We start from the raw sequence: 56649 nt of genomic DNA on the forward strand, positions 1-56649 counted from the left end.
TCGCCAGACCGGTGGTGCGGCCAAGGGCATCGCCGAACGGGCCGCCGACATAGGCGCCGGGCGGTGTGCCCAGTCCCACGGGCGTCGCACTGGTGGCCGAAGGCGTGGAGGTAGCGCCAACGGGACGGAAGGCTGCGGCAATATCCAGCTTGCCCCGGCCCCAGACGATATCGGTGCCGGTGTCACCCGCATCCGCCGCTGTGCGAAGCAGAATTTCGACAATCTCGCGGCCCGTCAGATTGGGGAAGGCCTCGTTCAAAAGAGCCATAGCCCCGGCTACGGCGGGGGAGGCGAACGAGGTGCCATCAACGCTCCAGCACGAACCTTCGCGGCAGTCGGTGACCACATCGTCGCCGGGCGCGGAGATATAGCTGTCCATCCCGACGCCGGCCTTGTTGGAGAAGTCGGCCATGGTGCCGTCTTCGGAGTGAGCGCCCACGATGATGATCGAGCCGGAAAAGCGGGGGTCGGTTGCATATCGCGCAGGCCATTGGGGATTGGTGCTGCTCTTGTTCCCGGCGGCCATTGTGAAAACTGCGCCGCGTTCGATGCCGTATTCGAGAGCCGCCTCGAACGCCGCATTCAACTTGCTTTCGCCACCCAGCGACAGGTTGATGATCTTCGCGCCGTTATCCACGGCGTAGGCGATGCCCCTTGCCAGATCGGCGTTATTGAACATGTTGTTGTTGTCGACCGTGTCGGTGCGAACGGAAAGAATCTCCGCGTTAAAGGCGATGCCGACGGTGCCCGTCCCGTTGAAGGGGGCTGCAATGATGCTGGCCACGCGCGTGCCGTGCATCGAGGTCCCCTCGGGATTGTTGCGCTCGGTATTGATGTCGGTCGAAAGCGGGGAAATGTTGACCGATAGGTCGGGGTGATCGAGGTCGATGCCGGAATCGATGACGGCAACTGTGACGCCTTCACCCGTGGTGCCGGACTGCCATGCCGAATAGACGTTGGTGTCGTGGTTCAGCCAACTGCGGGTGTATTCCCACGAGGATGCTTCGGGGATTTCGACGCTTACGGCCGGAGGCGGCGGGGGCGGCGGTGGAGTTGTTGCTGGAGGCGGAGGGGCAGTCAGCACGGGCTCCGGCGGGCCATCGGGCAGGGTGTTGCCGCCGCCTCCACCACCGCAAGCTGCCAGCGGCAGTAAGAGCAGAGGAAACGCACCACACGAGAGCAATATCCGCTTATGAGTTGCTGTATAAATACCGCGGTTATGTTTGGGTGCTGCTTGCCTAACCGCGTTATCATTGACAACGGAACTCATTGGCCTTGCCTTTAAGGTTGTTTACAAGGCGGCCAATACAATCAAAGGTCAGCAATTGCTTGCTGACCTTTGCCATATGTAACGTTTTAAGCTTGGGTGTATTTTTTTAGTCGCGCAGAAGCTCGTTCACGCCGGTTTTGGCGCGGGTCTGGGCGTCCACGCGCTTGACGATGACAGCGCAGTACAGCGACGGGCCACCGTTCGGGTCGGGCAGGGTGCCCGGAACCACGACCGAATAGGCCGGAACTTCACCGCGGAAGATCTCGCCCGTGGCGCGGTCGACAATCTTGGTCGAAGCCGACAGATAGACACCCATGGCCAGAACGGCACCTTCGCGAACGATCACGCCTTCGGCGACTTCGGCGCGGGCACCGATAAAGCAGCCGTCCTCGATGATGGTCGGGTTGGCTTGCAGCGGTTCCAGAACGCCGCCGATACCGGCACCGCCCGAAAGGTGGACGTTCTTACCGATCTGGGCGCACGAGCCGACGGTGGCCCAGGTGTCGACCATCGTGCCCTCACCGACGTAAGCGCCGATGTTGACGAAGGACGGCATCAGCACGACCGACTTGGCGATGTGTGCGCCGTGACGCACGATCGCGCCCGGAACCGAGCGGAAGCCGGCGTGCTGGTAATCGGTGGCGGTCCAGTCACCGAACTTGTTGGCGACCTTATCGAAGAACGGGCCAACAGCTGGAGCCAGGCTGTTCATGCTGCGGTCGCCCGCGCGCATGATGATGTTGTCATTCAGACGGAAGCCCAGCAGCACAGCCTTCTTCAGCCACTGGTGGGTCGTCCAGACACCATCTTCGCCGCGGGTGGCGACGCGCGCCTCACCGGAATCAAGCAGCGCTAGTGCCTTTTCAACGGCTTCGCGCACATCGCCCTGGGTCTGGGCATTGATGTCGGCGCGGGCTTCCCAAGCGGCTTCGATGACGCTTTCGAGCTTGGTGAGGTTGGTCATTCGGGATCTCCGTCAAGAATGGCGGTGGTCAGGAAGGGCGGCAGGGAGGCCGCGCGATAATCAATAAAGTCGCCCTCGGCGCTGAAGGCCTTGGGGCCGACTAGAACCGTCTTCATGCCGATATCCTTGGCCGGAGCCAGATTTTGCGGCGTGTCTTCAAAGAAGCAGGCACTCACGGGATCGATGTCGAACATCGCCAGCATCTTTTGGAAGGTGCGCGGGTCCGGCTTGGGGATCAGATCGGCGTCTTCAAGGGCAAACACACCCTCGAACAAATCATCGATGCCCAGTTTCTTCAGAACGCGATGGGCATGAACGGTCGAGCCGTTTGTGAAGATGACGCGCTTGCCCTGCAGGCGCTCCAGACCCATGCGCAGGGCCGTATCGGGCTCAAGAACGTCCAGCGGCACATCATGCACTTCGGCAAGGAAGTGGTGCGGGTCGATCTGATAGCGGGTCATCAGCCCAGCCAGCGAGGTGCCGTAGTCGTGCAGGAAGGATTTCTGCATGACCAGCGCCTCGTCGGCAGGAAGACCCGAAGTGCGCACCACGTAATCGTTGATGCGCTTTTCCACGAGACCCATGAACTGGCTCTCGACGGGATAAAGGGTGTTGTCGAGGTCAAAGACCCACGACTTTATACCTTTGAGGTCGGCGGCAATGTCGGTCGGAAGGTTGAGGGCCTCTTCCGTCGGCATGCGTTCGCTCACTGGGCTTTCACCAGCGTGCCGGCACCATTCTCGGTGAACAACTCGACCAGCATGGCGTGCGGGCGACGGCCATCCAGAATGACAACGGCTTCAACACCGGCGCGGACGGCCGCCATAGCGGTTTCCAGCTTCGGGATCATGCCGCCGGTGGCAACACCGTCGTCGATCAGCTTTTGTGCGCCTTCAAGATTCATCTGGCGGATAATCTCGCCGTCTGCACCCTTCACGCCCGGAACGTCCGTCAGCAGCAGCATGCGCTTGGCGTTCAGCGATCCGGCGATCGCGCCAGCGACCGTGTCAGCGTTGACGTTATAGGTCATGCCGTCTTCGGCCACGCCGATCGGGGCAATGACCGGAACCCAGTCTTCGGTTTCCGAGGCGATGAGGCCCTTGATCAGCTTCGGGTCAACCTTGGTCGGTTCACCGACGAAGCCCAGATCGACCTCGTGCTCGATCATGCTGTCAGGGTCGCGCTTGGTGCGACGGGTCTTTTCGACCGTCAGCAGACCGGCGTCCTTGCCCGACAGGCCCACGCCGCGAACGTCGGCTTCCTTGCCGGCGACCGTGATCCAGTGGGCGATCTCTTTGTTGACCGCACCCGACAGCACCATCTCGGCAACCGCCATCGTGTCCTTGTCGGTCACGCGCAGGCCGTCGATGAAGCTCGACTTCACGCCGGCCTTGTCCAGCATGGCGCTGATCTGCGGGCCGCCGCCGTGGACAACCACGGGATTCACACCCATCAGTTTCAGCAGCACAACATCGGCGGCAAACTGCTTGGCAACAGCGCTCTCACCCATTGCGTGGCCACCATATTTGATGACCACAGTCTCCCGGTCATAGACCTGGATGTAGGGCAGGGCTTCAGCCAGGGTTTTTGCGGTTTCCCAGCTGCGCTCTTCGGATTGGCGATCGACTTCGTTCATAGTGACCGCGCCATAACGCCTAAGCGGCTTCAAGTCACTCATTTAAGCGCGATTCCGACGATGGCCGTAGGGAATCGTCAAGCTTTGAATAAAACGGGGCGATGCGGTGCCCGAGGCTTGCTGCACACCGTTAGATATGCTGTTTTCGGATCAACTAACGACTGAAGTCCAGGGCTGATTTGCGGCGATGGCCCCCATCATCACCTATTGAATTTCCTAAGGAATACTGTGTCGATTCATCCGGTCATTATGTGTGGCGGCGCTGGAACGCGTCTGTGGCCTGCCTCTCGTCCGACCCGACCGAAACAGTTCATCGCCCTGCATGGCGAACACTCGCTGTTTCAGGAAACTGCTCTTCGTGCCGCCCATCTTATGGACGACGATAGCCACCTGATTATCGTCGGCGGTGCAGTCCATCAGCCTTTCATCGAAGAACAACTTGCCGATATCGGGCTGAAGGCTCAGGTCATTCTGGAGCCGGAAGGTCGCGACTCCGCGCCTGCGATGACCGCCGCCGCCGTCTGGACGCGAGGCGTGGATCCCGAAGGCGTCAATGTTTTCGTATCGTCCGACCACTACCTGCCTGACCGCGAAGCATTTCGTCAGGCAGGGCTGGCGGCCGCCAAGGCCGCGGCCCAAGGCCGGATCGTCACGCTAGGCGTCAATCCGACCAGCCCCTCTTCCGCCTATGGCTATATCGAGCCGTCCGGCGAGGGCCTCTCGGACGTGGTCCGTTTTGTCGAAAAGCCGGACACCAAAACCGCGCAGGTGTTTATCGAGCGTGGTCTAGTCTGGAACACAGGCATTTTCATCGCCCGCTCCGACATCTTCCTCGAGGAAGTGAACCGTTATGTTCCGGCAGTAGGTTCGGCGGTTGAAAAGGCGATGGAGGGCCTTTGCGGCACGACCATGCTGCTGCCCGCATCCTTTGCCGAATCTCCCAAGGTCTCCATCGACTACGCCGTGATGGAAAAGACCCGCCGGGCTTCGGTGCTGCGCGTCGATTTCGAATGGTCGGACCTTGGTGCTTGGGATGCTGTAGCCAGCAGCGTCACGCCCGATCAGGGCCGCCATATCCTGATTGACTCGCCCGGCACGGTGGCCCGTGCGCCCGAGGGCGTGATCGTCACCGTTCTGGGGGCGTCAAACCTCGCTGTTGTTGTCGAAACCGATGCCGTGTTGGTGTGTGATCTCAACCGCTCGCAGGATGTGAAGGCGGTTGTGGAGCGGCTGAAGCAGGTTTCGCCCCAGCATCTGGATTTCGCCAAGCCCGAGCCGGTCGATATCGTCTCTAAGGGCAAGAGCTTTGTGGACTGGATGAAGCTGCGCGCTCTTCCGGTGTGGGCATCGCTGGGCATTCGCGAAGACGGTATCTTTGCCGAAGCGCTAACGCTGGGTGCCGACCCTGTCGTCCTGAACCACCGCGTGCGCGTTCAGGCCCGCCAGATATTCACCTTCGCAGAGGCTGGTCGCCTGGGCTGGAGCGGGCCTTGGGAGTGGCTGATGGAGCGCGGACTGGCCGCGTTTGAGAAGCACTACATCAGCGAGGAGGGCATGCTGCACGGTCTTTTGTCCCCGTCGCTGCAGGTCCTGACGCCGCGTGCGTCGGTCTATGACCATGCATTCGGACTGTTCGCTCTGGCGGCGGCGCATCGGGTCAAGAGTGGCCACGGGCGCTATCTACATCTTGCGAATGGTATCCGCGAGCGGCTGTTCCGAGAGATCCAGCCCAACGGCGCGCTGGTGGAAATCGAAGGCCATCCGCATCAGTCCAACGCCCATATGCACCTGCTCGAGGCCTGCCTCGCCTGGGAAGAGGCGGGCGGCGACATGGCCTGGGCGGATGCTTCGGACAAGCTGGTGCAGCTGGCCTGCTCGACCTTTATCGATGCGGAAAAGGGCTGCCTGCGCGAATATTTCGCGCCGGACTGGACCCCCGCCGAGGGCGAGGCCGGTGAATGGGTAGAGCCGGGCCACCAGTTCGAGTGGGCGTGGTTGTTGCTGCGTTATGCCCGCCGTCGCAACGCGCATCACCTCGTGGATGTGGCCAAGGCTCTATACCGCTTCGGTATGCAGGGTTACTGGCCATCCGCAGGTGTCGTCGTGGATGGCATCAACGTCGCAGGCGAACGAATCGAGTCAAAAGCGCGACTGTGGCCTCAAACCGAATGGATCAAGGCAGCATTGTTGCTGGCGGAGATTTCCGAGGGCGCAGAACGACAAGCTTATCTGTCTGACGCCGGTTTGGCTGTGCGGGCACTGACGCAATACTTTACCGATGATGGCGTTTGGCGCGAAGTACTCACCGGCGTGGGGACATTCAGAGATGAACCCGCAAAGGCGAGCTCGCTTTACCATATCGTCGGGGCCTGCACGCAGATGTCACAGTCCCTGCGATCCATGGGGCATCCCGCGTCTTTGGGGTAACCATATTTCGCGGGTATATGTAGATATGCTTAGGATATCTGCGGCTTGATCGCTGAATCGAGGGAATTCCTTAAACCTTCATTCAGAATCTGTAGCGTCGATATCACGTTTCCCCGTTCTCTTCGGGAAATGGCGAGTTTACGGCCTCGACCTAAGCAGTTGGGCCTGATATCTGCAGTTTAGCGGTACGTCTGTACCGTCATCATCAACAATTCTTGGAGGGCCGCTTATATGCGCGTCAAGAGTTTGATCCTGGCTTCCAGCGCGGCGGCCGCCCTGGCCCTGTCGGCTGGTGCAGCCTCGGCTGAGCCGAACGGCTGGTACGGCGCCATCGACGCTGGTTACCACATCATCGACGACATCAACGCTGAGTCGTCCACCACCGGTGCAAACTGGAACTGGGAAGTGAACGATGGCTGGGCAGCTTTTGCTCGCCTCGGCTACCGCTTCAACCCGAACTGGCGTGCTGAAATCGAGGGCGGTTACCGCTCGGGCGACATCGGCACCGTTCGTGCCGTTTCGGGTGCACAGGGTCTGTGCAACCTGACCCCGGCAACCGGTCCGTGCCACTCGCCGGAAGGCGACATCACCTCGACCACCCTGATGGCCAACGTCATTTATGACTTCGGCACCGAAGAGTGGACCCTGCGTCCGTTCCTCGGCCTGGGCGTTGGTGTGAACCGCGTGAACGTCGACACCGTCGGTCGTCTGCGTCAGGCTCCGGGCGGCGCTTTTGCTGCTGACGATTACTCGACCAAGTTTGCCGCTCAAGGCATCGCTGGTCTGGCTTGGGCCGTTTCGGACCGCGCCAACATCGACCTGACCTACCGTTACCTGACCGGCGACGCGAACTGGAACTCGGTTGTTCCGGCTTCGGTTACCCCGGCATTCGGTGAATGGTCGGGCGACTACGATCAGTCGCACACCGTGACCCTGGGTCTGCGTTACGCCTTCGGCGCTGAAGATGCACCGCCGCCGCCGCCGCCGCCTCCGCCGCCGCCGCCGCCGCCGCCTCCGCCGCCGCCGCCTCCGCCGCCGCCGCCTCCGGCTAAGCCGGCAGCCCGTCAGTTTGTAGTCTACTTCGACTTCGACCGTTCGGACCTGACCGCAGAAGCTCGCTCGGTTGTCACCCAAGCTGCCAACTACGCCAAGTCGGGCGCTCCGACTCGCGTTCTGGTCGTTGGTCACACCGACACCTCGGGTAACGCAGCCTACAACCTGGGTCTGTCGAACCGTCGTTCGCGCACCGTCGCTGATGCCCTGGTGGCTCAAGGCGTCAACGGTGGCGTGATCTCGCTGGACGGTAAGGGCGAAACTTCGCTCGCCAAGGCTACGGCCGATGGCGTTCGCGAGCCGCTGAACCGCCGCGCGACCATCGACATCAACTTCTAATCTGTAGGGGAGGAGGTAACTCCTCTCCGACAGTTCGAAGTGTCGAAAGATTGAGGACGATTGGCCTAACGGTCAGTCGTCCTTTTTCTTTTTGTCGCACAACCGTGCGATGCGCTGGTGTCCGTCGGGTACAGCCGCTATGCCAGTGGTGCCTGCAGTGAATAAGGGAACCGCTTATGCGCGTCGCCATGATCGGCACCGGCTACGTTGGCCTCGTATCGGGTGCTTGCTTCGCAGACTTCGGTCACGTCGTGACCTGCGTCGACAAGGACGAAGGCAAGATCGAGCGCCTACGCCAGAATGTCATTCCGATCTTCGAGCCAGGTCTCGATGATCTGGTCGCCAGCAATGTCCGGGACGGGCGGCTAAAGTTCGCGGTGGATGGCGCAGAAGCCATCCGTCAGGCTGATGCTGTGTTCATCGCGGTGGGAACGCCCTCGCGACGCGGAGACGGTCACGCGGACCTGTCCTATGTGTATGCGGCAGCAGAAGAAATCGCGGGCCTGATTGAAGGCTTTACCGTCATCGTCACCAAATCGACTGTTCCGGTCGGAACAGGCGACGAGATTGAGCGAATCATCAAGGCTCGCCGTCCGGATGCGGATTTTGCGGTGGTCTCAAACCCCGAGTTTCTGCGCGAAGGCGCGGCGATCGACGACTTCAAACGCCCGGATCGCGTCGTAGTCGGTACCGACAGCGAACGCGCGCGTCTGGTGATGGCCGAGCTCTACCGCCCGCTGAACCTGAACGACACGCCGATCCTGTTCACAGGACGCCGGACATCGGAACTGATCAAATATGCGGCGAACGCCTTCCTCGCGATGAAGATCACCTTCATCAACGAGATGGCTGACCTGTGCGAAACCCTTGGTGCCGACGTCCAACAAGTCGCGCGCGGGATTGGCCTCGACAACCGGATCGGTCCGAAATTCCTTCACGCCGGGCCGGGGTATGGGGGGTCGTGCTTCCCCAAGGATACGCTGGCGCTTGTGCGCACCGCGACCGACGCCGGATCGCCCGTTCGACTGATCGAAACGACCGTGCAGGTCAATGACGCCCGCAAACGCGCCATGGCGTCGCGCGTGGCCGATGCACTAGGCGGCAATGTCGCTGGTAAAACCATCGGCGTACTGGGTCTGACCTTTAAGCCGAACACTGACGATATGCGCGATGCGCCGTCTCTGGACATTGTGCCGGAGCTTCAAAAGGCGGGTGCGATCGTCAAAGCCTTCGATCCTGAAGGCATGGACGAGGCCGCCAAACTCCTGCCGGATATCCAGTATTGCTCGGGGCCCTATGAGGCCATCACCGGTGCGGATGTCGTGCTGATCCTGACCGAGTGGAACCAGTTCAGGGCGCTGGACCTGGACCGCGTGAAACTGCTGATGAGCCAACCCATAATGGTTGACCTCCGCAACGTATATTCGGCTCCCGAACTAAAGGTTCGTGGCTTTGCCTATCATTCGATCGGGCGACCAACGCAGGACTGAGGCACAAAAAAAGGGCGGCTCGCGAGAGCCGCCCTTTCTTCATAAGGGTGTCGATCAGCCGGTAAACGGGCGGATGACGATCTCGACGCGGCGGTTCTGCGCCTTGCCTTCGACCGTCTCGTTCGACGCGATCGGGTTACGCGAGCTGTTGCCAGCCACGTAGAGGCGCTCACGCAGCACACCGTTGTTGATCAGGTAATCGGCGACCGACAGGGCGCGACGCTCCGACAACGGCTGGTTGATGGCGTCGCCGCCCGACGAATCGGTGTGGCCGACGATGTCGACAACTGAGCGGTCATACTCGGCCAGAACACGGGCAACGTCGTTCAGGACCGGCAGGAAGCGCGAGTCGATGTTCGACTGGTTGGTCGCAAAGGTCACGTCCGACGGCATACGCAGAACGAGGTTGTCACCCTGACGGGCCACGCCCACGCCGGTGCCCGAGAGTTCGGCTTCCAGAGCGCGTTGCTGACGGTCCATGTACTGGCCAACGCCTGCGCCGGCCAGTGCGCCGATACCGGCACCGATCAGGGCATTCTTACGGCCTTGTTCACCGTTGTGGGTGTTGGTCAGATAACCCAGAACAGCGCCGCCCAGTGCGCCTGCGATAGCGCCCGTGCCGGTGTTGTTACGGCGCGGGGCCGAGCTGTACGGGTCCATGGTGGTGCAGGCCGATGCACCCAGCAGGGCTGCGAGGCTGGCGCCGATAACGGCAATCTTGGTGTTCATATGAGAATCCCTTCTCGAATTTTTGACGGCGAAACGTCTGAATAACGGCTTCGGTTAATGAGGGTTGCGGCCTGTACGCCGAATGAACGGCTTAACCAGAATGCATAGGAATTTGTGACTTATTGAAAAGGCGAACGTCGTTCCCACCTATAGAGAACTGGCGCGTCGGGGCTGTGTAGCACGATGCGCTTTCGAGGTCGCTGTTATCAGGGCCTAAGGAGTAGATATATGAGCCGACCCACGTCCTTGATGGATGCCCCCTTCCTGTTGGGGTTTGACCAGACCCGCGCCCTGATCGACCGCGCCCAGCGCGCCGCGACCGACGCCTATCCGCCCTATAATGTCGAACAGATCGACGACATGGTCCGTATCACTCTGGCTGTTGCCGGATTTACGCCCGACGAGCTGAGCGTGACCGTCGAAGGACGCCAACTGACCCTGACGGGCAAGCGCGAAGTGGCGGCGCGGCCGGAAGGCACCTTCTTGCATCGCGGAATCGCCTCGCGCGGTTTCGTCCGCACGTTTGTCCTGGCTGACGGGCTTGAAGTGAAGGGTTCGCGCCTGCAGCACGGCCTGCTGCATGTGGACCTGTTCCAACCTGATCAACAGAAAGCCACACGCAAGATACCGATTTCCACGGAGTGATCGGATTCGTTCCACAGGGACGGGGTACGCGGGCATCCGGCTCGCGTATCCGTCAAGCCTTAGCTTTAAGGAGGCGTTCGAGATGATGCCTGTGATGACCAACCAAGACTTCACCGCACTGGGTGCGCCCGATCTCGTCTATGTGCGCGAGATTCTGGCCAAGGATGTCATCAACGATATCGAGGACATCGACGTCGAACTGGCTCCGGATCAGGTGCTTTACGCCCTGCACGGCGCTGACGGAGAGCGACTGGCGGTCATGCTGGACCGCGAGACAGCATTTGCTGCCGCGCAGGCCCACGATATGGCACCGGTTTCGGTCCACTAATCGCAAAAGCAGAACGGGGCCCGCGAGGGCCCCGTTTGATATTCAAAGTATCGGCTGCGGGTTTACGCCGCCGCGGCGCTGCCCGTTTGCACGAACAGGGCCTGCACGCCATCCACGGTTTGCGCCTGACGCAGGCGTTCACGCAGTTCTGGCGAGCGCATGGCACGCGAGACAACCGCCAGAGCCCGCAGGTGCTCTGCACCCGCCGACGGCGGAGCAAACAGTGCAAACAGCAAGTCGACCGGACGGTCGTCCAGTGACTCATAGGCCACTGGTGCCTCAAGGCGCACAAAGGCCCCGCATACGCGCTCGAGGCCCTCGACGCGGGCGTGAGGCACAGCGACGCCGTAGCCAAGCCCGGTCGAACCCAGAGCTTCGCGTTCCAGCAAGGCTTCAAGAACCTTGGATGCGTCCAGGCCGAACGCATTGGCTGCCACATCGGCGACAGCCCCCAACGCCTGGCGCTTGGAAGACACCGCCCCGCGCAAGACTACGCCGTCAGGCGGCAGCAAATCTGCGATATCCATCTCAGTTCCGATCAACGGCCCATAGAGAACAGGGCGCTGCCTTTTAGAGGTTTTGCCCACATTACAAAAGACGTCGCGTAATTTTCCCTAGAAGGGGGAATTACGCCTTGCGTGCAGTTCGCTCTGGATCGATCCAGCCCACATTGCCGTCAGGGCGCCGATAGACGACCGCCAAGCCACCGTGGGCGGCGTTGCGGAACATCACCACGGGGTAGCCAGTCATATCCAGCTCGGCCACTGCGCGGCCCACCGTCAGGGTGCGGATCTCGGATTCGGTTTCGGCAATGACCATGCCGAGAGGCGGTGGCTCATTGGCGTTGGCGACATCGCCGAACTCGTTCTCGTCCTCGATCTTGTCGGGGTTCCGAAAGACCGTGAGCTGCGCCACTTCGCGGGCTGCATCCTCGGTTTTCTCGGGAGACAGACCCTTGGGACCCGCATAGTGGTCCTTGAGACGGCGCTTATAGCGGCGCACCCGCTTCTCGAGCTTGTCGAGGCTATCGGAGAAGGCCGCGTGGGCGTCTCCGCCAAAGCCTGTCGTGACAAGCGGTTGGCCTGAAGCAAGGCGAACCCAACAATCAACGCGGAATCCGAAACCGTCCTTCGACACTACGACTTCGGCATCCTGGGCGCCGCGGGCGAAATATTTGCCAACTCCATTTTCAAGTTCTTCCGAGATGCGCGAGCCTAGCGCTTCGCCAACATCCACTTGTTTTCCGGTGACCTGAACTTGCATAGCCATGTCGATAGAACGCGGCTCTTCCGACTTGGTGTCAACGGCGATCACTGAAATGTGGGAAACAGTAACCTTTGCCGTGAATGGGGGTCAGGCTGCCCTGCGCTGGCGGCGGCGTTCGACCGAAGACGGAATCTTCAAGGCTTCCCGATATTTAGCGACCGTTCGGCGGGCGATATCGATGCCCGCTTCTTGCAGGATTTCGACGATCCGGTCGTCGCTCAGGACCTCGCCTGTAACATCTTCGGCATCGATCAATCCCTTTATCCGATACCGGACAGCTTCGGCCGAATGGGTGGCTCCGCCGTCGCTCGACTGAAGCGCTGCGGTGAAGAAGAATTTCAGTTCGAACACGCCGCGCGGGGTCGAAACGTATTTGTTGGATGTCACACGGCTGACGGTCGATTCATGCATTTCAATGGCTTCGGCGACCATCTTGAGCGTAAGGGGCCGCAAGAACTCCACGCCGAATGCCATAAAGGCATCCTGTTGGCGCACGATCTCGCTGGCGACCTTCAGAATGGTGCGGGCGCGCTGGTCCAAGGACTTCACCAGCCAACTGGCCTGCGATGCGCAATCGGCGACAAAGACCTTGTCTACGTCGCTGCGGGCGCTGGCCGTGACCTCGGCGTGATAGCGCTTGTCCATCAATAGGCGGGGCAGGGTGTCGCTGTTCAGCTCGACCTTCCAGCCGCCTGCGGGATCGGAGCGAACGAAGACGTCAGGGATGATGGTTTGGGCCGGTTCACTGCCGAAGCCCGCACCGGGGCGCGGGGTGAGGCCTTGGATCTCGGCGATCATTTCCGACAAGTCTTCCTGATCCACGCCGCAAATCTTGCGTAGGGCAGCAAGATCGCGACGGGCCAACAGGTCCAGATTGTCGAGCAAGGCGGCCATAGCCGGATCAAAGCGGTTGCAGTCGATCAATTGCAGCTTCAGGCACTCGGGCACAGAGCGGGCCATGACGCCTGATGGCTCGAACCCGTGGCAGCGGGACAGAACCTGTTCCATCCGCTCCATGGGCACATTCAGGCGCTCGGCGATTTCGCCGAGGTTAGCGCGCAGATATCCCGCCTCATCGACGCTATCGATCAGCGTCAGGGCGATGGCGTGTTCACTGGGCGTAAACCCCGCGAGCGAGGCCTGCGCCTGCAGGTGCTCGGACAGGGTCAGTTCGTGTTCGTCGGGGCGCTCGAAGTCGTCGTGGTCGAAACCGCCGCCATTGCCGGCGCGGGACCAGTCGCTGAGGCCTGGCTGCGCGTCGGTCTGGACCTCGTTGCGTTCACCCGGAGCAGCGTCATAGAGCGCGTCCGAAGGGGCATCGAGGGCACCATCAGGGGAGGGCGTGCCCTCGCTGAAGGTCAACTCGGTTTCGCTGGCGGACGTTGTGTCGGCAGGCTGGTCTGGCGCTTCGGCCTCGTCGCGCGACAGCAAGGGATTGCGCTCCAGCTCGGCCTCGACATAGGCCTCAAGCTCGAGATTGGATAGCTGCAGCAGTTTGATGGCCTGCTGGAGCTGGGGGGTTATGACTAACCCCTGCCCCTGTCTGACCTCAAGCCTTTGCCCGATCACGCGCACATTCCCCCGAATGGATGCCAACACTGCGCAAGTCGGGTGTGGCCCGAAACTTGCTTCAAGCGTGACTGTGGCGGACAGCCGTTAACGTATGGTGAGTCCCGTGCGGGCGATGCGGCTTAAAGCTGTATTGCGCTTAGCCGTACATCTCGCCCAGGTAAGCGCGGCGAACCTCTTCGCTCTCGACGGCTTCTTGTGCGGTGCCTTCGAACAGCACAGCGCCCGAGGTCATGATGGCCACGCGGTCAATGATATCCAGCGTTTCGCGGACATTGTGGTCGGTGATCAGTACGCCGATGCCTTGGCCCGACAGATAACGGATGACCGAGCGGATGTCGGCGATGGCCAGCGGATCGATACCGGCAAAGGGCTCGTCCAGCAGCATGAAGCTGGGCTTGCCGGCCAGAGCGCGTGCAATCTCGACGCGGCGACGCTCGCCGCCAGACAGGCCGGTGGCCGGGGCATTGCGCAGGTGGTCGATGCGCAGTTCTTCCAGAAGGCGGTTGGTCTCTTCCTTCACCTCGCGGGCGGAGGAGTGGCGCAGTTCAACCACGGCGGCGACGTTCTGTTCGACCGTCATGCCGCGGAAGATCGACGCTTCCTGCGCCAGATAGCCCAGACCCATGCGCGATCGCTGGTACATCGGCTGGCTGGTGATGTCTTCGTTATCGAGCCAGATCTTGCCGCTGTCGGCAGGGATCAGGCCGGTAATCATATAGAAGCAGGTGGTCTTGCCCGCGCCGTTTGGCCCCAGCAGGCCGAAAACCTCGCCGCGCTGAACCGTCAGCGAGACGTCACGCACGACCTGACGCGGGCCGAAGCTGCGGGCCAGATGCTCGACCCGGAGCCCGTGACGTGCAGTATCGGCCGCCACTTCGCCAGCAGCAGTTACACCCGGCTCGGGGGCAAGATTGAGGGCCGACAGTTCCTTACGCGCCAAGGGGCAGGTGTCCTTAGTTCGACGGGTAGAAGACGCCGCGCACGCGGTTGCCAGCGCTTTCAATGCGGGCGGTCTCGGTGCGGACGTTATAGACGAGGCGACCGCCCGACAGGACGTTCTGGCCTTGGGTGAGGATGACGTCGCCGGTCACGACAACCGAGCCGTCATTCAGATTATAAACGGCATTGTTCCCGCGCATGCTCTGGTCAGGCGTTACGAAATAGACGTTACCGCTGGCTTCCACGCGGGTCAGCTGACCATTGGTGGTGAAACCGCGAATAGCGTCGGCGCGAATACGGTTGGTGCCTTGGGTGACTTCGGCGCGACCGCGCAGTGCGAAACCGTCAGGCGTGTATTCACCGGAGTCAGCGCCGTACTGGACGGGCTGACGCGTGGCGTCCTGGGCGCTGAAGGCGACCGTGGCGGGCAGGCCCAGTGCGATGACCGCTGCGCTGGCGATGAGGATGCTGGTCTTCTTCATATCTTACCTGCTCGAACCGGAGGGGTTGATGGTTCCGCTGATCTTTTGGTCGCCCTGGCCTTTGAACTCAACTCTACGGCCTTGATCGTGGATGGCATAGGCCGATGCATTGATGGTTCCAAGGGGGCCTGTTCCGTGAACGCCCTTGTTGCCCGTCACGATCCCTGTGCTGGTATCAATGACAGCCTCGTCGGTTTTCAGGACAAAGCCCGAACCGCCGTCGCTGATGCTGACGTTGGGGCCGATGATGACCTTGCGTTCGCCTTCGTTATAGGTACCGCCGTCAGCGGTCAGCTTGGTGATCTTCTGGCCACCAAGGTTCAACTCCAGCAGCGGCTTAACAAGCCTGTACTGATTGGTCTCGGCAGAGCGAATCGCCCCTTCGGCACCAATGCGGAAGCTGCGGCCCTGCGCGTCCTGACCGTGGAACATCGGGTTGTCGAGGCGCAGTTCGCGGCTCTCGTTGGCACGGCGCTCTACGCCGGACATGACGGACCGGAACACCACCCATGTCACGGCGCTGCCTGCGATCAACAGGATGATGATAGGCAGGACGCGGCGAAGGCGCTGAACGCGCTGGGAGCGTTTACGAAACTGTGCGGCGGCCTTGGCCACACGGGCTTCGTCAGCGCTCTTCAACGCTTCCTGTTGCGCCTCTGTGACCTCGGGTTCGCTCATAGGTGTCTCTTACAGCAGGATCAGGCGTGGGCGAAGATGTCGATCTCGTCCCAGCCCGCCAAATCCAGACGCGAGCGAATCGGCAGGAAGTCGAAGCAGGCCTGCGCCAGCTCTGTGCGCCCTTCGCGGGCCAGCATTTCGTTAAGGCGGTTCATCACCACGTGCAGGTGCAGAACGTCCGATGCCGCGTAATCCAGTTGCGCCTGCGTCAGGGTGGCAGCACCCCAGTCCGACGATTGCTGGGCCTTGGACAGATCAACACCAGCCAGTTCGCGCACAACGTCCTTCAGGCCGTGGCGGTCCGTATAGGTGCGGGCCAGCTTGGAGGCGATCTTGGTGCAGTAAACCGGGCGGGTTTCCACGCCGAGGTGCAACTCGAACATGCCGATGTCGAAACGGCCGAAGTGGAAGATTTTCAACACATCCGGATTGGACAGCAGCTTTTTCAGGTTCGGACAGTCGTAGCCCGGTCGGTGCATGCGCACGACGTGGGCGTTGCCGTCACCCGACGACAACTGGACCACACACAGTTCATCGCGGCGGAAGCGCAGGCCCATCGTCTCCGAATCGACGGCGACAACAGCACCGAGGTCCAGATCGTCAGGCAGGTCGCCTTCGTGCAGATAAACAGTCATGGAGCGTCACTCGTTCGCAAGCCACCCTGTGTCGAGGCGGCGGTCAACAGGGGCCAAACATAGACGAACCACACTCCACCGCTAGGTTGTTCTTTGGAGAAGTGTAGGGTCCATAGACAAATGGCGCCGCATCTTGTGATGCAGCGCCATTTGATAAAATGGTGCCCAGAAGAGGACTCGAACCTCCACGGCCGTTAAGCCACTGGCACCTGAAGCCAGCGCGTCTACCAATTCCGCCATCTGGGCCGGAGGGAGCGTTTCCGCCCCGCCGATGAGTGGGGTATAGGGGGAGCCTTCTCGGGGGTCAACAGTCTTTTTGCACTTTCGTGAAAAAACACGTCGATAGGTGAAAGTCCCGCCTTTTCAGCCACCTATCAGGCAAGCCAGACCATGCGGCGGGTGTCCGTCAGGCCACCTCGCGCACTGCTGAATCCGCGACGGGTTTCGCCCGTGTACAGAAAGCCTGCCTTCTCCAGAACGCGGCCCGAAGCGGGATTGTCGGCGAAGTGACCGGCTACCAGCGCGCGGCGCTTCCACTTGCGCGACGCCCAGACCAGAGCGCCTTCCAGCGCTTCGGTGGCATAGCCGCGGCCCCAGTACTCCCGACCGATCCAGTATCCGGTTTCGGGCATTGGGTCTCGGTCTTCGAACATACCGATGACGCCCACCGGACCGTGGTCCTCGTGCTCGATGACGAAGGTATTGGCGCGGGCAGGGTTCTGGCTGGCGACCTGAAGCACGAAGTCTTCGGCGTGGCCCTGCGTAAAGGGGTGCGGCATCCGCAGCGTCATGCGCGCGATGTCGATGTCATTCGCCAAGCGGGCGATGCGCGATGCATCCTGCGGACGCGGAGCGCGGAGCGTGAGCCGCCTCGTCTCGATGACGGGGGAAGTTTCAATCACGCACATGAGTACTGCCTCGTTCTTTCTGCCGTCTCCTTGAAGGGCTCTGACGGCTTAGAGGCGGGGAAACGCAAACGGGGAGCCTGGTGATCCAGACTCCCCGCGGAATATTTTCCCTAGGTCCAGATCGGCTGCTTTTTGGGCAACGCGATCTGAAACAAGTGCAGAGCGCGTTACTCGGCGGCCATCGCCACGGCTGCGTCATTGGCAGCCACGATGGACACGTAACAACGGCCACCAGCTTTGGTGGTGAACTGCACCGAACCGTTCGCGGTGGCGAACAGGGTGTGGTCGCGACCCAGGCCAACGTTGGTGCCCGGGTGGAATTTGGTGCCGCGCTGACGCACGATGATGTTGCCGGCCAGCACTTGCTCGCCGCCATACTTCTTCACGCCAAGGCGTTTCGACTCTGAGTCGCGGCCGTTACGCGACGAACCGCCGGATTTTTTGTGAGCCATCTTGCTGCTCCTCTATTGAGGTGGGCTCCGGTTCGAAAACCTGATGGAGCCTACCTGTCATTACTGGCGAACAATCCAGCTAACGCCGGCGGTCGCTTGTTCTATTTGGGCCCTAAGGATTAGGACCCGACGAAACTCGGCCTATTAGGCGTCGGCTTTTTTAGCCGAAGCCTTCTTAGCCTTAGGAGCTTCCTCAGCCGGGGCAGCTTCGACGCGCGGGGCCAGGCCACGAGCGCGAGCATTGATTTCAGCCTTGGTGATCAGGTTGACCGTACCATCCCATTTCGCAGTCTCGCCAGCACCTTCGATGCCGGTGATTTGCAGAACGGATTCCATCTGACGATGGCCGTTGGTACGACGGTAACCCTGACGGCGGATCTTCTTGAAGATCTTTACCTTCTCACCCTTACGGGTTTCGATCAGGGTTGCAGCCACCGTGGCGCCTTCGACAACAGGAGCGCCTACAGTAACGCCCTTGTCGCCGCCCAGCATGAGGACTTCGTTAAAGGAAATAGCAGCGCCAGCATCGCCATCGAGTTTCTCGACAACAACAACGTCGCCCGGTTGGACCCGGTACTGCTTTCCGCCGGTCTTGATCACCGCGTACATATGAAGCCTCAGCGTGAACGCAAAAATGAATGCGCCCGCCGGGCAAACCCGCGGGCGAAGAGCGGCGACATATACGGAAGGTAGCGAAAGAGTCAACGCCGTAACGGGCGTTAAAGGCCGGAATTCCCCTTTGCAGACGCAGGATGTGGCCTGATTGCACCCTTTCTGCAAGGGGAAGTGGCGCTGGGGCCGGGGTGCCTAGACCATTGGTCTTATATAGAGGGGCTGTGGCCCCGCGCGATGCGTCACGTGAAAATAGCGCGCGAGTGCTGTCGACTGTTACAACATAACAGATTAAGAGGGGGGGGATGAGCACTGCCGATTTCGCCCAGCCCGTTATTATGTCGCTTGTCGGCGGCGGTTTCGTCGCGGCCAGTCTGCATGCTGCCTTGCCCACGCACTGGCTGCCCTTCGTTTTGGTGGGCCGCGCGCAAAGCTGGAGCCTGCGCCGTGTGGCGGCTGTCGCTGTATTGGCCGCTCTGGCCCACGTTCTTACGACGGCGATGATCGGAGCACTGGTCGCGGTTGCGGGCGTGGCGCTCGACCGTTGGCTGCATGGTGTGCTGCCGCACCTGTCGGCGGCGCTACTTTTCCTTTTTGGTGCCTTCTATCTGGCCCGCTATTGGCACCGCACGACGGTGCCGGACTGCAAGGGCTGTGAGCATGACGAGCCCAAGGTTTCCGATCGTGCGGCCTTCTGGGGATTGATGGCGCTGATGGCGGCATCTCCCGGCGAAGTGCTGCTGCCTTTATATCTTACGACAGCGACCCACGGAGTAGGGGTATTTCTAGCTCTGACGGCCGGATTTGCCCTTGGCACCATGGCAGGAATGCTGGTGCTCACCTCTCTGGCGATGGCAGGCTATTCCGTGCTGAGGCTGGAGCGCTGGGCCCGATATGAAGGTGTAGTGCTGGGCGCGTCTCTGATTGTGCTCGGGTTTGTAATGGCCTTCCATCCGGCCTGAGCTGATAAGTTATACATTTACATTCAGATAGTTATGTTATCTGGATGGCTTGACGTGGCGTATTGACGGTTCCAAGTGGAAAGCATGGCACACGATCATTCAGCGCACGCTCACGAGCATGCCCCTTCCGACCACTCCGGTCACGACCACAGCCACGGCCATCACCACCACGACATAGGTGGGCATCATCATGGTCCGACCGATACGGGCGACTGGCGCTATGGTGTGGGTCTGGCCGTCAATCTGTTGTTCGTCATGGTCGAGTTTGGCGCAGGATGGTGGGCCGGTTCATCGGCGCTGATGGCCGATGCGGGGCACAATCTTTCGGACGTGCTGGGTCTGGCCATGGCGGGCGGCGCTGCTTTGCTGGCCCGCAGGGCTGCGGGGCCGCGGCGTACCTATGGATATGGCAAGGCGACCGTGCTGGCAGCGCTGGGTAATGCGCTGCTGCTGATCTTTGCCTGCGGTGCAATCACCTTTGAAGCCATCCACCGCATGACCCAGCCCGCGCCTTTGCAAAGCGGGGTCATTATTGTGGTGGCGGCCATCGGCTTTGTGATCAACCTGGGTACGGCCCTGCTTTTCATGAAGGACCAGCACAAGGACCTGAACGTCAAAGGGGCTTACCTGCACATGATGGCCGATGCGGGTGTGTCGCTGGGCGTCGTGCTGGCGGGCGTCATTATCATGTTCACCGGCTGGTCGATCGTCGATGCCATCGTCAGCCTGCTGATCGTGGCTGTGATCATGGTCTCGACGTGGGGACTGCTGAAGGACTCGGTCAACCTCGCGCTGGATGCTGCCCCCCGACGTCTGGATCCTTCAGATATCCGCCAGCAGTTGCTGGCGCTGGAAGGGGTGAGCGCCATTCACGATCTGCACGTCTGGGGTCTGTCGACGACCGATGCCGCGCTGACCGCACACATTGTGCATGAGCGGGCCGACGCCGATGCCCTGTTGGCCGAGGCGCAAAAGTTGGCGAAGGGCCGTTTCGGTATCGGCCACACCACGCTTCAGCTTGAGCGGACGGCGCTGGACGACTGCAACCATTGCTAAAAGGTCGAGAGGGGTCTTTCCAACGGGGCTGTGACGCGCCATCTAGCGGTCATGACCCAGAAGACCCCTGTCACCGTCCTGACCGGCTACCTCGGTGCCGGCAAAACCACCCTGCTGAACCGCATCCTCACCGAGGATCACGGCAAGCGTTACGCCGTCATCGTCAACGAGTTCGGCGAGATCGGTATCGACAACGACCTGGTGGTCGGTGCCGATGAAGACGTGTTCGAAATGAACAACGGCTGCGTCTGCTGCACGGTGCGCGGGGACCTGATCCGCGTGGTCAACGGACTGATGAAGCGCCAGCGTCCGGGCAAGCCTGCGTTCGACGCCATCATAGTCGAAACGACCGGCCTTGCTGACCCGGGGCCGGTGGCCCAGACCTTCTTCGTCGATGACGAGGTCAAGGCCAAGACCCAGCTGGACAGCGTGACCACGCTGGTGGACGCCAAACACGTCATGGCGCGTCTGGATGACTCCAAAGAAGCCCGCGAGCAGGTGGCCTTTGCCGACCGCATCATCCTGAACAAGGTTGATCTGGTGTCGGAAGCCGAACTGGTCGCCGTCGAGAAGCGCCTGCGCGGTCTGAACCCTCTGGCTCCGATCATCCGCGCCGAGCGTTCGAACGTGCCGCTGGACAAGGTGCTGGGCCTGAACGCCTTTGACCTGAACCGTATTCTGGAAGCCAACCCCAGCTTCGCCAATCCGCCGCACGGCGAGGACGGCCACGTCCACGACGAGCGCTGTGGCCATCATGACCATGATCACCATCACGATCATGACCATGTCCACGACGAGAACTGCGGACATGGCGAGCACTGCGACCACGATCATCATGCCCGCGGCCACAACCACCATGACGACATTAAGGGCTATTCCTTCTCGCTGGACCGCCCGCTGAACGGCGCAAAGTTCACGGCATGGCTGGATAAGCTACTGGGCGAGCAGGGCCAGAACATCCTGCGCGCCAAGGGCATCATCGATGTCGCCGGTGAAGGCCGCCGTCTGGTCTTCCAGGCCGTGCACATGATCCTCGAAGGTGACCTGCAGGAGCCGTGGGGCGAGAACGAGCGTCGATGGAGCCGCGCAGTCTTTATCGGTCGCGACCTGAACGAAGCCGAGCTTAAGGCTGGCTTCGAGGCCTGTGCCGCGTGAGCGGCGAACGCAATCGTGTCGAAGCCAAGCTGGTCTTTCGACCGGGTGACTTCGATGTCGTGAAGTCGGGCGACCATGTGCGCTGTGCCGTGACGGGCGAGCCGATCACTGTGGATGCGCTGACCTATTGGTATAGCGAGTTGCAGGAAGCCTATTCGGCCCCCGAGCACCTGATCGCGCGTTTACGAGAGCTCAAGCGCATCTAGGCGCTTTTGATCGAACCGATGAAAAAACGGCCATCGCTTCTCGCGGTGGCCGTTTTTGCTTCCGTAAAGGATACGCTTCGAAGGCGCGCTTACAGGTAGCGCAACTCGAAATCGTTTTCGCGGGCGTGGCGCTCTACATCGGGATTATGGATGTAGATGGTGTTGTCCGGCTTCTTGCCCCAACGTTCGATGTTATTCGGGTCGAACTGGTGCAGGGCGTTGCCCGTCCATTGCCATGGGCTGTAGTTCAGCATCTGGAAGAAATCGATATATTCCGGAGTGTGAGTATTCTCGGCCAGAATAACAGGGCGATTGGTCAAAATAGTCTTCAATAGACCATTGAGCGTCAGTAGTTCGGCACCCTCTACATCGATCTTGATGATGTCCGGGCGAAGATCGACGGAATCGCCTTGGAAGAAGGCCAAGCGCTCTTTGAAGATGGCGATGTCGCGACCGTGGCGGTTGTTGGCAAACCAATCGGCACCCCAACCGGTACGGTAGAGATCCCGCTGCGTCGTTGCCAACGGCGTGATCAGCAGCCTGTCCACGACCGGCGTGTACAAATCCAGGAAGGCGTTGGCGTCCGACAGCCCGAATGGATAGGTGCGCACCTTGGGCAGATTGGCCGTATAGGCCGTCAAAATCCGGTAGCACACAGGATTGGGCTCAAAAGAAATGATCGGCGTGTGATCATTCAGCAGTCGATACGAGTTAATCGACTGCCCGCAGTTGGCACCAATATCCACGAACTGTTTGGCATTCTGGAATTTGGCGAGAAAATAGAAGTCTTCGTCGTGAACTTTGTTGCGATCTTCTTCACGCAAAAGAAGCGGTTGTTCCATTGGCCTGACAGGATCAACGATGCCGCCCCATTCCTTCATCATGTGGGTTGGCTCGTTCCAGGAGCATAGCGTCTCCCAGTCAACGAATTCCGCGATCTCGTGGTCCATCTAAAGCTCTTATTGTTCCGTTTGAATATCTTTACACTAGATTTAATAGCGATAATTCAAACAAGGTAAGTAGAGGAGTCGTACGGATAATTGTCTCCGAATTGACTCGAATGTAGCTGAAGACGTGTTCGATTCAATAATTCAAATTATGGCGATATTTACATCGTTATATCCAGCAATATGTATATCGTTGTAATTCATAATTGAATATCGTTATTTACAATTCAAATTATACTATAGAAAACGGATATTTCTGCGAAATTTAAAGCAAAGCTAAACGGAAACGGGCTTTATTCCAGCCAAGGATTTGGAGCAAAGGTCGCCAACTGGTCCATCAGGAAACGTTCGCGGCGGCTTTGGATGCGCGAGTACTCCCAAGCCTTCAGATGCATGTCCTGATGCCGTTCCAGCAGTTTGCTACCAGCCGGTGTCATGACGATCACAAGCTCTTCGCCATAGCGGTCCATCGGCTCGTTCCTCAGGTACTGCGCGCTGAGGGTGTCCTGCTTGAGAGCCCGCGAAATCGGGCCGCTCTGGTCGATGTCAATCGGCGCGGTGGTGACGTACAGAAGTTCATAGCCGCAGGTGCTGGCCAGTGCCTGCGCCGAGCCTGGCGAGAACAGGTGCACGTGTTCGGGATAGCCGTACCAGATATAGTGGGAATGGCCGTAAACCAGTGGGAACAGTGCAGCCGAGTTCGGCAGGAACGATATGACCAGTCCGTCCGGGCTGATGACTTGGCGCAACTCCCGCAGGAATGCGAACGGATCGGTGAAGTGCTCCAGCGCATGGTAGGAGTAGACTGCGCTGCACTCGTCCGGTTGTTCAGCGAGAAACTCTTGGGCGGGACGGGCGTGGATGTCGAGATTGCCCCGAGCCCGGCCCTGTTCTACTGCGGTTCGGTTCAACTCGGTGCCGGACGCTTTATAGCCGAGGTCTTTCAGGGCTTGGACGGTGCCGCCAAAGGCGCATCCGAACTCGTGCACATGGGCATCGGGAGCAATCCCGAAGGCGTTCAGGATATCGACAACGCGACGTGAGCGCTCATGCGTTTTAGAGGCGTTGTAGTCACCCTCCACATTGTACCAAGTCTTGGAAACTTCAGGATATTCTACGTTGTAGAAGTGATCCAGAACGTCTGACGGCGGATCGTCAAAACGGATATAGGCGCAGCAGGGGCAACGTTTCGATTGGTGGAATACACCCTTGTACTCGCGACCGAGCGGATAGGTGGCTTGAACACTGGGGATCAGAAGCGAGGGATCGGAGATTGCACAGGGCATATCTCGCTCGAGCCTTTGGTACGCATTCGATGTCATACGTGCGTCGTCCCTGTATTGGTAGAATTTGACTATCTATACTTATGTAAATGAACCACCGATTTAGTACGTAGGACACTATGTGTACTTGTTTGTCGAATTGACAGTTAGAAAATGTTACTTACATCAATTAAGTATCAGCGAATTTTATGTAACTGCTCTGAATTATCAGGTTGAATCGCCGAAATTTATGTAAATCTTGCTTTAGGTTGTCGTGTTTTTAGCCAGCCACGATTTCATTAGCGATAACAACGCTCGCGGCTGTTCTAACGGGATCATATGCCCGGAACCTTGCACACTGGCCCGATCAGCGCCGCGAATGCCGTACTGTAGCTCGTCTTGCTCTTCTTCGGATCGCAACATGTCGGCGTCCGCGGAAATAATCAGCGTCGGGACCGTGATTTTGGATAGCTGATCTATATCGCCCGAACGGGCCAGAGCCGACTGTCGGTGGAATACATGCCCGCCCAGTCTCAGTCCCATATCCCGCACCCGCGCCAGCATTTGCGCATCGTCTTTCAAATCAGGATGTAGCGAAGACTGGATGGCAGGGCGGCTGAGCCCTTTGAAACGCTCCGGCGGAGATTTGAGAGCACTTCTGCGCTGACGGATCATCTCTTCGGTGTCACCCCGCGCCGAGGTGGCAATCAACATCAGGCTCTCGACCTTTTCAGGTACAAGGCGGGCAATCTCGCGCGCGACATACCCGCCCATCGAAAAACCGGCCAAATGAAAGCGCTCGGGAAGTCGGGGCAGGAGCGCCGTGGCCATCTCCTCGATGGTTTCTCCCTCGCGCAAGGCCAGCGGGATCACAGGTCCAAAATCTTCGAGCGGAGCGATCAGATCGTCCCACAAGGTTTCGTCGGCCATGAAGCCCGAGATCAGCACAACAGCCATAAGCCTGCTCCCATTCTGCCCTTTCCCTATAGGCGCGCCCGTCCGGCGCGGCTATGAGCAGGGACACGACTGTTTACGCCTCCCAGAGACACCGATGAACTTCTCTTTCGACGCCCAGATCACCGCCGCCCTGTTCGACAAAACACAGGCCGTGTTCGCCTTGGGTGACGGATCCGTCCGTTTCGAGGATGGTGCCCGAAACGAAGTGCATGACGGAGCTGTCCTGTGCGCTTGCGTCCACCCTTCGGGGGACGGCATCGTCACCGGCGGCGATGACGGAAAAATCGTCTGGAGCCGTCCGGGCGAGGCGATCCTGCTGGCCGAGGGGAAGGGCTGGATCGACTCCATCGCTGCCAGCGCGGAATCGGGCCTGATCGCATTTTCTGCGGGGCGCACGCTTTCGGTCATCGACAGTAAAGATGCAGTCTTCCGCCGCGACTTTCAGCACGAGCGTACTGTCTCGGGCGTGGCGTTCGACCCCAAGGGCCGCCGAGTTGCCACCTCGACCTATGGCGGGGCGTGGTTGTGGTATGCGCGCATCGAGCAGCAGCAACCCGTAAAGCTTCAGTGGGCGGGCTCGCACCTGTCGGTAGGGTTCTCACCGGACGGTGCCTTTGTCGTCACCTCGATGCAGGACAACCAACTGCACGGCTGGCGTCTGAAGGACCAGCGCAACATGCGCATGGGGGGCTATCCGGCCAAGATCAAATCCTTCTCCTTTCTGTCCAAGGGCCAGCTGATGGCGACGTCGGGCGCACAGGGTGTGGTGCTGTGGCCGTTTATCGGCTCCAACGGCCCTATGGGGCGCGAGGCGACCGAGATCGGCTATGACGAGACGACCCTGATCTCGATGGTCGCCTCGGTGCCGGAGCAGGGCCGCCTGGTGGCCGGTCTGGAAGATGGCCGCGTATGGTGGGCCGATCCGGCAGGCCGCGGGCTGGACTTCATCAAAAAGGACAAGGGCGCGCCGATCACCGCACTGGCAATGAGCCGTGGTGCCGCGCGCATGGCATGGGCAGACGAAGACGGTAACGCGGGCGTTCACGCCTTTTAAGCTGTCGAGCAAGGGATCGGGGAATGGCGAGTGCAAAAGGACGCAAGCGCAGGCCGCTGTTAAAGCTGTTCCTGTTCATTCTGGCATTCCCGTTCCTGCAAGTAGCGCTGTTCCGGTTCGTACCGCCCCCGCCGACCATTTTGATGATCGAGCAAGCGATCAAGGGGAACGGGCTGGACTATCGCTGGCGCTCGCTGGATGACCTGTCTCCCTATCTTGTGACAGCCGCGATCTCGGCAGAAGACGCGCGTTTCTGCTTGCATAAAGGTTTCGATTTCGAAGCCATCCAGAAAGCGATGAAGGCCAATGAAAAGGCCGAAGCCCGTGGATCCAGCAAAATGCGTGGCGGCTCTACCATCACCCAGCAAACCGCCAAAAACGTGTTTCTGTGGCCTGGGCGCTCCTATGTCCGCAAGGCTCTTGAGGCCGGATACTCGGTGTTGATCGAATACGGCTGGGGCAAGAAGCGGATTATGGAAGTCTATCTGAACGTCGCCGAGTTCGCGCCGGGCGTTTATGGCGCAGAGGCAGCTGCGCAGCATTGGTTCGGCAAGAGCGCTAAGACCCTCAGCCGCACCGAAGCTGCGCGACTGGTGGCCGTTTTGCCAAGCCCGCGTCGCTATAACGCTGCCTCGCCGGGGCCCTACGTCCAGCGTCGCACGGGCCGTATTCAGGCCAATGCCGGTCAAGTACGCGCACAGGGGCTCAACCAGTGTGTAATCGGCAAATAGGCGTGTAGAACGCCCGACGGTATCTAATTGTCATTAACCGTGACTGTTGATCCAAAATAACCCATTTGTCATTCAAAGTGCCCTATTCTATCGGAAAGCGACGGGGACTGTCCGGTGTCAGGGATTGATATGAAAAGCATTACTCGGGCCGCAGCTCGACTATTGAGCGGGTTTGCACGCTCGCAGCGCGGCAATGTGGCTTTGATTGCAGGTATCGCCTTGCCGGTCCTGCTCATGATCTCGGCCGGCGCGATCGACCTGCACCATGCGGCCAAGGTGAAGAGCGAGCTTCAGGACGCACTCGATGCTGCGACACTGGCGGCAGCGCGCTCGAACTATACGGCGGCTGGGGATATCCAGCGCGTTGGCATGGCATCGATCCGCGCGAACATGCCGCAGTATTTCAAAGACAATCCGGGCGACGTCGCGACCTTCACCCTGGGCTCGCGCTATCAGGTTCAGGCGACTGCCACCGTGCAGGTCAAGACCATCATCGCCAACGTTTTCCTTCCGCCCTACGGCAAACTGTTCGACGACTATCTGCCGATGACCGCGTCGTCGGACGTTCTGCGGGCCTCGCGAAACGTGGAAGTCGCGATGGCGCTCGATATTACCGGCTCAATGGACGGTTATATGAACGACCTGAAGTCTGCTGCCAAAGAGCTGGTGGGCATCGTCGTTCAGGGTGACCAGACGCTTTATACGACGCGGGTGGCGCTGGTGCCTTATGCGCGGGGTGTAAACGTGGGCAGCTATGCCGAAGCCTTCCGTGGCCCGCTTAAAGGCTCAACCTCGATTACGGGGGCCAGCTGGGCCGCTGCCGCCAAGGAGATCTCCAATTCCAGCAACGGCACCTTTACCGCCAGCTCGCATGGCCTGGCCGTGGGTGATGCTGTGTATGTTTACGGGTTCAGCTCCTCGAGCATCAATCGGACCATCCAGACCGTCAGTCAGGTCCCAACCTCGAGCACATTCAAACTGACGGGTCTCAGCAGTTCCTATTCGGCTGCAAGCGGAACGCGCCGCTACTTGCGTAAATGCGTTGATCCACAATGCCGGATGCTGGTGACATCGTCCGGACATGGCCTGATTAATGGCGGACTGGTGAAGGTGTCCGGTGTGCAGGGCATGACCCAGTTGAACGGCTATCAGACTGTCACGCCCATCAACACCAACACCTTTGCAGTTGCGATAGACCGCAACAATCCGCCGGCGGACTACGTGCGATACGGCACGGTCCAATGCGGCTGGGACGGTTGCCAGCAGCGCGTCTTCTATAACAAGTCGAACGTTCTGACCGAACTGCCGGCTACAGACTGCATCAGCGAGCGTCCGCGCGGCAGTTCCGATCCTACAGACAAGGCTCCCGGAACCAACGCCTGGCTGGGCCGCTCATACCTGCCCAGCGGCCAGACCTGCCAGCCGGGTCGCTATCTGCCGCTGACCAATGTGCTCACGGGCACGAATGGCCTAAATACGGTCATCGACAGCTATCAGCCATTGGGTGCGACCGCTGGCCAGACCGGCATCGAAATGGCTTGGTACAGCATCTCGCCGAACTTCGGCTCGGTCCTGCCGACCGCCAGCCGTCCCAACCCGTTCAACACCGCCGAGACCATCAAGGCCGTCATCCTGATGACCGACGGCGAATTCAACACTCCCTATTGCGAGGGTGTTGTGTCCAAGGATGCAGGTTCGGGCTCGATTGGCACCGACTATCAAATCAACTGCCCTTCGACCAACGGGGACGTGTTCACCCAGTCCGTGGAGGTCTGCAGGGCCATGAAGAAACAGGGCATCGTTGTCTATACGATCGGTTTCAACCTTGGCACCAGCAAGGGCAAAACGGGCATCGACACTGCCTATGAGGTCATGGAAGCCTGCGCCACGGACCCGAAGGAGAACTTCTTCCCTGCGGCGACCGGCACGGATTTGAAAGAAGCCTTCAAACAGATCGGTCGTGACATTACCCGTCTGCGGATCGCCCGCTAAGCGAGACGGCAAGGATAAAAAAAGGGGCCGGACGAGTGATCGTCCGGCCCCTTCATTTTGTCGGCTATTCGCGACGATTAGATCAGTTTGATCTCGCGCAGACGCTCGGTGAGGAAGTCCTCGGCCAGAATGGTCTTGCCGGCATAACGGTCCGGATTTTCCGGGGTGATCGTCGACGGCAGGGTCTCGATCGGGAAGTCCGGGTTGAAGTGCAGGAAGAAGGGGGTCGAATAGCGGGCAAAGCCCCGACGTTCCGGTGCCGGGTTGACCACGCGGTGGGTGGTCGACGGCAGGACGTGGTTGACCAGACGCTGCAGCATGTCACCGATATTGATCACCAGCGCACCCGGAGGCGGTGCGATGTCCAGCCACTCGCCGTCGGCATCCTTCAGTTGAAGGCCGGCCTCTTCGGCACCCAGCAGCAGGGTGATGACGTTGATGTCTTCGTGGGCACCCGCACGCACGCCCTCGGCATCAGCCGGGATCGGCGGATAGTGCAGCAGGCGCAGGATCGAGTTGCCGAGTTGAACCTTGTTCTCGAAGAAGTTGTCTTCCAGCTTCAGGTAGCGGGCGATGGCCTTCAGGATGCGGGCACCCAGTTGGTCCAGCGCCGAGAACATGCCGTACACGTTCTCTTTGAAAGTCGGGATTTCGGTCGGCCACACATTGTCACGCATGTACTTTTTGTACTCGTGACCTTCCGGCAGTTCGCGGCCGGTGTGCCAGAATTCCTTCAGGTCGCGGACGGCCGCGCCCTTGGCAGTTTCGACGCCGAACGGGGTCAAGCCGCGTGCACCGCCGGTACCCGGCTGGTGGTACTGGCGCTTGGTTTCTTCATCCAGGGCGAAGAAGGCCTTGGCGTCGGCAATAGCGGCGTCGATGACGGCTTGGTCCAGACCGTGGTCCGAAACAACAGCAAAGCCGTAACGCGCGAACGATGCACCCAGCTCGTCCGAGAAGCCTTGGAAGTCGGCGTCATAGCGGGTCATGGAGACCGGCTTGATAGCCTTGCTGTTCGAGCCCTCAGCGGACTGTGCGGTGATGGTGGTCACTTGAATGCCTCAAGTTGGTGGGTCTGGGAAACTTTCTACCGTGTACCGGCAAAAAATGGCAGTCGCGCGCCCATAGAGCAGGGTTTGCATTCTGCTTTCGTCTATCAATACCGTTGATCGTGGTGTGCGGGATACAGCGGCCCTGCCATTTCAGGGCAAATCATGCCCGCACATGCCAGAGCCGGTTGATAGCCACGATAACGGCAAGCTCTAAATAGGCGCGCAGGGCCGCAGTCGCCTTGAGCAGGATCAATCCTGACGCAGCGAGCCTATGCGGCGTTTGTCGCGGCAGATGCGGGTTTCATTGTCAAAGCGCTCCCACAACTCGGCGGCACCGGTTTCGACCATGTAGCAGTTCACCTCGACGCGCGCGGCTGTCCAGCAGATGGCCGTGACGCGGTCGTAGCTCTGGCCGGTGGTCATGCAGTCCAGCATCTTTCCGGCCACCAGTTGGCTCAGGATAAGGGTGGCCTGATCGGCGCTGGTTTGCGAACAGGGGTGACCGGGCGAGCAGCTGTTGTCGCGCTCGCGCGCGGAAATGGCATGCAACCTTACCCGCGTTCCGTCCTGACAGCGCAGGGTATCCCCGTCGTTGATCTTGACCACGCGGCATTTGAAGTCGGCTTCGCTGGCGGCCTGTTCAGCGGTTGGCGGAAAGATACCGGGGGCTACACTGGTGGCGACGCTTTTGGCCCCTTCGGTAACGTTGTCAGGCAGGGCGATTTTGTCGCTGCGCATCACGATGACGCAAACGATGATGACGACCACGACCAATATGCCCAGCAGGATATTCAGGCGATCCGATCCGCGAGGCGGAGGGCTGTAATGGTGGTGTGCAGGGGGGCGGCGGCGAGAGGACATAGGCTGTTGTCGGTCGAGTCGGTAAAAAGGAGCAATCGGTCAGTGGAAGTCGCGCGAGCCGGGCAATAGGCGCACATTGCGTGGATGCTGGGGGTGAACGAACTCGTCGGCCCCTGATAGCTGCAGAACCGGTTCGTGATCTTCGGACAGGCGGTTCAGTTCGGGTGTGCGGTCCACCAGATGGGTGACCATAAGGTGGGTGACGCCCTCGATGCTTTTCTCGACCGTGCCGACGGCTTCCAACAGGCGTGCGGACATGACCACGCGGCGATAGGTCTCGAACGTCCGCTCCCACAGCACAAGGTTGGTCACGCCCGTCTCGTCTTCCAGCGTGATGAAAATGGCCTTGCCGTTGCCGGGCCGCTGTCTCACCAGCACCACGCCCGCCGTGCGTACACGCGAGCCGGAACGTTTGGCCTCGACGCCTTTGCACGGCAGCATTCCTTCCTTGGCAAAGACAGGCCGTAGGATTTGTATCGGGTGGGCCTTTAGGGACAGGCGCGTGGTCTGGTAGTCGGCGGCGACATGCTCGCCCTGTCCCATCTTCGGCAGATTGGCGTCTGCTTCCTCGCCCAGTTCGCGGGCATTGGCGGCGGCAAACAGCGGCAGGGGATCATCGTCGGGCAGGCGGCGCACGGCCCACAGCGCTTCGCGCCGGTCCATGCCCAGTGAGCCGAAGGCATCCGCATCGGCCAGCTTTCTCATTGCCGCCGCCGACAGACCTGTCCGCCGCATAAGGGGCTCCAGTCCGGTAAAGGCTTCGATGCGGGCGGTGGTCAGGGCCTCGGCCCAGTCCTGACGGAAGCCGTCGATGTTGCGCATCCCCAGCCGCAGCGCCAGCGCATCGGGCGGCCCTTCCAGCGTATTGTCCCAGCGGGAATGGTTCACATCGATGGGGCGCACCTCCACCCCATGTTCGCGGGCATCGCGCACGATCTGGGCAGGAGCATAGAAACCCATCGGCTGGCTGTTCAACAGGGCGCAGGCGAAGGCTGCGGGATGGCGGCATTTGATATAGCTGGAGACATAGACCAGCTTGGCGAAACTGGCCGAATGGCTCTCGGGAAAGCCGTAGGAGCCAAAGCCCTTGATCTGTTCAAAGCAGCGCTGGGCGAAGTCGGGGTTATAGCCGCGCTCGATCATACGCCCGACCATGCGCGTCTCGTAGTTGCCGAGCGTGCCGTCGCCGCGGAACGTGCCCATGGCCTTGCGCAGGCCATTGGCCTCCTGCTCGCTGAAATTGCCGGCGACCATGGCGACCTTCATCGCCTGTTCCTGAAACAGCGGCACGCCCAGCGTCTTGCCGAGGATTTTCTTCAGTTCGTCCGGATCATGCGGCGGGGCAGGGCTGGCGTATTCCACCGCCTCCAAGCCATGACGGCGGCGAAGGTAAGGGTGGACCATGTCGCCCTGAATGGGACCGGGGCGCACGATGGCAACCTGAATAACGAGATCATAGAAGGTGCGCGGGCGCAGTCGCGGCAGCATGTTGATCTGGGCGCGGCTTTCCACCTGAAACACGCCGATGGAATCGCCACGGCACAGCATGTCGTAAACGTCGGCCTGTTCTGTCGGGACCGTGGCCAGTTCCAGCGCCTCGCCCTCGTGCTGGCGGATCAGTTCGAACGCCTTGCGGATACAGGTCAGCATCCCCAGCGCCAGCACATCGACCTTCATCAGGCCCAAGGCTTCGATGTCGTCCTTGTCCCATTCGATGAAGGTGCGCTCGGCCATGGCGGCATTACCGATGGGCACAACCTCGTCCAACCGCCCGTTGGTCAGGACAAATCCGCCGACATGCTGGCTCAGGTGGCGCGGATAGCCGATCAGCCGCTCGGCCATGTCCACGGCACGGCGGATCATGGGATTGTGCGGATCCAGCCCTGCCTCGGCGATGCGGTTGTCTGCGATCTCCTTGCCCCAGCTTCCCCATTGGGTGCCGGCGAGGCGCGCGGTGACATCCTCGGTCAGACCTAAGGCCTTGCCGACTTCGCGGATGGCGCTGCGCGGACGATAGCAGATGACCGTGGCCGCCAGACCTGCCCGCTCGCGGCCATAGCGTTCATAGATGTGCTGTATGATCTCTTCGCGCCGCTCGTGCTCGAAATCGACGTCGATATCGGGCGGCTCGTCGCGGCTGGCGGACATGAAGCGCTCGAACAGGACGTCGTGCTCGGCAGGGTCGACCGAAGTCATGCCCAGCACATAACAGACTGCCGAATTGGCCGCCGATCCACGTCCTTGGCACAGTATGCCTTTCTGGCGGGCCACATGGACGATGTCGTGGATGGTCAGGAAATAGTTGGCCAGATCGCGCTCGCCGATAAAGGCCAGTTCCTTTTCGATCAGGTCGCGCACATGAGCAGGCGCGCCCAGCGGGTAACGCACCGGAAGGTGTTGTTCGACCAGTGCCCTCAGCCAGTCATTGGCGCTCCAGCCCTCGGGCACAGGCTCGTCCGGATATTCGTATTTCAGTTGCCCCAGATCGAACTGACATCGTTCCAGCAGGGTCAGACTCTCGCGCAAAGCCTCGGGGTGATCGCTGAACAGGCGAGCCATTTCGGCAGGCGTTTTCAGATGCCGCTCGCCATTGGCGAGCAGGTGCTGACCTGCGCGCTCGATGCTGACGCCCTCGCGGATACAGGTCAGCACGTCCTGAAGATCGCGCTCGCTGCTGGAGTGATACAGTACATCATTGCATGCCAGCAGCGGGACGCCCGCACGTATTGCCATATCGTGCGAAGCGGCCAGCCGTCTGCGGTCGTGGCCGCGTCGATGCATGGTTGTACCCAGCCATACCGCCCCGTGACGCGCGTCATTCAGTTCGCCCAGCCAGTCGGTCGTTCCGCCCATGGCGATCAGCAATAGCCCCTCGGCATGGGCCATAAGGTCCGCCTTGGTCAGGATGGACTGACCCTTGGTCGCCCGTCGGGCCCCCAGTGTCAGCAGCCGCGTCAATCGCCCCCAGCCCGCCCGATCCTCGGCATAGGCCACCACATCGGACGTGCCGTCTGCGAACACCAGCCGCGCACCGGTCATCAGTTTGAAGTTCTCGGCGGTGGTGCGGATGCGCTCGGCAATACTCTCCTCGGTCTTGCTGTCCACATAGACGACCTCGCCCGGACTGCTGCCCAGACGTATACGCTCGGGCGGGACCCAGCCTTCGTTGCGCAGGGTTTTCAGCGCACTCCACGCCCGCACTACGCCTGCTGCGCTGTTTCGGTCGGCAAGGCCCAGCCCCGCCTGTCCGCACAGCAAGGACGACAGCACCAGATCCTTTGGATGCGACGCGCCGCGCAGGAAGGAAAAGTTGCTGGCGCAAACCGTTTCTGCATAGGCGATGGGCCTTGGGCCCGTCATGCGAACAGCCCGTGGACATACCAGCGCGGGGCGGGCTCTTCGCCATAGTGGCCCGCGCGGAACAACCAATAGCGATGCCCCGTCTCGTCCTCGACGCGGTAGTAATCGCGCACCCGATGACGCGGACGTCGCCACCACTCGCCCTCGATCCGCTCCGGTCCCTCGGCGCGGATGATGCGGCGCGTGACCCGTCGCCAAACAAAGCGGGCGGGCGGGCTGTCGGGGGCGAGGGCGATGGCCTCAATCGGCTGGGGCGGATTGAACAGGGTCATGGGCCGCTCCAACCCGTCGCGCTTTAGCTCGGGCCAGTCGTCGCCTTCATCGGCGCGGGCAGGGTGAAGTGCAGGGCGCAGAACGCAGGCCCGTTCCGGCAGATGCGAGCCTGTCGATTTCACCCGCATCACAGCCTGTGCACCCAGACGGGTAGATAGGCGATCCGTCAGGTCCTCAAGACTCTCACCCCGCCGCGCGGGTTCATCCAGTCGCACCTGCTGGGCCGCCAGTGTGACCAGATCGTCCACCTCCATCCGGAACTGGTCGAGGCCAAAGCCCGGATCGATCGGCGTGTCCAGCGCCTGCAGACGCTCGTGGAACAGCCGCATCAGGGGCGCGACCTGACGCATGGCGCGGCCCGTGCGCACCGTCACTCGCCGCGTCCAGCCATCCAGCCGGAACACTGTCAGGGTAAAGGCGCGCCCGCCCTGGGCAGTTTGCTCCATCTGCTGTTCGGTATCGGCCAGCAGGTCGGCGATAATCCCCTCGACCGGATCAAGGTGCAGGATCGGCTCGGCCAGTCTGCGGTCCGCGACAATGGGGGCGGGCAGACGAACAGGCGTGATGCGGATGTCGATCCGCCCGATGGTCCGGTCCAGCACATGGCAAAAGTCCTCTCCAAAGCGGGCGGCCATGGCGGCGCGAGGGCGGGCGTCGACATCGGCCAACCTTTTCAGCCCCGCCCGTTTCAGCGCGGTGATCTCGCTGGCGGGCCGCTCAAATGCCTCGACAGGAAGTCGTCCGGCGGTGGTGACGATGTCGGCATCGCTCACCGCTCCTTCAGAGCCAAACCGGACCAGAGCGCGGGCGCTGTGCGGAGTGAGTGCAATCGCCAGCCGGACCTGCAAGCGGGCTCGTCCGGCAAGGCGGCGCACAGCGGCCATCATCCCGTCCTCGCCGCCGAACAGGTGGGCGCATCCGGTGATGTCCAGCATCAGTCCGTGCGGATTGTCCCGCGCGACCATGGGCGAGAAACGGCCAAAGCCATCGACCAGCCGCGCCATCAGTTCCTCGTCCGCGCGGGGCTCGCTGGGGACGGTGGTCAGTTCCGGTACCCGTGCATGGGCATCGGCCAGCGTCATACCGGAGGCCAAACCCGCCGCGATGGCGGCACGGTTCACCGCCGTCAGACGCAGGGCATTCGACTGCTTGGCCACACAGGCCAAAGGTACATCGGCATCAGGCACATCGGCATCAGGCCGCGCGGATGATTGCCGATCGGTCGGCAGGAACGGAAACCAGACGGCCAGATACCTGCGGCGTGACGAAGATCCGCCGTTCACCATCCCACTCCATGATCCATTCGCCCGCCACGGGGCCGTTTTGTTTGCGCAAAAGTTCGAGTTTGAAGGCAGGAAGACCGGGTGCTCCCGCCGAAAGCGGCTGTGCCGAGGACAATGTGGGCGACACCTTCCACCGGCTCTGCGCGGCGCTGGCACGGGGCTGGGCACCGGCGCGGGCAATGAAGGCAGGCCGCCCGCCCTCGCTGGCAGCAAGGTTCAGCCGTCGACTGGCGGTCAGGGTAAAGGCCGGATGCTCGCCCCAACTGCTCAGAATCACGGCACCAAAAGCCCCGCTGCGCAGCGCATCCTCACCCACCGCCAAAAGGGCCGTGGCGCTGGAGGCTTCGATCAGCAAAAGCTGTGACGGCTCCAGTCCCCAGCCCTGCAATCCCGGTCCATAGGGCAGGCCCGTCTCGCCATTGCGCCGCCCCTCAAACGCCCACAGGAACGGTCCCTTGGAGGCCCGCATCGCCATGCCTAGCGCCATGCCGTCAGCACACAGCACATCCCCGGCACTGGCATAAATTTCATGCACGGCCTCCAGCCCCAAAAGGCCTACGCGCTCGTCGAGCGACGGCATACCCACCCTAAAGCCGTCATTTTCCTTACCGCGGACCCGCACGCCCGCACCCGCCCCCTTCAGGGACAGCCGCTCGCGCAGGCGTTGGATTTCGACGGAGGACGACATGATCGGGCGGTACGAAATGTTCTCTAAATGTTCTCATTCCTATACCGCCGCACGGGGGAGGCGAGTCAAGCACTGCGCAAGGGAAGTGACTGGGTCTGTCAGGAGGAAATTGCGTGCAGACTACAGATTCCGCTCGGGGAATCCCGTTTCGAAAAAGACTCGAATTTCAAAAGATTGAAGGATCTTTGATCCAAAAATGGAAAACCCCTCGTCGCGGTAACGATGAGGGGTTCATGGTGGAGCTTAGCGGGGTCGAACCGCTGACCTCTTGCATGCCATGCAAGCGCTCTACCAACTGAGCTAAAGCCCCGGACCTTTAGGGTCTGGATGGAGGAACCTTGGCAAAAAGGTGCTTCCATAAAATGGAAAACCCCTCGCCGCGTTAGCGACGAGGGGTTCATGGTGGAGCTTAGCGGGGTCGAACCGCTGACCTCTTGCATGCCATGCAAGCGCTCTACCAACTGAGCTAAAGCCCCAAACCTTTCGGTCGGTCCCGACGGTGCCTGTGGCCCCGTTGAGGTGGCGGAAACTAGGGAGTTCCGACCGGAAGGTCAAGCGGTTCTGAAAACTTTTTTCCGCTTAGTTTTCAGAACCTTGTTTTTACTCGTCGTCGAGCGAAGGCTTGGTCAGTTCGTCGTCCAGACCGTCGTCGTCTTCGTCTTCGATGAACGGCACAGAGTCGTCATCATCGTCGAGGACATCGTCGTCATCGCCGTCGGTGGTGCCGAGGCCAGCGTCATCGCCGGTCGGGTCGGCATCGTCGTCGTCGTCCGGCGTCAGGATCGGTTCGTGACCTTCCTGATCGATTTCCGGAGTGGACGCTTCGATGTCCTCTTCCTCTTCTTCATCACCGTCGACCGACTTGTCGGCGACTTGATCTTCGTTGTCTTCGTCGGCGGCATAACCGGCACCGCGACGGACACGGCGGCTCTTCAGAGCCTCTTCCATCGGGTCGAACTCGGTTTCGCACTTCGGGCAGCGTGCCGGGCGACGGTTCAGGTCGTAGAATTTGGCCTGGCAGTTCGGGCAGAGCTGCTTTTGGCCCAGTTCGGGATTAGCCACGGAATAAACCTTCGGCGGGAGTTGAGTTGATACTCGGGAAATCGGGCGGCTCCCTTGCCACCCGAAACGGCCACTGTCAAAAGCCTTATGTGACGCGACTGCGTCCTGTTTTCCAGATATTATCGGAGCCAAGTAGCCGGGTGACGACTTCTCAGACGTTTATTGCCTCTCCATCTGGCCCTCTTCAGGGTGTGGTCAAGGCCCCCGGTGACAAGTCAATCTCCCATAGAAGTCTGATCTTTGGCGGTCTTGCCGAGGGTGTGACAGAGATTGATGGGCTGCTGGAAGGCGAAGATATTTTGGCGACCGGACGGGCTATGTCCTCGCTCGGCGCGACGGTCGAAAAACTTGACCAAGGTCGATGGAAAGTGATCGGCAAGGGCCGATTGCAGTCCCCGCAAGACCTGATCGACTGTGGAAACGCCGGAACGGGCGTGCGCCTGCTGATGGGGGCAGTGGCGGGTTATCCCATCACCGCGACCTTTGATGGCGACGTCTCGCTGCGCAAACGCCCGATGAAGCGCGTGACCGGTCCGCTGGCTCAGATGGGGGCAAGATTCGATTGGAAGGCGGACGAGGATCGCGTTCCGGTGGCTGTCAACGGCGGTGAACTGGTTGCCATCGACTATACCCAGAGCGTCGCATCGGCCCAGGTCAAATCGGCCATCCTGCTGGCGGCATTGAACGCGCAGGGGACAACGCGCGTGACAGAACCCGAAAAGAGCCGTGACCATACCGAGCGTATGCTGACGGCCTTCGGGGCCAAGGTGGATGTTCAGGAAGTCGGCGAAGGCTGGATCATTTCGCTGGAAGGCGGGCAGCCGTTGCGGGGCACCAAGGTGTCTGTGCCGGGTGATCCGTCATCGGCAGCCTTCCCGCTGGCGGCAGCGCTGATCGTTCCAGGTTCAGAAGTGACGGTCGAGGGCGTGATGCTCAACCCGCTGCGAACCGGCCTGTTCGACACCTGGATCGAAATGGGTGCGGACCTGACGATTTCGAACCGCCGGACCTCGGGTGGTGAAGAGATTGGCGACATCACGGCCCGTTATTCCAAGCTCAAGGGCGTCGTCGTGCCGGAAATGCGCGCCGCCGCCATGATCGATGAGTATCCCATCCTTGCCGCCACCGCCGCCTTTGCCGAGGGCCAGACCGTCATGCGTGGCATCGGCGAGATGCGCGTGAAGGAAAGCGACCGCATCGCCCTGATGACGGCAGGCCTTAAGGCTTGCGGCGTCGAGGTCGAGGAAGAGCCTGAAGGCTTCATCGTCACCGGTGGTCCGGTAAAGGGTGGGGCGACGGTTGAAACCGCCCACGATCACCGCATCGCCATGAGCCATCTGGTGCTGGGTCTGGCTGCGGAGGCTCCGGTGTCAGTGCTGGACCCTGAGATGATCGCCACTTCCTTCCCCGGTTTCGTCACCCTGATGAACGGGCTGGGCGCGAAGATCGGCGTATGAAGACACGCCGCAGAGTTCCGTCATCCAGAGAGGGTTTAGGGCTAGGAGCAGTATTCTGCGGTGTGGCGCTTCTATTATGGTGCGTTGGGTCTTGGATTGATCTTAGGGATGGCAAGACTTGGCACTACACTAAGGCTCGTTATGCCTCAGTGCATGACGAGCGGGGCCGGTATGTCGGCGGCATGTACGTTTACCCCATAGACGCTCTATCGAATTCGAGAGGTTTCAAGATGGTCGTAGTCTATCGAGGCGTAATGCCCGCGATTTTCTTAGGGACCTTCTTCATCGTCTTGGGTTTGGGCTGGGCTGTTCAGAGAGGAATGCACTCTCGACCTGATACCAACCGCCTCTAGCAATGAGACGGATCCTTGAAGAATGATCCGTCGGCCAAAAGCGCTTCGGTTACATGTTCAGAATGCGCTGGCGGTTGTCTTTTTGACGTGGCTGTCGTGGGCCTCTGTACATGGACTTTGGAAGGTCTTGTCTACCGGCACCATCAAGGGGCGGCGCGGTCCAGACATCAACGTTAGCGAGAACCCTCTTGTCTTTTGGGGCTTAAGCGGCTTTTTCGGGCTCGGAACCATCCTAGTCGGCGGTGTGGCAGTGTTTTATCTGTGGATCGCCGTTCGTAACATCTCCAGAAAGTAGACCTCTGTCCCAGTCTCTCGTCATTGCCGTTGATGGACCCGCTGCTTCCGGCAAGGGCACCATCGCCTCGCGTCTGGCCGCTCATTTTGGCCTGCCGTACCTCGATACGGGACTGCTTTACCGTGCCGTGGGTATGGGCGTGCTGGCGCAAGGTGGCGATCTGGATGACGAGGCGGTTGCTGCGGCTGTGGCGGGTGCGCTGGACCCGTCGGGTCTGTCCGACGATGCCAGCCTGACCACGGGCGAAGCCGGTGAGGCCGCCAGCCGCGTGGCCAGCCATCCGGCGGTGCGCGCGGCCCTGTTGAAGCTTCAGCGCGATTTTGCCGCTCAAGCGGGCGGGGCAGTGCTGGACGGTCGTGACATCGGCACCGTGATTGTGCCGGATGCGCCAGCGAAACTGTTTGTGACAGCCTCTGCCGAAGTGCGCGCCGAGCGTCGTTGGAAACAGTTGACGGCGCGGGGTATCGAAATTTCCTACGAGGATATGCTGGCCGATATCCGCAAACGCGACGCCCGCGATGCCGGTCGCGATTCCGCGCCGATGGTCCAAGCGGACGACGCTATCTTGCTGGATACGACCGATATGGGTATAGAAGCGGCCTTCGATGCGGCCCGCCGCATTGTCGAGACAGCGCGAGCCAAGCACGGTCTCTGATCATCAAGGTCCGGATGTCCAGGATATCCCCGCCCGATCAGACCCATCGTCCTTAGTAATTTCAACGCACTGATCCTCGGCAGCCGTGGGCGTTACGGGTTTGATTCAAGCCGCCTAGGCGTGCGCCCCGTATCGTCCAACCTTCCGAAAACCGAATTCACCCCCTTCGCGTTCAGCTGCGTGCAGCCAGACGCAAAGACCCTTCCCATCAACCCCAAGAGTCATATGACCGAAACCTTTAACCCCACCCGCGATGATTTCGCCGCTCTGCTCGACGAACAACTGCAAGGCCGCGACCTTGGCGAAGGCCAAGTCGTTCACGGTCGCGTTGTCGGCATCGAAAAAGACATCGTCATCATCGACGTCGGCCTGAAGACCGAAGGCCGTATCGCCATGCGCGAATTCGGCCAAGGCGAAGGCGCTGTCCTGCCGAAGGTCGGCGACAACGTCGAAGTTTACCTGGAGCGCGTCGAGAACGCGATGGGTGAAGCCGTCATCAGCCGCGACAAAGCCCGTCGTGAAGAAGCCTGGACCCGTCTGGAAGCTGTCTTCGCTGAAGGCCAGCCGGTCAACGGTGCTATCGTCGGCCGCGTCAAGGGTGGTTTCACTGTTGATCTGGGCGGTGCTTCGGCCTTCCTGCCGGGTTCGCAAGTCGACATCCGTCCGGTTCGCGACGTCACCCCGCTGATGGGCAAAGAACAACCGTTCGCCATCCTGAAGATGGACCGTCCGCGCGGCAACATCGTTGTCTCGCGTCGTGCGATCCTGGAAGAAGCCCGCGCTGAACAGCGCACCGAACTGGTCGGCCAACTGGCCGAGGGTGAAATCCGCGAAGGCGTCGTCAAGAACATCACCGACTACGGTGCGTTCGTTGACCTGGGCGGTATCGACGGCCTGCTGCACGTCACCGACATGTCGTGGAAGCGCGTGTCGCACCCGTCGCAAGTTCTGGCTGTTGGCGACACCGTCAAGGTTCAGATCGTCAAGATCAACCCGGACACCCAACGTATCTCGCTGGGCATGAAGCAGCTGCAGTCGGATCCGTGGGATGGTGTTGAAGCCAAGTACCCGGTCGGTGCCAAGTACACCGGTCGCATCACCAACATCACTGACTACGGCGCATTCGTTGAGCTGGAAGCCGGTGTTGAAGGTCTGGTCCACGTTTCGGAAATGTCCTGGACCAAGAAGAACGTCCACCCGGGCAAGATCGTCTCCACCTCGCAAGAAGTGGACGTCATCGTTCTGGACGTCGACAGCGCCAAGCGCCGTATCTCGCTGGGCCTGAAGCAAGCTCAAGCCAACCCGTGGGAAGCCTTCGTTGAAGCTCACCCGATCGGCTCGACCGTTGAAGGTGAAGTGAAGAACGCCACCGAGTTCGGCCTGTTCATCGGCCTGGACAACGACATCGACGGCATGGTCCACCTGTCGGACCTGGACTGGAACGTGTCGGGCGAAGAAGCCATCCAACGCTACCGTAAGGGCGAGGTCATCAAGGCCAAGGTCCTCGACGTTGACGTTGAGAAGGAACGCGTCTCGCTGGGCGTCAAGCAACTGGGTGCTGACCCGATGGAAGGCGACGTCTACAAGCGTGGCCAACAAATCACCGTCACCGTTTCGGCAATCGAAACCGGCGGCATCGAAGTCAAGTTCGGTGAAGAAGACGCTCTGGTCACCGCCTTCATCCGCAAGTCGGACCTGTCGCGCGACCGTAACGAGCAACGTCCGGAACGCTTCAACGTCGGCGATCGTATCGACGCCATGATCACCACCGTCGACAAGGCTACCCGCCGCGTTTCGGTGTCGGTCAAGGCACTCGAAATGAAGGACGAACAAGAAGCTATCGAGCAGTTCGGTTCGTCGGACTCGGGCGCTTCGCTCGGCGACATCCTGGGCGCCGCTCTGAAGAACGCTTCGAAGGACTAATCCTTCGAAATGCAGCCTGAGCCGTAGCGCCTAGGCGCTATGACAAGGGATGAAGGGTGACCGGAGCGATCCGGTCACCCTTTTTCTTTGCCTGCCGCGGAAAAGGGTAATTCAGAGGTTAATCGCCGAAAATCGTTATGCGAGATGCTTTTTACCCCTTTCTTCCAAGGGCATCAGGTGTTTAGGTGTCATTCCGATGATGGCGATAACGCCGAAGAAGCACGGGCGGGGGCCTTGAATGATCAAGTCCGAACTGATCGAAAAGCTTGCAGCGGAAAACCTGCACCTCACACATGCGGAGGTCGAGCGGGTGGTTAATGTAATCCTTGGCCAGATGACGAATGCGCTCTCCGACGGTGGTCGTGTAGAGCTTCGCGGCTTCGGTGCCTTCTCGGTTCGCAGCCGCCCTGCACGATCGGGCCGCAATCCCCGCACGGGTGAAACCGTCGAAGTTCCGGCCAAGGCCGTGCCCTTTTTCAAGAGCGGCAAGGAACTTAGGCTGCGCCTCAACGCTTCTGGGGACGCCTGATTTCCTTTAGGAAGTCCGGTGATTATCTTTAGGCGCGGCGATAGCCGTGTCTGACCCTAAGGAGAGCCCCATGAGCCTGGGTGGCGAATTCAAAGAATTTATTGCGCGCGGTAACGTCGTCGACCTGGCGGTCGGCGTGATCATCGGCGGCGCATTCGGGAAGATCGTCACCAGCTTGGTGGATCAGATTGTGATGCCGCCGATTGGCTGGCTGATCGGTGGCGTGGATTTCGCCAACCTCAAATACACCCTTCCGGTAAGCCCGTTGAATCCGACCGGTGAGCCGGCGGTGATTGAATACGGTGCCTTCATCAACACCTGCATCCAGTTCCTCATCGTGGCCTTCGTGATCTTCATGATGGTGAAGATGGTCAACAAACTGCGCCGCGAGCAGGCGGCAGAGCCGGAAGCCACTGCGCCCACGCCGACGGAGGCCCTGCTGGTCGAGATCCGCGACGAGCTGAAAAGGCGTCCATAAGGCGCGACTGGCCTTTCAGACATGAAAACGGCCACCGGAGGGATCCGGTGGCCGTTTTTCATTATCTGCCGTCTCTCAAGCGGGGAGGGCGCTTATTTGGAGGCGTTTTCCCAAGCGGGCGGACAACCGTCGAAGTCGCCTGCGTCAACTACAGTCAGCGTCTTCATGTTGAAAGGCATCGCCGGACGCATCGATTGGCGGCCGTGACCGGTGTAAAGGTCGATCTTGTTGCCACGGATCGCGCCACCGGTATCGGATGCGTACCAGTAACCGTCATGGACCGAGCCGTCCGGCATGCGCAGGCCGACCGTTTCACGAATAAACAGGCGGGTGCGGCGCGGGATAACGCGCGGGTCGGTTGCTACGGTGCGCATGGCGACCGGACGGCATCCCAGAGAATCGTTGCCGGTCGCTCCACCACCACCTGCATGATACAGGCGGATCGAGGCGCGCCAGTCGGGATCGGCTTCCATGTGGGTCTTTTGCTCGTCGGTCAGTGCAACTGCGACGGCGTCGGTTCCCGCTTCTGCGGCGGCTTCAACGATAGCGGCGTCTTGGGCGACGACAGCTTCGTATGGGACAGGTTCACTCGTACCGGCGAACGACATGGCCCAAAGGGCAGCCAGAGCGGCAACCGCATTTAACATGGAGGCATCATTTGGCAGCACCGACACCATTACCCCGTCGGCAGCGAGGCTTTTGACGGCAAATTGTGGCAAAATAGTGTTAGTTGAGATTAGCCATCGGTCGCATATGGATGAGGGCGGAATTGCGACAGCAACACTTGCAGTTGAGATAGCAAACCAGACCTGTTCGAATGCAGTATTCGTCGTATATGCTCATCTTACACTCAACGTTATGACGCAGATTTAATCAGATAACGGGTTCATGAAACCTTTATTTGCAAGATTTTCATTCGTAAACGGCATTGATCTGTGCATACAGATTTCTTTAACCGGCGCGGATGGCGCCATTCCCCGTTCGTCAAACGGCGGAGCAGTGGCGGTAGGGCGATGAATGGAGTAGATCGGCACACGATTTCACCCTTTCCACCGGGAAAACGCCATGAAGCGATCCGCCAAACGTCTGATGATCTCCGCCGCCGCCTTTGCGCTGCTGGCGATTCCGGCCTCTCAGGTCATTGCATGGGGCGCATCGGGTCACCGCGTGATCGGTGTGATCGGCATGCAAACCCTGCCCGACACCTTGCCGGGCTTCCTGCGTACGCCGGGCGCGGCATCGGACGTCGGTGAGTATTCCCGCGAACCGGACCGCTGGAAGGGTGGCGGCCAGCCGCATGATCGCGAGCGCGACACCGCCCACTTCATCGACATGGACGATGAAGGCCGTGTGATGGACGAGCGCGGCATGCTTCTGGCCGATATGCCGCGCCTGAAGTCCGAATATGACGCGGCCCTGACCCGTGCCGGCCTGGATGTCGATGATGCCGGCTATCTGCACTACGCCATCATTGATGCATGGCAGAACCTCGAGCGTGATTTTGCCTACTGGCGCGTGCTGAATGCCGCCGAGGCACGAGAGACCGATCTGGCCAAGCGCGAATGGTACCGCGCGGACCGCCTGCGCCGCGAGCAGCTTATCCTGCGCGATATCGGCCAGCTCAGCCACTATCTGGGCGATGCATCCCAGCCGCACCACACGACCATCCACTTCAATGGTTGGGCGGGTAAGACCAATCCTGAAGGCTTCACCAACTCGCGCCGCACCCACGGCACCTTCGAGGGGGCTTATGCGGCTCGCACCCTGAATCCGGTCACGGTCAAGTCGGCTATGTCTCCGCTGAACGTCGAGGGCTTTGATGTGAAGAGCCGCACGGTATCCTTCCTGAACACCACCCTCGGCACGGTCATCCCCTTCTACCGTCTGGAGAAGGCCGGTGCGTTCCGCGATGCCGATCCGCGCGGTGCCGAGTTCCTGAACCAGCGTCTGTCGGCCGGTGCCGAACAGCTGCGCGACTTTACCGTCGCGGCCTGGAACGCCTCGGGCACATCGTCGGTTGGCTGGCCGGCTGTGAAGGTGGCCGAGGTCGAAGCGGGCTCGGTCGATCCGTGGATGTCCATGGTCGGCGAGGACTAAAAACTTACCGCTATTGGTCGCAATGGGCCGCTCCGCCTTCGCAGGGGCGGCCTTCGCGTTTAAAGAGGCCGCCATGAGCGATACTGCACCCCGCGAACTTACCCCTCCCGTCGTCATCCTCGACCGTTCCCAGCTGGCCGACAACATCGGCTCGGTGGCCCGTGTCATGGCGAACTTCGGCCTGTCGGAACTGCGCCTTGTCAGTCCACGTGACGGCTGGCCACAGGAGCGTGCCTGGGCCACGGCATCGGGGGCAGACTGGGTGCTGGAAGGCATCAAGGTGTTCGATACGGTGGCGGACGCCATCCACGACCTGAACATTGTCTTCGCCACGACGGCGCGGCCGCGCGAGACGCGCCAGCCGGTGCGCACTCCGCGTGAAAGCGCGCGCATCCTCTATGACGAAACGGCATCGGGTCTGAAGTGCGGCTTGCTGTTTGGTGGGGAACGTTCGGGATTGGAGACCGGCGACATTGCGCTGTGTGCGGGTATCACCACCATTCCGATCGATCCGCGCCACCAGTCGCTTAATCTGGCTCAGGCCGTAGCGATCAATGCCTATGAGTGGCGCACGACGGTGATGGATGCTCCTCCGCCCAGCTTCCGCGAACAGGAAGGCCCTGCATCCGGCGATTTACTGATGGGTATGTACGAGCATCTGGAAGCAGAGCTCGACAATGGTGGCTTCTTCCACCCGCCCGAGAAGAAACGCTCCATGAGCCAGAATCTGCGCGTCATGCTGGGCCGCGCCCAGTTCAGCGAGCAGGAAGTGGCGACCTTCCGCGGCGTGATCCATGCGCTGGCGCAGGGTCGTGGCCGCGTACTGGCGAAGATGGCCGCCAAGGCTGTTGCCGAGGCCTCTAAGAAGGAAGGCTGACGCCTAGCGGAAGCTGGGCAGGTTGAGCGCTTCGGCGAGGCGCTCCAGCCCCGTGGTCGGCACCTCGGTCGACCATAGCTCGCCCGATATGGCTCGCTTGCGGCCTTCGTTGAACAGAGCCTCCATCGCCGCTGTGTCAAAGTTCAGCAGATTGCTGGCACGGATCTCGTTGGGGATGGATGCGGTCTTGAGCGGAATGCCTTGCGCCGCGCACAGGGTGGTCGCGGTAATCAGCGACTGACGATAGGAAAACCGCAGCATGGCCTCGAAGCTGCGCGTCATCACGGCGGGCAGGTTCGGGGCGACAGGGCGTGGCTGCGGGTCCAGCATGGTGTTGACGATCACATGCACCCGCCCGCCCTTCAGCCGCCTGCCCAGCTTGTTCCAGCGCAACAGGCCGTCAGGCATAATGAAGAGCGGAGCCGAGACACCGCCATCGACATGCATTTCCTCAAAGGTGCAGCCGTCATATTCGGTGGTGATCCGGTGCGGACTGAAGATGCCCGGCAGGCTGGCCGAGGCCACCAGCACCTCACGGAACAGGTTCAGCGCCTTGTCGCCACCATGGCTGGCAATCGCGCCCATATCCCAGATGCAGCAGGCCTGATGGTCAAGGTCGGTGGTCGCCACCAACAGGCGTCGCCCGCGGGCATGCTGTTCGGCAATGGCTGCGATCAGGTCGGCATCGACAAAGGGTTCGATGAGGCTGTGAAGGGCATCCGATTTCAGCAAGCCGCCGCTGAACATCGGGGCCAGACGACGCGGGCTTAGCAACTGCCGTGCATGGCCGCCGGTGTAGGCGTCCTTCAGCTTGGCATCCCATTGCGGACCCAGAAAGGCGAGTGGGGCGATCAAGGCTCCGGTACTGACGCCGGTGACCAATGCGAACTCCGGTCGTGTGCCGGTTTCGGTCCAGCCGGTCATAGCTCCTGCGCCATAGGCCCCGCCTGCCGCGCCGCCGGACAGGGCCAGAATGTCGAACCGCCCCGACGTCCAGCCCGAGCGGGGCAGGGAAAGTCTGTCCGCAGCCGTCGCCAGCGAGGCTTCCGCCGCCGATACCGTCAGCCGGATGTCCTTGAACCCCTTCACCTCGGCATGGGCAACAGGGGCGCAGGGCAGGCGACGCCCGCGACGCGCACGAGCAGGCTGGGAAGGCTGCGGCAAATCACTCATGCCGACAGCCTTGCCCAGCCGTCCCGCGCTTAGCAAGTGCGCTTAATAACCGCGTGCGGTGGCCAGACGGTTCAGGTGATAGTGGCTGTCCCCAAGCGTCTCGTTCAGCACGCGGACCCGTTTCATGAACAGGCCGATGTCGAACTCGTCCGTCATGCCGACGCCCCCGTGCATCTGTACGCCTTCCTGCACCGCCAGTTCGGCGACGCGGCCGGCCTTGGCCTTGGCGATGGAGGTGGAGAGGTCAGCACCCCCCTTGCCTTCGTCGACGGCCTGGAGCGCCCCCAGCGTCGCCGCCTTGGTCAGTTCCAGTTCGGTATACAGGTGGGCGGCGCGGTGCTGCAGGGCTTGAAACTCGCCGATCAGCTTGCCGAACTGCTGGCGGGTTTTCAGGTATTCAACGGTGATGTGGAAGGCTTGGTCGCCTGCGCCATTCAAACTGGCCGCCGTGACGGCGCGGCCCAGCGATAGCGCCTTGTCGAGCGCTGCCTGTCCGCCCCCGACCTCGCCCAGTAGGGCATCGGCATCGACCTCGACGTTGGACAGGGTGATGCGGGCGGCGTTGTGGGCATCGACCATGACGGTGCGCTCGACCTTTACGCCCACCGTCTTCGGGTTGATCAGAAACAGGCTGAGGCCGTCATCGCCTTGGGCGGCGACGATCAGGGAATCGGCGATATGGCCGTCCAGAACCATAGCCTTGGCCCCGTCCAGCTTGAAGCCGTTGCCGCTGCGCTCATAGCGGGTGGTGGACTTGTGCGGGGCGTGTTTGGGGCCCTCATCGACGGCTAGCGAGACGATGGCCTCGCCCGCAGCAATCTTGGATAGCCAGAACTGCTGATCAGTGTTGCCCACCTCCTTCAACACCGTGGCCGACAGGACCGACGAGCCGAGGAAGGGCGAGGGCGTAAGGGTGCGGCCAAGGCTTTCGGCGATCACGCCCGCCTCGACGGCGCCAAGGCCCGAGCCGCCATGTTCCTCGCCAATGATCACACCGGCAAAGCCCATCTCGCCAAAGGCCCGCCACAGATCGCGCGAGACGCCATCGGCATCACGGCTGTCGCGCAACTGGCGCAAGTGTTTGATAGGCGCGTTCTCGCTCAGGAAGCCGTGCACGGCATCTTTCAGCATCACCTGCTCTTCAGTCAGGATCAAAGGCATGGCTTAAGCTCCCGGCAGGTTCAGCAGGTGTTTGGCGATGATATTGAGCTGGACCTCGGTGGTCCCGCCCTCGATGGAGTTGGCCTTGGTACGCAGCCAGTTGCGGGCGGTGTCGCCATCATGTGAACGCTCGCCCTCCCACTCCAGCGCGTCATAGCCCCCTGCTGACATAAGCAGTTCAAAACGGCGCTTGTTCAGTTCCGAGCCATAGTATTTCAACACGGACGCCAGCGCCGGATGCGCCTGTCCGGCCTTCATACGGTCCACGGCGCTGTCCATCGCCAGCCTGAAGGCCGCGCCGTCCAGCTCCCATTCGGCGATGCGGGCGCGCAGCATGGGGTCATCCAGATGGCCCTGCTCGTCGGTGCCGATGCTATCGCGGGCAACCTCGCCCAGAGGGCGGCCCATGCCTTCGCCCATAGCGCCGATCATGGTGCGCTCGTGCGCCAGCAGATATTTGGCGACGTCCCAGCCACGGTTCAGTTCGCCCACGAGATTGGCTTTCTCGACGCGCACATTGTCGAAGAAGGTCTCGCAGAAAGGCGACTTGCCGGAGATGAGGGTGATGGGGCGGGTGGAGACGCCCGGCGTTTCCATGTCGAACAGCACAAAACTGATGCCGCGATGTTTGTTCGTCGGGTCGGTGCGGACGAGGCAGAAGATCCAGTCGGCCTTGTCAGCGTAGGAGGTCCAAATCTTCTGGCCGTTGACGATCCAGTGGTCGCCCCCATTATCTGGAGAAGGATCCTCGGCACGGGTTTGCAGCGAGGCGAGGTCGGAGCCCGAGCCCGGCTCGGAATAGCCCTGGCACCAGCGGATTTCGCCGCGCACAATCTGCGGCAGGAAATGCTTCTTCTGCTCTTCGGTGCCGAACGCCAGAAGCGCAGGGCCGAGCATCCAGATGCCGAAGCTGTTCAGCGCAGGCTGCGCCTTGATACGGCGCAGTTCGCTGGAGAGCACCTTGGCTTCGGCGCGCGACAGGCCGCCACCGCCGTATTCGGCCGGCCATTCCGGCGCGGTCCAGCCGCGCGATCCCATCCGCTCCATCCAGAGCTTGTGGGCGGGCGTCTTGAAGGTGGCCTTCCGGCCACCCCAAATCATATCGTTTTCGGATTCAATCGGCCCGCGCACTTCGGGCGGACAGTTTTCTTCCAGCCAGCTCCGCACCTCGGCGCGGAACGCTTCCAGATCGCTCATCGTGGTCGTTTCCCCTTGTTGGCGGCCTCTGGCGGGCCACCTTCGGGAACGACGTTATCACATGCGTTTCGATTGGCTACTGTCTAGGACGGCGCCCGTCGATCACCCCTTCGTGGGCAGGAAGGGCGAGAAGGTGATGACGGTATAGGTGTCGCGGATATTAGGACGGGTCTGGACCTGTTTGGTCACGAAGGTGCCGATGTCCATGTCCTTGGGCAGGTGGAATTTGGCCAGCAGATCATGATCACCCGAGATCGAATAAACCTCGCTGATGTGCTGAACGTTATCGACTAGATCGGCCGCTACATCATTGGCGAAGCCCAGCTCGCATTTGATGAAGACGAAGATGGCGGTCATCATGGTGGCAACACTCCTGAATGCTCCGCATGCCATAACGCGGGCGAGGGTAGGGGCCAAGAAAAAGGGCGCTGCGGTTACCCGCAACGCCCTTAAATCTTTAACCCGAGGCCGGTTTTACTTGGCGGCCAGCTTGGCTTGGTGTGCAGCCTGACCGGCAACGATCAGGTCAGCAGCTTCCTGAGCCGAGCCCCAACGGTCGATCTTCACGAACTTGCCTTTTTCGAGGTCTTTGTAGCGGGTGAAGAAGTGCTCGATCTGCTGCAGCTGGATTTCCGGCAGTTGTTCGTACGAGGTGACGTCCTTGTAGAACGGGGTCATCTTATCGACCGGCACGCACAGGATCTTTTCGTCGCGGCCAGCTTCGTCGGTCATGATCAGCACGCCGATCGGACGCGAGCGCAGAACGCTGCCAGCGACAACCGGATACGGACTCAGCACCAGCACGTCGCACGGGTCGCCATCGTCCGACAGGGTGTGCGGGATGAAGCCGTAGTTGGCCGGATAGACCATCGGGGTCGACAGGAAGCGGTCGACGTACAGAGCGCCCGATTCCTTATCCATCTCGTACTTGACCGGCGAGCCGCTGGCCGGGATTTCGATGATGGCGTTGACGTCCCACGGAGCGTCCTTACCGACCGGAATGGCGTCGATGTTCATGTTCGTGCTCTATTGCAGATGCGAAAGAAGTTGGCGGGCGTGATAAGCTTTGCGACGCCTTACGGCAAGCGTCGCTTGGATTAAGTCGACGATGGTCCGGATGCCATAGCGGGTTTGAAGAATATGCAGTTGCTGGACTGGATTGCACTGATTGTCTTTTTGCTGGTGTGGATCGGCTATGATCCCCTGCTGAAAGTGATCGCCCGTCACGCGGGATCGCTAAACTCGGACATGCTGGTGGTGCGCGATGCGTGGATGCGCGCCATGACCGTGCGCCAGCTCCGGCTGGTGGACAGCCAGTTGATGGGCCACACCATGTCCTCGGCATCCTTCTTTGCCTCGACGAACCTGATCCTTATCGCCGCAGTGGCAGGCGTGTTGTTCGGGGGAGAAAGCGCGATACGCGGCATTATGGCCGTCAGTGCCGACGCGGCACCTGTACGTTTGCTGGAAGGCAAGCTGGCGCTGGTTCTTCTGACGCTCGCGCGCGGATTGCTCGATTTCGTCTGGGCCCTGCGACAGCTCAACTACACTGTCGCCCTGATCGGTGCCGCCCCGGAAATCGGTGACGAGGTTGATCGCGATGCGTTTGGCGTGACGGTGGGCAAGGTTCTCAATCCTGCGCTCGCGTCCTTCAATCGCGGGGTGCGCGGCTATTATTTCGCCTTAGCAGGTGCAGCGTGGTTGTTTGGTTCGGTCTGGCTGCTGCTCAGCGTCGTATCGGTGATGGCCTTGCTACTGTGGCGTCAGTCCGCCTCGCCCGCCGCACAGGCTGTGCGTGCCGCCAGACGTATGCTGGAAAATAAATAGCACCGATATATTGAGACCTTAGTCGCACGATTCATGCGGCAACGAGCATCGAGGCCCGCGTTTTCGGCATTTTGTGACAACTTCCGAAACACGCCGTGAAAGAAGGTCGCGAATCCGTGGTTGATATTTTGTGCGCTGCAACCTAAGTTGAGGTCTGACGCTTTTGAGCGTCTCGCCCTTCCTGGGCGTTTCCTCCCTATAGACTTTTATAGCCGCGCCGGTTTGGCGCGGCTTTTTTTTATCTGCGCACGCCTGTGTCGGCTTCGGCCATGGCGCAGAACTGTGCGATGACCCGTCTCAAAGCGGTTTCGCAGCGCTTCCAACCTGCCGCAGGAGTGTGTGAGCCCTCGTCCCAATACAGACGCCGGTTCACTTCGATCTGCACTGCGTGAAAACCATCCTCGGGCTGGCCCCAGAGCTGGGTCGCATAGCCGCCGGCATAGGGGCGGTTCAGACCCACGCGCCACCCCTGCGCTTCGAACAGAGCACGCAGGCTACGGGTCCACACCGAATCGCAACTTGAGCCATGACGGTCCCCGAGCACGATGTCCGGCCCGTTCGGACCTGTGGCGCGCCTGGGCATGGAATGCCAGTCGATCAACACAGCCCGACCGGCCTCTTTGCGCGCGTCGTGCATCAACCGGGTCAGTTGTCGATGATAGGGGCGATGAACCTTGTCCAGTCGCGCCTCGGCCTCCGCCAGGGTGAGCCGCCGTTGATACAGCGGCTCGCCATCGCCGCTGACCCGGTGCAACACGCCATAGCCCGCAATGGTTTTCGGGGTCGGTTGATCAAAGGGACAGTCGGCAATCAGCGCCGGATCAAGGTCGGTCTCGGCGCGATTCAGGTCGACATAGGCCCGCCCATAGCGCGCCAGCAATAGCGTGGCCCCTGCCGACATACCGCTAGCGATCAAACGATCCATTGCGGCGTCCTCGACCGACCGCAAGCGTGTCTCGTCGAGATCGGAGTGCATGTCTTCAGGATAGATTGACCCCGAATGCGGAGAGCAAAACACTAGACCGGTCACGCGATCCGTCGCGGGACGACGCACCTCGAAGGCATCACTGTCCCTTTGCAGGCCAGACGGAGTGAGGGAGGCGGCGTCCATACCTTCCTGTCTTAGAGCAATTCGATTTACGCGTCCTGAATGGTCGTAATTCGCGCGGTGGTGGCCTGACCTTCATTGCTGGTTTACACGTCGATGTTAGCTGAACTGCAACGACGACATCACCTCAGAGATTCTAATGGCGCGTATTCTTCTGGCCGAAGATGATTCCTCCCTTCGCGGTTTCCTGAAACGCGCATTGGAGCGGGCCGGGCATGACGTCATCGATTGCGAGAACGGCGACGACGCCATCGATGCGCTCGAAGTCCATCCATTTGATCTGCTGCTAACCGACATTGTTATGCCGGGCGCGGACGGCATCGAAGTGGCCCGCAATGCGAGTGCGCGCGATCCCGGAATGAAGATCATGTTCATTTCGGGATTTGCAGCCGTAGCCCTTACGGCGGCGCAGGCTTCGCCCCAAGCCAAGGTTCTGGCCAAGCCTGTGCATTTGAAGGACCTGGTCGACGAGGTCGATCGTATGATTGCAGCGTAATCTCAAAAATATCGGAAAAGGTTGAAAAAACCTCTTGCCGATTCCGTAAATCCGCGGCTATACGACGGGCCTTCCCGCCCACCAAGGCAACTTGGACGGGCCGCAGAACAGGCGGACGCGTAGCTCAGCGGGAGAGCACTACGTTGACATCGTAGGGGTCACAGGTTCAATCCCTGTCGCGTCCACCATTCTCTCATACATCGGCAATCCCTAACCGAACGCCTCGCGGTGTGCGGCTTTTGCTGTTCTCTTTCTACGGTCTGGCTTACATCCGCATCACCGGATGCAGAGGGGCATTCGTCGAGGGAACTTCAAGTATGAGTACTTCCATGAAGGTGGTGCGCCGTACCCTGCTGGGTGCGGTCGGCTTTGCGGCACTGGGGGGCTTTGCACCCTCCAGCGACAATCAGGCGATTGCCATTATTGGCGCGACGGTCTTCGACGCGACCGGCTCTGCGCCCCACGCCGCCAATGTGATCATCCGAGACGGAAGAATCGCCGCTGTAGGCCCCGACGTGCGGGCACCGCGTGGAGCGCGGGTGATCCGTGCCGAGGGCAAGGCCTTGCTTCCGGGGTTCTGGGACGTTCACACCCACTGGACGCCCGGCGGTGATCCCGCAATGACGCCAGACGTGGCGACCGCTTACGTTCAAGCGGGCGTGACCATGGTGAACGACTTCCATCAGCCGCCCGAGAGCTTCGAACCCCGCCGTCGCTGGCTGTCGCAACTAGCAACGCCGCACGTCAATCTCACAGCGCGCATGTCCACGCCGGGCGGACATGGAGCGGATTGGGCGGATCAAAACACGACGCGCTGGGCCAATACCCCCGAAGCCGGACGTGCGGGCGTTCAGGCCATCACGCCTTATCAGCCGGACCTGATCAAGGTCTTTGCCGATGGTTGGCGCTATGGCCAGTCGGCAGATAACACCAGCATGGACGAATGGACCCTGAAGGCCATCGTCGACGAGGCCCATAAGGCGAACCTCAAGGTCGTGACCCACACGGTTACAGTCGAACGCGCCAGTTTCGCGGCACGCGCCGGTGTCGATATCATCGTCCACAGCCTGCAAGATCGCGAACTGGATGACGCCACTGTCGAGGCAATGAAAGCCGCACGCACGGCCTATGCGCCCACGCTGGCCGTTTATGAACCCGTCAAACCGGGACAGGCGGCACCGTCGGATCCTGACAGCCCGCGCTTGCGCCAGTCTGTTCGCAAATTTGGCTACGCGCTTTCGAATGTGAAGCGCCTGCACGACGCAGGCATCCTGATCGCGCTCGGCACCGATGCTGGCATGACGGGCACGCCACATGGCTCCTCGACCCTGCACGAGATGGAGTTGCTGGTTCAGGCGGGACTGACGCCGACTGAGGCCCTCATGGCCGGTACCGCCAATAGCGCGCAGGCCATGGGCATGATCGCGGACCGCGGCACCATCGAGGTCGGCAAGCGGGCTGATCTGGTGCTGGTCGATGGCCGACCGTGGGAACAGATTTCGGATGTTCGCAAGACCCACGCTGTGCTGATCGACGGCAAGGTGGTCCACGGGTTGGGTGTCGCATTGCCGCAAGCGAACCGTCAGCCTACCTTACCGCCCGTAAAGGTCGGCGCGACGGTTGATGACTTCACGCGCCCCGATGGCCGCACCAATCTGGATACGCTTCGCGTCGAGGACTTCGACGGGGGGCAGGATCGCACCAGCCAGATCAGCCAGATCGTGACCGGCGAAGACGGCACCCGCTATCTGTCGATCGCGGCCCGCATGTCGCAAAAGTACAGCCCGACTGCTGGCGTAATCTTTCCGATGGCACGGGGCGGCATCGAACCTGCGGACCTGTCCGGATACCGCGGCATCAGGCTGAAGGTTCGCGGGGACGGCATGCCGTATGATCTGCGACTGCGCGGTCTGGCGGGATCTTGGACCGGCCGCTTCAATGCCTCTTCGGAGTGGGCCGAGATCGAGGTGCCGTTCGATGCACTGACCCCCGTGGCTCTGCGCGACGGTGGTCAAGGTGCTCCGTTCGACGCCACCCACATCTTTGACTTGCGCTTGGGCATGGTGCGCGAAGGCGGTAGCCGCGCATGGCTCGAAGTCGGCAGCATCAGTTTCTACTAAACAATGACAAAAGCCCCGCCGGATCATCCAGCGGGGCTTTTTTTATTCAGTAGCTCAGGCGAACGCCTGCGCGGACGGTGCGCGGTGCGGTGTATCCGGCCACGCCGGTGGCGGTCATCGAGGTCTCGATTTCCTCGTCCAGCAGATTATCCGCCGCCAGCCAAATCGCCGCATTGGGCACGACCTGCCATTCGGCGCGGGCATCGACCGTCCAGCCCGCCTTCAGGACGCGAAGATTCAGATCGTCGTCATAGCGATCGGATTCGTAGCGGGCGGTGACTGCGAGCATTAAGGTCGGGGTTGCCTGCCAGTCGGCCCCGACATTGCCGCTCCATTCAGGAGCCTGTGCGGGACGAAGTCCCGTCAGTTGCGTCGCCGCCGATCCGCCGTCCATTTCGGCATCGGTCCACGCCAGGGCACCGCGTACGATCAGGGTGTCCGCGATGCGATACTCACCGGACAGTTCGACGCCGACGGCCTCGACGGTGCCGGCGTTCAGGCGCTGTCGCAGGACGCCCCCATCGGGCACAAAGCCTGCGCGGGGGAATGTTCCGGGTCCTTGTGCCAGCGTGACGTTTACAACGACATCCTCGATTGTATTGGCAAAGACCGACGCGCTGAGGGCGTGGCGCGTCCCTTCGTGGCCCACCCCGATATCGAGACCCTTCAGTTTCTCCGGCACCAGTGCGGCATTGGCTTCGGTCAAGTCATTGCCCACGCGGAAAGGCCGGTGAAGCTCGTTAAGGGTAGCGGGCCGGAAACCTGAATAGGCCGCCGCGCGGGCACTCCAGCCGTTGCCCATGGCACGCCGGATACCGAAACGGGCGCTCATGACCTCGTCGCGGCGTTGCTCTTCGCTTTCGTCCAGCGTGACGGCACCGGTTAGCTGGTCGTCTTCGATGCGGAAGCCGCTCTTGTTTTCCCACTGGTCCAAACGAAGCCCGCCCGCCAGCAGCCAAGGGCCTGCGCGCCACGAGGCATCGACGTAGCCGCCGACGACCGAGGCCTCACCACCCGCTCTGCGGCCCCGCGTGAACTCGCCCTGCATGTAGCGGAACAGTTCCTGTGTCTCGCCGTCATTGAAGCGGGCGTCCAAGCCAACTTCCCACTGCATCTGTCCGGAGGCCAAACCTGTCTCGCCGCGAAGGGCCGCATTGGCACCGCGCCCTCTGGCGGGCGTGCGGTACTGAACATTCGCAGGTGTGAGGGTGTTGCGAGCCGCCGAAACCGCACCGGAGCTGTTGAACAGATTGCTCTGGATCTCCCACGCCTGAAGCTTCCACGAGAGGCCGTCGGCACCGATCGAGCGGGCCAGTGTTGCTGACACACTGTGGCCCGAGGCGTTGGCGCGGTTGGATCCCAGTCCCGAGCCCCGGTCTTCTTCCCAGCCCGCCGCACGGATAGACAACTGGACGTCATTGTCGAAACCGTAGTCCAGACGGCCCGAAAGGGTCTGGTTCAGCAAATCCATGGGCACGTCTGCCAAACCTGCCGCAGGACCGCGCACGGGCACATAGCCATCACTGGTCTCGTGACTGCCTGCCAAGGTAAGGGCGGCGCGACCAGCCTGCACGCGG

Annotated in this window: 54 protein-coding genes and 4 tRNA genes (1 of these 58 only partly in view); 23 read left to right on the plus strand and 35 right to left on the minus strand. The window is 61.0% G+C overall.

What is annotated here, in order from left to right; translation table 11 throughout:
* The 4 genes from LOX95_RS10285 to argB form a co-directional block, all read right to left on the minus strand.
* A partial coding sequence (locus LOX95_RS10285; RefSeq protein WP_242914401.1) for a S8 family peptidase occupies positions 1–1084 on the minus strand: 1084 nt, incomplete at its 3' end.
* Between the two features lie 292 nt (positions 1085–1376).
* On the minus strand, positions 1377–2234 hold the full coding sequence (gene dapD / locus LOX95_RS10290) for a 2,3,4,5-tetrahydropyridine-2,6-dicarboxylate N-succinyltransferase (RefSeq protein WP_242914402.1): 858 nt from the start codon (positions 2232–2234) through the stop codon (positions 1377–1379).
* Positions 2231–2944 carry a pyrimidine 5'-nucleotidase gene (locus LOX95_RS10295; RefSeq protein ID WP_345791447.1) on the minus strand — a complete coding sequence of 238 codons (714 nt, stop codon included), beginning with the start codon at positions 2942–2944 and terminating at the stop codon, positions 2231–2233. The genes dapD and LOX95_RS10295 overlap by 4 nt, the downstream gene beginning before the upstream one ends.
* Positions 2941–3870, minus strand: coding sequence for an acetylglutamate kinase (gene argB, locus LOX95_RS10300; protein ID WP_242914403.1), 930 nt, complete (start codon positions 3868–3870; stop codon positions 2941–2943). Before argB ends, LOX95_RS10295 begins: the two co-directional genes overlap by 4 nt.
* A 228-nt stretch (positions 3871–4098) precedes the next feature.
* Here argB and LOX95_RS10305 point away from each other — a divergent pair, with 228 nt between their 5' ends.
* From LOX95_RS10305 to LOX95_RS10315, 3 genes are all read left to right on the plus strand, one after another.
* Complete coding sequence (locus LOX95_RS10305; protein ID WP_242914404.1) at positions 4099–6297, plus strand: AGE family epimerase/isomerase; 2199 nt, start codon at positions 4099–4101, stop codon at positions 6295–6297.
* Positions 6298–6528: 231 nt separating this feature from the next.
* The gene (locus tag LOX95_RS10310; RefSeq protein WP_242914405.1) at positions 6529–7689 is read left to right on the plus strand and encodes an OmpA family protein; all 1161 of its coding nucleotides are present in this window, start codon (positions 6529–6531) and stop codon (positions 7687–7689) included.
* Positions 7690–7865: 176 nt separating this feature from the next.
* A complete protein-coding gene (locus LOX95_RS10315) occupies positions 7866–9179 on the plus strand; it encodes a UDP-glucose dehydrogenase family protein (RefSeq protein ID WP_242914406.1) in 1314 nt (437 codons plus the stop codon).
* 54 nt (positions 9180–9233) lie between these two features.
* Here the strand turns inward: LOX95_RS10315 and LOX95_RS10320 are convergent, their stop codons facing one another.
* A complete protein-coding gene (locus LOX95_RS10320; protein WP_242914407.1) occupies positions 9234–9908 on the minus strand; it encodes a YiaD family glycine zipper/OmpA-like lipoprotein in 675 nt (224 codons plus the stop codon).
* A 228-nt stretch (positions 9909–10136) separates the two neighbouring features.
* Here LOX95_RS10320 and LOX95_RS10325 point away from each other — a divergent pair, with 228 nt between their 5' ends.
* Together LOX95_RS10325 and LOX95_RS10330 are read left to right on the plus strand one after the other, a co-directional pair.
* Complete coding sequence (locus tag LOX95_RS10325; protein ID WP_242914408.1) at positions 10137–10553, plus strand: Hsp20 family protein; 417 nt, start codon at positions 10137–10139, stop codon at positions 10551–10553.
* 82 nt (positions 10554–10635) lie between these two features.
* Positions 10636–10881 carry a DUF1150 family protein gene (locus LOX95_RS10330; RefSeq protein WP_242914409.1) on the plus strand — a complete coding sequence of 82 codons (246 nt, stop codon included), beginning with the start codon at positions 10636–10638 and terminating at the stop codon, positions 10879–10881.
* Positions 10882–10943: 62 nt separating this feature from the next.
* Here LOX95_RS10330 and LOX95_RS10335 read toward each other — a convergent pair whose 3' ends face one another.
* The 11 genes from LOX95_RS10335 to rplU form a co-directional block, all read right to left on the minus strand.
* On the minus strand, positions 10944–11408 hold the full coding sequence (locus LOX95_RS10335) for a PTS sugar transporter subunit IIA (RefSeq protein ID WP_242914410.1): 465 nt from the start codon (positions 11406–11408) through the stop codon (positions 10944–10946).
* Positions 11409–11508: 100 nt separating this feature from the next.
* Positions 11509–12144, minus strand: coding sequence for a ribosome hibernation-promoting factor, HPF/YfiA family (hpf, locus tag LOX95_RS10340; RefSeq protein ID WP_242914841.1), 636 nt, complete (start codon positions 12142–12144; stop codon positions 11509–11511).
* Positions 12145–12234: 90 nt separating this feature from the next.
* On the minus strand, positions 12235–13716 hold the full coding sequence (gene rpoN, locus LOX95_RS10345; protein WP_242914411.1) for an RNA polymerase factor sigma-54: 1482 nt from the start codon (positions 13714–13716) through the stop codon (positions 12235–12237).
* 139 nt (positions 13717–13855) lie between these two features.
* Positions 13856–14659, minus strand: coding sequence for an LPS export ABC transporter ATP-binding protein (gene lptB / locus LOX95_RS10350; protein WP_242914412.1), 804 nt, complete (start codon positions 14657–14659; stop codon positions 13856–13858).
* 13 nt (positions 14660–14672) lie between these two features.
* Positions 14673–15140 (minus strand): LptA/OstA family protein, encoded by a 468-nt coding sequence (locus LOX95_RS10355; protein ID WP_242914413.1) that lies wholly within the window; start codon positions 15138–15140, stop codon positions 14673–14675.
* Between the two features lie 3 nt (positions 15141–15143).
* Positions 15144–15818 (minus strand): LPS export ABC transporter periplasmic protein LptC, encoded by a 675-nt coding sequence (lptC, locus tag LOX95_RS10360; RefSeq protein ID WP_242914414.1) that lies wholly within the window; start codon positions 15816–15818, stop codon positions 15144–15146.
* A gap of 20 nt (positions 15819–15838) precedes the next feature.
* On the minus strand, positions 15839–16453 hold the full coding sequence (locus LOX95_RS10365) for a ribonuclease D (RefSeq protein WP_242914415.1): 615 nt from the start codon (positions 16451–16453) through the stop codon (positions 15839–15841).
* A gap of 159 nt (positions 16454–16612) precedes the next feature.
* A tRNA-Leu gene (locus LOX95_RS10370) sits at positions 16613–16699 on the minus strand.
* A gap of 128 nt (positions 16700–16827) precedes the next feature.
* Entirely contained in the window at positions 16828–17361 is a 534-nt protein-coding gene (locus LOX95_RS10375) for a GNAT family N-acetyltransferase (RefSeq protein WP_242914416.1), read from the minus strand.
* Between the two features lie 167 nt (positions 17362–17528).
* On the minus strand, positions 17529–17813 hold the full coding sequence (gene rpmA, locus LOX95_RS10380) for a 50S ribosomal protein L27 (protein WP_242914417.1): 285 nt from the start codon (positions 17811–17813) through the stop codon (positions 17529–17531).
* A gap of 144 nt (positions 17814–17957) precedes the next feature.
* Complete coding sequence (rplU, locus tag LOX95_RS10385) at positions 17958–18422, minus strand: 50S ribosomal protein L21 (RefSeq protein ID WP_242914418.1); 465 nt, start codon at positions 18420–18422, stop codon at positions 17958–17960.
* Positions 18423–18730: 308 nt separating this feature from the next.
* Between rplU and LOX95_RS10390 the strand changes: the two genes are divergently transcribed.
* From LOX95_RS10390 to LOX95_RS10405, 4 genes are all read left to right on the plus strand, one after another.
* Positions 18731–19387 (plus strand): hypothetical protein, encoded by a 657-nt coding sequence (locus LOX95_RS10390; protein ID WP_242914419.1) that lies wholly within the window; start codon positions 18731–18733, stop codon positions 19385–19387.
* Between the two features lie 84 nt (positions 19388–19471).
* On the plus strand, positions 19472–20443 hold the full coding sequence (locus tag LOX95_RS10395; protein WP_242914420.1) for a cation diffusion facilitator family transporter: 972 nt from the start codon (positions 19472–19474) through the stop codon (positions 20441–20443).
* Positions 20444–20494: 51 nt separating this feature from the next.
* On the plus strand, positions 20495–21598 hold the full coding sequence (locus tag LOX95_RS10400; protein WP_242914421.1) for a CobW family GTP-binding protein: 1104 nt from the start codon (positions 20495–20497) through the stop codon (positions 21596–21598).
* Positions 21595–21804, plus strand: coding sequence for a DUF2093 domain-containing protein (locus LOX95_RS10405; protein WP_242914422.1), 210 nt, complete (start codon positions 21595–21597; stop codon positions 21802–21804). The genes LOX95_RS10400 and LOX95_RS10405 overlap by 4 nt, the downstream gene beginning before the upstream one ends.
* A gap of 89 nt (positions 21805–21893) precedes the next feature.
* Here LOX95_RS10405 and LOX95_RS10410 read toward each other — a convergent pair whose 3' ends face one another.
* From LOX95_RS10410 to LOX95_RS10420, 3 genes are all read right to left on the minus strand, one after another.
* Complete coding sequence (locus tag LOX95_RS10410; RefSeq protein WP_242914423.1) at positions 21894–22754, minus strand: FkbM family methyltransferase; 861 nt, start codon at positions 22752–22754, stop codon at positions 21894–21896.
* Between the two features lie 290 nt (positions 22755–23044).
* Entirely contained in the window at positions 23045–24037 is a 993-nt protein-coding gene (locus LOX95_RS10415; RefSeq protein ID WP_242914424.1) for a class I SAM-dependent methyltransferase, read from the minus strand.
* Positions 24038–24277: 240 nt separating this feature from the next.
* The gene (locus LOX95_RS10420) at positions 24278–24943 is read right to left on the minus strand and encodes an alpha/beta fold hydrolase (RefSeq protein ID WP_242914425.1); all 666 of its coding nucleotides are present in this window, start codon (positions 24941–24943) and stop codon (positions 24278–24280) included.
* A gap of 121 nt (positions 24944–25064) precedes the next feature.
* Here LOX95_RS10420 and LOX95_RS10425 point away from each other — a divergent pair, with 121 nt between their 5' ends.
* The 3 genes from LOX95_RS10425 (at position 25065) to LOX95_RS10435 (ending at position 28747) form a co-directional block, all read left to right on the plus strand.
* Positions 25065–26024 (plus strand): WD40 repeat domain-containing protein, encoded by a 960-nt coding sequence (locus LOX95_RS10425; RefSeq protein ID WP_242914426.1) that lies wholly within the window; start codon positions 25065–25067, stop codon positions 26022–26024.
* A gap of 23 nt (positions 26025–26047) precedes the next feature.
* A complete protein-coding gene (gene mtgA / locus LOX95_RS10430) occupies positions 26048–26755 on the plus strand; it encodes a monofunctional biosynthetic peptidoglycan transglycosylase (RefSeq protein ID WP_242914427.1) in 708 nt (235 codons plus the stop codon).
* A 129-nt stretch (positions 26756–26884) separates the two neighbouring features.
* A complete protein-coding gene (locus LOX95_RS10435; RefSeq protein WP_242914428.1) occupies positions 26885–28747 on the plus strand; it encodes a pilus assembly protein TadG-related protein in 1863 nt (620 codons plus the stop codon).
* Between the two features lie 77 nt (positions 28748–28824).
* On the opposite strand, the gene LOX95_RS10440 is transcribed toward LOX95_RS10435, so the two are convergent.
* The 8 genes from LOX95_RS10440 to LOX95_RS10475 all read right to left on the minus strand — a co-directional run bounded on the left by LOX95_RS10440 (position 28825) and on the right by LOX95_RS10475 (position 37326).
* Complete coding sequence (locus LOX95_RS10440; protein ID WP_242914843.1) at positions 28825–29736, minus strand: isopenicillin N synthase family dioxygenase; 912 nt, start codon at positions 29734–29736, stop codon at positions 28825–28827.
* A 312-nt stretch (positions 29737–30048) separates the two neighbouring features.
* Positions 30049–30660 (minus strand): thermonuclease family protein, encoded by a 612-nt coding sequence (locus LOX95_RS10445; protein ID WP_242914429.1) that lies wholly within the window; start codon positions 30658–30660, stop codon positions 30049–30051.
* 39 nt (positions 30661–30699) lie between these two features.
* Complete coding sequence (locus tag LOX95_RS10450; protein ID WP_242914430.1) at positions 30700–34020, minus strand: error-prone DNA polymerase; 3321 nt, start codon at positions 34018–34020, stop codon at positions 30700–30702.
* Positions 34017–35480, minus strand: coding sequence for a Y-family DNA polymerase (locus tag LOX95_RS10455; RefSeq protein WP_242914431.1), 1464 nt, complete (start codon positions 35478–35480; stop codon positions 34017–34019). The genes LOX95_RS10450 and LOX95_RS10455 overlap by 4 nt, the downstream gene beginning before the upstream one ends.
* A 7-nt stretch (positions 35481–35487) precedes the next feature.
* Positions 35488–36264, minus strand: coding sequence for an ImuA family protein (locus tag LOX95_RS10460; protein WP_242914432.1), 777 nt, complete (start codon positions 36262–36264; stop codon positions 35488–35490).
* A 234-nt stretch (positions 36265–36498) separates the two neighbouring features.
* Positions 36499–36574 (minus strand) — tRNA-Ala (locus LOX95_RS10465).
* A 90-nt stretch (positions 36575–36664) separates the two neighbouring features.
* A tRNA-Ala gene (locus tag LOX95_RS10470) sits at positions 36665–36740 on the minus strand.
* A gap of 124 nt (positions 36741–36864) precedes the next feature.
* Positions 36865–37326: a TIGR02300 family protein gene (locus LOX95_RS10475; protein ID WP_242914433.1), complete on the minus strand. Its 462-nt coding sequence runs from the start codon at positions 37324–37326 to the stop codon at positions 36865–36867.
* A gap of 140 nt (positions 37327–37466) precedes the next feature.
* On the opposite strand from LOX95_RS10475, the gene aroA reads away from it, so the two are divergent.
* The 5 genes from aroA (at position 37467) to mscL (ending at position 43016) form a co-directional block, all read left to right on the plus strand.
* Positions 37467–38783 (plus strand): 3-phosphoshikimate 1-carboxyvinyltransferase, encoded by a 1317-nt coding sequence (aroA, locus tag LOX95_RS10480; RefSeq protein ID WP_242914434.1) that lies wholly within the window; start codon positions 37467–37469, stop codon positions 38781–38783.
* 652 nt (positions 38784–39435) lie between these two features.
* Positions 39436–40086 (plus strand): (d)CMP kinase, encoded by a 651-nt coding sequence (cmk, locus tag LOX95_RS10485; RefSeq protein WP_242914844.1) that lies wholly within the window; start codon positions 39436–39438, stop codon positions 40084–40086.
* 225 nt (positions 40087–40311) lie between these two features.
* Positions 40312–42009, plus strand: a complete 1698-nt coding sequence (rpsA, locus tag LOX95_RS10490) for a 30S ribosomal protein S1 (protein ID WP_242914435.1) — start codon at positions 40312–40314, stop codon at positions 42007–42009.
* A gap of 238 nt (positions 42010–42247) precedes the next feature.
* Positions 42248–42538 (plus strand): integration host factor subunit beta, encoded by a 291-nt coding sequence (locus LOX95_RS10495; protein ID WP_242914436.1) that lies wholly within the window; start codon positions 42248–42250, stop codon positions 42536–42538.
* Between the two features lie 70 nt (positions 42539–42608).
* Positions 42609–43016: a large-conductance mechanosensitive channel protein MscL gene (mscL, locus tag LOX95_RS10500; RefSeq protein ID WP_242914437.1), complete on the plus strand. Its 408-nt coding sequence runs from the start codon at positions 42609–42611 to the stop codon at positions 43014–43016.
* Positions 43017–43108: 92 nt separating this feature from the next.
* Here the strand turns inward: mscL and LOX95_RS10505 are convergent, their stop codons facing one another.
* A complete protein-coding gene (locus tag LOX95_RS10505; protein ID WP_242914846.1) occupies positions 43109–43663 on the minus strand; it encodes a 3D domain-containing protein in 555 nt (184 codons plus the stop codon).
* A gap of 418 nt (positions 43664–44081) precedes the next feature.
* Here LOX95_RS10505 and LOX95_RS10510 point away from each other — a divergent pair, with 418 nt between their 5' ends.
* Entirely contained in the window at positions 44082–45113 is a 1032-nt protein-coding gene (locus LOX95_RS10510; RefSeq protein ID WP_242914438.1) for a phospholipase C/P1 nuclease family protein, read from the plus strand.
* Between the two features lie 73 nt (positions 45114–45186).
* Complete coding sequence (locus LOX95_RS10515; protein ID WP_242914439.1) at positions 45187–45990, plus strand: RNA methyltransferase; 804 nt, start codon at positions 45187–45189, stop codon at positions 45988–45990.
* Positions 45991–45993: 3 nt separating this feature from the next.
* Here LOX95_RS10515 and LOX95_RS10520 read toward each other — a convergent pair whose 3' ends face one another.
* The 5 genes from LOX95_RS10520 to ppa form a co-directional block, all read right to left on the minus strand.
* The gene (locus LOX95_RS10520; protein ID WP_242914440.1) at positions 45994–47163 is read right to left on the minus strand and encodes a patatin-like phospholipase family protein; all 1170 of its coding nucleotides are present in this window, start codon (positions 47161–47163) and stop codon (positions 45994–45996) included.
* A 42-nt stretch (positions 47164–47205) separates the two neighbouring features.
* On the minus strand, positions 47206–48324 hold the full coding sequence (locus LOX95_RS10525) for an acyl-CoA dehydrogenase family protein (RefSeq protein WP_242914441.1): 1119 nt from the start codon (positions 48322–48324) through the stop codon (positions 47206–47208).
* Between the two features lie 3 nt (positions 48325–48327).
* Positions 48328–49521, minus strand: coding sequence for an acyl-CoA dehydrogenase family protein (locus LOX95_RS10530; RefSeq protein ID WP_242914442.1), 1194 nt, complete (start codon positions 49519–49521; stop codon positions 48328–48330).
* Positions 49522–49623: 102 nt separating this feature from the next.
* Entirely contained in the window at positions 49624–49881 is a 258-nt protein-coding gene (locus LOX95_RS10535) for an Lrp/AsnC family transcriptional regulator (protein WP_242914443.1), read from the minus strand.
* Between the two features lie 114 nt (positions 49882–49995).
* Positions 49996–50538, minus strand: coding sequence for an inorganic diphosphatase (gene ppa, locus LOX95_RS10540; RefSeq protein WP_242914444.1), 543 nt, complete (start codon positions 50536–50538; stop codon positions 49996–49998).
* A 123-nt stretch (positions 50539–50661) separates the two neighbouring features.
* Between ppa and LOX95_RS10545 the strand changes: the two genes are divergently transcribed.
* On the plus strand, positions 50662–51348 hold the full coding sequence (locus LOX95_RS10545; protein WP_242914848.1) for a DUF599 domain-containing protein: 687 nt from the start codon (positions 50662–50664) through the stop codon (positions 51346–51348).
* Between the two features lie 238 nt (positions 51349–51586).
* Here LOX95_RS10545 and LOX95_RS10550 read toward each other — a convergent pair whose 3' ends face one another.
* The gene (locus LOX95_RS10550) at positions 51587–52459 is read right to left on the minus strand and encodes an N-formylglutamate amidohydrolase (RefSeq protein ID WP_427846585.1); all 873 of its coding nucleotides are present in this window, start codon (positions 52457–52459) and stop codon (positions 51587–51589) included.
* 136 nt (positions 52460–52595) lie between these two features.
* Here LOX95_RS10550 and cpdR point away from each other — a divergent pair, with 136 nt between their 5' ends.
* The 3 genes from cpdR (at position 52596) to LOX95_RS10565 (ending at position 55072) form a co-directional block, all read left to right on the plus strand.
* Positions 52596–52952: a cell cycle two-component system response regulator CpdR gene (cpdR, locus tag LOX95_RS10555; protein ID WP_242914446.1), complete on the plus strand. Its 357-nt coding sequence runs from the start codon at positions 52596–52598 to the stop codon at positions 52950–52952.
* A 113-nt stretch (positions 52953–53065) separates the two neighbouring features.
* A tRNA-Val gene (locus LOX95_RS10560) sits at positions 53066–53140 on the plus strand.
* Positions 53141–53269: 129 nt separating this feature from the next.
* Positions 53270–55072 (plus strand): CIA30 family protein, encoded by a 1803-nt coding sequence (locus tag LOX95_RS10565; protein ID WP_242914447.1) that lies wholly within the window; start codon positions 53270–53272, stop codon positions 55070–55072.
* Between the two features lie 46 nt (positions 55073–55118).
* On the opposite strand, the gene LOX95_RS10570 is transcribed toward LOX95_RS10565, so the two are convergent.
* Positions 55119–56649, minus strand: partial view of a TonB-dependent receptor gene (locus LOX95_RS10570; protein WP_242914448.1) — the 3' portion only. 515 nt of this gene lie beyond the right edge of the window; the window shows 1531 of its 2046 coding nt (coding positions 516–2046); its start codon lies off the right edge, out of view; its stop codon occupies positions 55119–55121.

The sequence above is a fragment of the Brevundimonas pishanensis genome (assembly GCF_022750635.1).
Taxonomy (GTDB): Bacteria; Pseudomonadota; Alphaproteobacteria; order Caulobacterales; family Caulobacteraceae; genus Brevundimonas; species Brevundimonas pishanensis.

Bases quoted from the DNA above. Each gene is read 5' to 3' on its own strand.
- LOX95_RS10445 (WP_242914429.1), bottom strand. From the start codon at position 30,660: ATGTCCTCTCGCCGCCGCCCCCCTGCACACCACCATTACAGCCCTCCG.
- LOX95_RS10400 (WP_242914421.1), top strand. From the start codon at position 20,495: ATGACCCAGAAGACCCCTGTCACCGTCCTGACCGGCTACCTCGGTGCC.
- mtgA (WP_242914427.1), top strand. From the start codon at position 26,048: ATGGCGAGTGCAAAAGGACGCAAGCGCAGGCCGCTGTTAAAGCTGTTC.
- LOX95_RS10365 (WP_242914415.1), bottom strand. From the start codon at position 16,453: ATGACTGTTTATCTGCACGAAGGCGACCTGCCTGACGATCTGGACCTC.
- LOX95_RS10450 (WP_242914430.1), bottom strand. From the start codon at position 34,020: ATGACGGGCCCAAGGCCCATCGCCTATGCAGAAACGGTTTGCGCCAGC.
- LOX95_RS10355 (WP_242914413.1), bottom strand. From the start codon at position 15,140: ATGAAGAAGACCAGCATCCTCATCGCCAGCGCAGCGGTCATCGCACTG.
- LOX95_RS10420 (WP_242914425.1), bottom strand. From the start codon at position 24,943: ATGGCCGACGAAACCTTGTGGGACGATCTGATCGCTCCGCTCGAAGAT.
- LOX95_RS10565 (WP_242914447.1), top strand. From the start codon at position 53,270: ATGAGTACTTCCATGAAGGTGGTGCGCCGTACCCTGCTGGGTGCGGTC.
- LOX95_RS10550 (WP_427846585.1), bottom strand. From the start codon at position 52,459: ATGGACGCCGCCTCCCTCACTCCGTCTGGCCTGCAAAGGGACAGTGAT.
- LOX95_RS10440 (WP_242914843.1), bottom strand. From the start codon at position 29,736: ATGACCCGCTATGACGCCGACTTCCAAGGCTTCTCGGACGAGCTGGGT.
- LOX95_RS10425 (WP_242914426.1), top strand. From the start codon at position 25,065: ATGAACTTCTCTTTCGACGCCCAGATCACCGCCGCCCTGTTCGACAAA.
- LOX95_RS10495 (WP_242914436.1), top strand. From the start codon at position 42,248: ATGATCAAGTCCGAACTGATCGAAAAGCTTGCAGCGGAAAACCTGCAC.
- rpsA (WP_242914435.1), top strand. From the start codon at position 40,312: ATGACCGAAACCTTTAACCCCACCCGCGATGATTTCGCCGCTCTGCTC.
- LOX95_RS10460 (WP_242914432.1), bottom strand. From the start codon at position 36,264: ATGTCGTCCTCCGTCGAAATCCAACGCCTGCGCGAGCGGCTGTCCCTG.
- lptC (WP_242914414.1), bottom strand. From the start codon at position 15,818: ATGAGCGAACCCGAGGTCACAGAGGCGCAACAGGAAGCGTTGAAGAGC.
- mscL (WP_242914437.1), top strand. From the start codon at position 42,609: ATGAGCCTGGGTGGCGAATTCAAAGAATTTATTGCGCGCGGTAACGTC.
- LOX95_RS10530 (WP_242914442.1), bottom strand. From the start codon at position 49,521: ATGAGCGATCTGGAAGCGTTCCGCGCCGAGGTGCGGAGCTGGCTGGAA.
- LOX95_RS10330 (WP_242914409.1), top strand. From the start codon at position 10,636: ATGATGCCTGTGATGACCAACCAAGACTTCACCGCACTGGGTGCGCCC.
- dapD (WP_242914402.1), bottom strand. From the start codon at position 2,234: ATGACCAACCTCACCAAGCTCGAAAGCGTCATCGAAGCCGCTTGGGAA.
- LOX95_RS10310 (WP_242914405.1), top strand. From the start codon at position 6,529: ATGCGCGTCAAGAGTTTGATCCTGGCTTCCAGCGCGGCGGCCGCCCTG.
- LOX95_RS10395 (WP_242914420.1), top strand. From the start codon at position 19,472: ATGGCACACGATCATTCAGCGCACGCTCACGAGCATGCCCCTTCCGAC.
- LOX95_RS10335 (WP_242914410.1), bottom strand. From the start codon at position 11,408: ATGGATATCGCAGATTTGCTGCCGCCTGACGGCGTAGTCTTGCGCGGG.
- ppa (WP_242914444.1), bottom strand. From the start codon at position 50,538: ATGAACATCGACGCCATTCCGGTCGGTAAGGACGCTCCGTGGGACGTC.
- cpdR (WP_242914446.1), top strand. From the start codon at position 52,596: ATGGCGCGTATTCTTCTGGCCGAAGATGATTCCTCCCTTCGCGGTTTC.
- LOX95_RS10510 (WP_242914438.1), top strand. From the start codon at position 44,082: ATGAAGCGATCCGCCAAACGTCTGATGATCTCCGCCGCCGCCTTTGCG.
- LOX95_RS10535 (WP_242914443.1), bottom strand. From the start codon at position 49,881: ATGATGACCGCCATCTTCGTCTTCATCAAATGCGAGCTGGGCTTCGCC.
- LOX95_RS10515 (WP_242914439.1), top strand. From the start codon at position 45,187: ATGAGCGATACTGCACCCCGCGAACTTACCCCTCCCGTCGTCATCCTC.
- hpf (WP_242914841.1), bottom strand. From the start codon at position 12,144: ATGCAAGTTCAGGTCACCGGAAAACAAGTGGATGTTGGCGAAGCGCTA.
- LOX95_RS10325 (WP_242914408.1), top strand. From the start codon at position 10,137: ATGAGCCGACCCACGTCCTTGATGGATGCCCCCTTCCTGTTGGGGTTT.
- LOX95_RS10525 (WP_242914441.1), bottom strand. From the start codon at position 48,324: ATGCCTTTGATCCTGACTGAAGAGCAGGTGATGCTGAAAGATGCCGTG.
- LOX95_RS10410 (WP_242914423.1), bottom strand. From the start codon at position 22,754: ATGGACCACGAGATCGCGGAATTCGTTGACTGGGAGACGCTATGCTCC.
- argB (WP_242914403.1), bottom strand. From the start codon at position 3,870: ATGAACGAAGTCGATCGCCAATCCGAAGAGCGCAGCTGGGAAACCGCA.
- LOX95_RS10520 (WP_242914440.1), bottom strand. From the start codon at position 47,163: ATGAGTGATTTGCCGCAGCCTTCCCAGCCTGCTCGTGCGCGTCGCGGG.
- rplU (WP_242914418.1), bottom strand. From the start codon at position 18,422: ATGTACGCGGTGATCAAGACCGGCGGAAAGCAGTACCGGGTCCAACCG.
- LOX95_RS10390 (WP_242914419.1), top strand. From the start codon at position 18,731: ATGAGCACTGCCGATTTCGCCCAGCCCGTTATTATGTCGCTTGTCGGC.
- LOX95_RS10320 (WP_242914407.1), bottom strand. From the start codon at position 9,908: ATGAACACCAAGATTGCCGTTATCGGCGCCAGCCTCGCAGCCCTGCTG.
- LOX95_RS10435 (WP_242914428.1), top strand. From the start codon at position 26,885: ATGAAAAGCATTACTCGGGCCGCAGCTCGACTATTGAGCGGGTTTGCA.
- rpmA (WP_242914417.1), bottom strand. From the start codon at position 17,813: ATGGCTCACAAAAAATCCGGCGGTTCGTCGCGTAACGGCCGCGACTCA.
- LOX95_RS10375 (WP_242914416.1), bottom strand. From the start codon at position 17,361: ATGTGCGTGATTGAAACTTCCCCCGTCATCGAGACGAGGCGGCTCACG.
- LOX95_RS10415 (WP_242914424.1), bottom strand. From the start codon at position 24,037: ATGCCCTGTGCAATCTCCGATCCCTCGCTTCTGATCCCCAGTGTTCAA.
- LOX95_RS10545 (WP_242914848.1), top strand. From the start codon at position 50,662: ATGCAGTTGCTGGACTGGATTGCACTGATTGTCTTTTTGCTGGTGTGG.
- LOX95_RS10315 (WP_242914406.1), top strand. From the start codon at position 7,866: ATGCGCGTCGCCATGATCGGCACCGGCTACGTTGGCCTCGTATCGGGT.
- LOX95_RS10505 (WP_242914846.1), bottom strand. From the start codon at position 43,663: ATGTTAAATGCGGTTGCCGCTCTGGCTGCCCTTTGGGCCATGTCGTTC.